This window comes from Caballeronia sp. LZ029 (genome assembly GCF_031451275.1).
Classification (GTDB): domain Bacteria; phylum Pseudomonadota; class Gammaproteobacteria; order Burkholderiales; family Burkholderiaceae; genus Caballeronia; species Caballeronia jiangsuensis.
This window is the reverse complement of sequence record NZ_JARUXO010000004.1, coordinates 126633-184303: the sequence shown is the minus strand read 5'-3', so window position 1 is coordinate 184303 and position 57671 is coordinate 126633. Positions and strand designations below refer to the sequence as shown.

46 protein-coding genes and 6 pseudogenes are annotated in these 57671 nt (G+C 58.1%); 13 read left to right on the top strand and 39 right to left on the bottom strand.

Annotated features, from left to right (window positions below):
• Positions 1 to 191: 191 nt before the first annotated feature.
• From QCE73_RS26815 to QCE73_RS26805, 3 genes and pseudogenes are all read left to right on the top strand, one after another.
• Complete coding sequence (locus QCE73_RS26815) at positions 192 to 932, top strand: DUF3223 domain-containing protein (RefSeq protein ID WP_309884332.1); 741 nt, start codon at positions 192 to 194, stop codon at positions 930 to 932.
• Between the two features lie 206 nt (positions 933 to 1138).
• Positions 1139 to 2131 carry a GGDEF domain-containing protein gene (locus tag QCE73_RS26810; protein ID WP_309884331.1) on the top strand — a complete coding sequence of 331 codons (993 nt, stop codon included), beginning with the start codon at positions 1139 to 1141 and terminating at the stop codon, positions 2129 to 2131.
• Positions 2132 to 2209: 78 nt separating this feature from the next.
• Positions 2210 to 2448, top strand: a pseudogene (locus tag QCE73_RS26805) (MFS transporter); the annotation flags it as partial.
• A gap of 819 nt (positions 2449 to 3267) precedes the next feature.
• Here QCE73_RS26805 and dmeF read toward each other — a convergent pair.
• From dmeF to QCE73_RS26780, 5 genes and pseudogenes are all read right to left on the bottom strand, one after another.
• Positions 3268 to 4545 carry a CDF family Co(II)/Ni(II) efflux transporter DmeF gene (dmeF, locus tag QCE73_RS26800; RefSeq protein WP_309884330.1) on the bottom strand — a complete coding sequence of 426 codons (1278 nt, stop codon included), beginning with the start codon at positions 4543 to 4545 and terminating at the stop codon, positions 3268 to 3270.
• 8 nt (positions 4546 to 4553) lie between these two features.
• Positions 4554 to 4829 carry a metal/formaldehyde-sensitive transcriptional repressor gene (locus QCE73_RS26795; protein WP_162067963.1) on the bottom strand — a complete coding sequence of 92 codons (276 nt, stop codon included), beginning with the start codon at positions 4827 to 4829 and terminating at the stop codon, positions 4554 to 4556.
• A gap of 393 nt (positions 4830 to 5222) precedes the next feature.
• Positions 5223 to 5366 (bottom strand): annotated as a pseudogene (locus tag QCE73_RS26790) (TolC family protein); the annotation flags it as partial.
• 100 nt (positions 5367 to 5466) lie between these two features.
• Entirely contained in the window at positions 5467 to 5805 is a 339-nt protein-coding gene (locus QCE73_RS26785; protein WP_309884329.1) for a sensor histidine kinase, read from the bottom strand.
• Positions 5806 to 5921: 116 nt separating this feature from the next.
• Positions 5922 to 7343 carry a hypothetical protein gene (locus QCE73_RS26780; RefSeq protein ID WP_309884328.1) on the bottom strand — a complete coding sequence of 474 codons (1422 nt, stop codon included), beginning with the start codon at positions 7341 to 7343 and terminating at the stop codon, positions 5922 to 5924.
• 562 nt (positions 7344 to 7905) lie between these two features.
• Here QCE73_RS26780 and QCE73_RS26775 point away from each other — a divergent pair.
• Positions 7906 to 8925, top strand: coding sequence for a hypothetical protein (locus QCE73_RS26775; RefSeq protein WP_309884327.1), 1020 nt, complete (start codon positions 7906 to 7908; stop codon positions 8923 to 8925).
• 444 nt (positions 8926 to 9369) lie between these two features.
• Here the strand turns inward: QCE73_RS26775 and QCE73_RS26770 are convergent, their stop codons facing one another.
• The 4 genes from QCE73_RS26770 to QCE73_RS26755 all read right to left on the bottom strand — a co-directional run bounded on the left by QCE73_RS26770 (position 9370) and on the right by QCE73_RS26755 (position 14933).
• Positions 9370 to 10104 (bottom strand): CHAP domain-containing protein, encoded by a 735-nt coding sequence (locus QCE73_RS26770; protein ID WP_309884326.1) that lies wholly within the window; start codon positions 10102 to 10104, stop codon positions 9370 to 9372.
• A gap of 3 nt (positions 10105 to 10107) precedes the next feature.
• Positions 10108 to 11229: a serine protease gene (locus tag QCE73_RS26765; RefSeq protein ID WP_309884324.1), complete on the bottom strand. Its 1122-nt coding sequence runs from the start codon at positions 11227 to 11229 to the stop codon at positions 10108 to 10110.
• A gap of 327 nt (positions 11230 to 11556) precedes the next feature.
• A complete protein-coding gene (locus tag QCE73_RS26760; RefSeq protein ID WP_309884323.1) occupies positions 11557 to 13956 on the bottom strand; it encodes a hypothetical protein in 2400 nt (799 codons plus the stop codon).
• Positions 13957 to 14174: 218 nt separating this feature from the next.
• Positions 14175 to 14933 carry a hypothetical protein gene (locus tag QCE73_RS26755; RefSeq protein WP_309884322.1) on the bottom strand — a complete coding sequence of 253 codons (759 nt, stop codon included), beginning with the start codon at positions 14931 to 14933 and terminating at the stop codon, positions 14175 to 14177.
• Between the two features lie 464 nt (positions 14934 to 15397).
• Here QCE73_RS26755 and QCE73_RS26750 point away from each other — a divergent pair.
• From QCE73_RS26750 to QCE73_RS26740, 3 genes and pseudogenes are all read left to right on the top strand, one after another.
• Positions 15398 to 15529, top strand: a pseudogene (locus QCE73_RS26750) (DNA-binding protein); the annotation flags it as partial.
• 730 nt (positions 15530 to 16259) lie between these two features.
• On the top strand, positions 16260 to 17225 hold the full coding sequence (locus QCE73_RS26745; RefSeq protein WP_309884321.1) for a HipA domain-containing protein: 966 nt from the start codon (positions 16260 to 16262) through the stop codon (positions 17223 to 17225).
• Between the two features lie 94 nt (positions 17226 to 17319).
• Positions 17320 to 17565 carry a hypothetical protein gene (locus tag QCE73_RS26740; RefSeq protein ID WP_309884320.1) on the top strand — a complete coding sequence of 82 codons (246 nt, stop codon included), beginning with the start codon at positions 17320 to 17322 and terminating at the stop codon, positions 17563 to 17565.
• Positions 17566 to 17700: 135 nt separating this feature from the next.
• On the opposite strand, the gene QCE73_RS26735 is transcribed toward QCE73_RS26740, so the two are convergent.
• The 5 genes from QCE73_RS26735 to QCE73_RS26715 all read right to left on the bottom strand — a co-directional run bounded on the left by QCE73_RS26735 (position 17701) and on the right by QCE73_RS26715 (position 24142).
• Positions 17701 to 18663, bottom strand: coding sequence for a BON domain-containing protein (locus QCE73_RS26735; RefSeq protein WP_309884319.1), 963 nt, complete (start codon positions 18661 to 18663; stop codon positions 17701 to 17703).
• The gene (locus tag QCE73_RS26730) at positions 18660 to 20018 is read right to left on the bottom strand and encodes a CHASE2 domain-containing protein (RefSeq protein ID WP_309884318.1); all 1359 of its coding nucleotides are present in this window, start codon (positions 20016 to 20018) and stop codon (positions 18660 to 18662) included. Before QCE73_RS26730 ends, QCE73_RS26735 begins: the two co-directional genes overlap by 4 nt.
• Before the next feature lie 871 nt (positions 20019 to 20889).
• The gene (locus tag QCE73_RS26725) at positions 20890 to 21741 is read right to left on the bottom strand and encodes an HNH endonuclease (RefSeq protein WP_309884317.1); all 852 of its coding nucleotides are present in this window, start codon (positions 21739 to 21741) and stop codon (positions 20890 to 20892) included.
• Positions 21738 to 22430, bottom strand: coding sequence for an OmpA family protein (locus tag QCE73_RS26720; RefSeq protein WP_309884316.1), 693 nt, complete (start codon positions 22428 to 22430; stop codon positions 21738 to 21740). The genes QCE73_RS26725 and QCE73_RS26720 overlap by 4 nt, the downstream gene beginning before the upstream one ends.
• A gap of 8 nt (positions 22431 to 22438) precedes the next feature.
• Positions 22439 to 24142, bottom strand: a complete 1704-nt coding sequence (locus QCE73_RS26715; RefSeq protein WP_309884315.1) for a hypothetical protein — start codon at positions 24140 to 24142, stop codon at positions 22439 to 22441.
• An 873-nt stretch (positions 24143 to 25015) separates the two neighbouring features.
• Here QCE73_RS26715 and QCE73_RS26710 point away from each other — a divergent pair.
• Positions 25016 to 25827 (top strand): IS5 family transposase gene (locus tag QCE73_RS26710; protein WP_309884314.1). Its coding sequence is split into 2 segments (ribosomal slippage): positions 25016 to 25364 and positions 25364 to 25827, totalling 813 coding nucleotides; the frame shifts between segments, so codons are not numbered across the junction.
• Between the two features lie 248 nt (positions 25828 to 26075).
• Here QCE73_RS26710 and QCE73_RS26705 read toward each other — a convergent pair.
• The 3 genes from QCE73_RS26705 to QCE73_RS26695 all read right to left on the bottom strand — a co-directional run bounded on the left by QCE73_RS26705 (position 26076) and on the right by QCE73_RS26695 (position 29917).
• Complete coding sequence (locus tag QCE73_RS26705) at positions 26076 to 27890, bottom strand: hypothetical protein (protein ID WP_309884313.1); 1815 nt, start codon at positions 27888 to 27890, stop codon at positions 26076 to 26078.
• A gap of 320 nt (positions 27891 to 28210) precedes the next feature.
• Positions 28211 to 28741: a hypothetical protein gene (locus QCE73_RS26700; RefSeq protein ID WP_309884312.1), complete on the bottom strand. Its 531-nt coding sequence runs from the start codon at positions 28739 to 28741 to the stop codon at positions 28211 to 28213.
• A 90-nt stretch (positions 28742 to 28831) separates the two neighbouring features.
• The gene (locus QCE73_RS26695) at positions 28832 to 29917 is read right to left on the bottom strand and encodes a hypothetical protein (RefSeq protein WP_309884310.1); all 1086 of its coding nucleotides are present in this window, start codon (positions 29915 to 29917) and stop codon (positions 28832 to 28834) included.
• Positions 29918 to 30485: 568 nt separating this feature from the next.
• On the opposite strand from QCE73_RS26695, the pseudogene QCE73_RS39440 reads away from it, so the two are divergent.
• Positions 30486 to 30857: pseudogene (locus tag QCE73_RS39440) on the top strand (3-hydroxyacyl-CoA dehydrogenase family protein); the annotation flags it as partial.
• Between the two features lie 380 nt (positions 30858 to 31237).
• Here QCE73_RS39440 and QCE73_RS26685 read toward each other — a convergent pair.
• The 14 genes and pseudogenes from QCE73_RS26685 to QCE73_RS26620 form a co-directional block, all read right to left on the bottom strand.
• The gene (locus QCE73_RS26685) at positions 31238 to 31840 is read right to left on the bottom strand and encodes a hypothetical protein (protein WP_309884308.1); all 603 of its coding nucleotides are present in this window, start codon (positions 31838 to 31840) and stop codon (positions 31238 to 31240) included.
• A 334-nt stretch (positions 31841 to 32174) separates the two neighbouring features.
• Complete coding sequence (locus QCE73_RS26680; RefSeq protein WP_309884307.1) at positions 32175 to 34094, bottom strand: AAA family ATPase; 1920 nt, start codon at positions 34092 to 34094, stop codon at positions 32175 to 32177.
• Positions 34095 to 35274: 1180 nt separating this feature from the next.
• Positions 35275 to 35736 carry a DUF6088 family protein gene (locus tag QCE73_RS26675; RefSeq protein ID WP_309884306.1) on the bottom strand — a complete coding sequence of 154 codons (462 nt, stop codon included), beginning with the start codon at positions 35734 to 35736 and terminating at the stop codon, positions 35275 to 35277.
• Positions 35733 to 36629 carry a HipA domain-containing protein gene (locus QCE73_RS26670; protein ID WP_309884305.1) on the bottom strand — a complete coding sequence of 299 codons (897 nt, stop codon included), beginning with the start codon at positions 36627 to 36629 and terminating at the stop codon, positions 35733 to 35735. Before QCE73_RS26670 ends, QCE73_RS26675 begins: the two co-directional genes overlap by 4 nt.
• A gap of 22 nt (positions 36630 to 36651) precedes the next feature.
• Positions 36652 to 36975 carry a HipA N-terminal domain-containing protein gene (locus QCE73_RS26665; RefSeq protein WP_238294125.1) on the bottom strand — a complete coding sequence of 108 codons (324 nt, stop codon included), beginning with the start codon at positions 36973 to 36975 and terminating at the stop codon, positions 36652 to 36654.
• 110 nt (positions 36976 to 37085) lie between these two features.
• Complete coding sequence (locus tag QCE73_RS26660; RefSeq protein WP_238294124.1) at positions 37086 to 37568, bottom strand: HAD domain-containing protein; 483 nt, start codon at positions 37566 to 37568, stop codon at positions 37086 to 37088.
• 88 nt (positions 37569 to 37656) lie between these two features.
• Entirely contained in the window at positions 37657 to 38175 is a 519-nt protein-coding gene (locus QCE73_RS26655) for a hypothetical protein (protein WP_238294122.1), read from the bottom strand.
• A gap of 25 nt (positions 38176 to 38200) precedes the next feature.
• Positions 38201 to 39310 carry a hypothetical protein gene (locus tag QCE73_RS26650; RefSeq protein WP_238294120.1) on the bottom strand — a complete coding sequence of 370 codons (1110 nt, stop codon included), beginning with the start codon at positions 39308 to 39310 and terminating at the stop codon, positions 38201 to 38203.
• A 22-nt stretch (positions 39311 to 39332) separates the two neighbouring features.
• On the bottom strand, positions 39333 to 40178 hold the full coding sequence (locus QCE73_RS26645) for a metallophosphoesterase (protein WP_309884304.1): 846 nt from the start codon (positions 40176 to 40178) through the stop codon (positions 39333 to 39335).
• A 578-nt stretch (positions 40179 to 40756) separates the two neighbouring features.
• Positions 40757 to 40987: a DUF6471 domain-containing protein gene (locus QCE73_RS26640; protein ID WP_238294117.1), complete on the bottom strand. Its 231-nt coding sequence runs from the start codon at positions 40985 to 40987 to the stop codon at positions 40757 to 40759.
• A gap of 371 nt (positions 40988 to 41358) precedes the next feature.
• Positions 41359 to 41766: pseudogene (locus QCE73_RS26635) on the bottom strand (ABC transporter substrate-binding protein); the annotation flags it as partial.
• Between the two features lie 31 nt (positions 41767 to 41797).
• Entirely contained in the window at positions 41798 to 42697 is a 900-nt protein-coding gene (locus tag QCE73_RS26630; protein ID WP_404989837.1) for a TauD/TfdA dioxygenase family protein, read from the bottom strand.
• A 138-nt stretch (positions 42698 to 42835) separates the two neighbouring features.
• Positions 42836 to 44020 carry a DNA polymerase IV gene (gene dinB, locus QCE73_RS26625; protein WP_309884302.1) on the bottom strand — a complete coding sequence of 395 codons (1185 nt, stop codon included), beginning with the start codon at positions 44018 to 44020 and terminating at the stop codon, positions 42836 to 42838.
• Between the two features lie 166 nt (positions 44021 to 44186).
• Entirely contained in the window at positions 44187 to 44552 is a 366-nt protein-coding gene (locus tag QCE73_RS26620; RefSeq protein ID WP_035510125.1) for a hypothetical protein, read from the bottom strand.
• Positions 44553 to 44846: 294 nt separating this feature from the next.
• Between QCE73_RS26620 and QCE73_RS26615 the strand changes: the two genes are divergently transcribed.
• A complete protein-coding gene (locus QCE73_RS26615; protein WP_035510123.1) occupies positions 44847 to 45041 on the top strand; it encodes a DUF3563 family protein in 195 nt (64 codons plus the stop codon).
• Positions 45042 to 45065: 24 nt separating this feature from the next.
• Here the strand turns inward: QCE73_RS26615 and QCE73_RS26610 are convergent, their stop codons facing one another.
• Together QCE73_RS26610 and QCE73_RS26605 are read right to left on the bottom strand one after the other, a co-directional pair.
• Positions 45066 to 45749: a response regulator transcription factor gene (locus QCE73_RS26610; protein WP_035510151.1), complete on the bottom strand. Its 684-nt coding sequence runs from the start codon at positions 45747 to 45749 to the stop codon at positions 45066 to 45068.
• Between the two features lie 165 nt (positions 45750 to 45914).
• On the bottom strand, positions 45915 to 47264 hold the full coding sequence (locus QCE73_RS26605; protein WP_309884301.1) for an ATP-binding protein: 1350 nt from the start codon (positions 47262 to 47264) through the stop codon (positions 45915 to 45917).
• Between the two features lie 468 nt (positions 47265 to 47732).
• Between QCE73_RS26605 and QCE73_RS26600 the strand changes: the two genes are divergently transcribed.
• The gene (locus tag QCE73_RS26600) at positions 47733 to 49262 is read left to right on the top strand and encodes an MDR family MFS transporter (RefSeq protein WP_309884300.1); all 1530 of its coding nucleotides are present in this window, start codon (positions 47733 to 47735) and stop codon (positions 49260 to 49262) included.
• Between the two features lie 10 nt (positions 49263 to 49272).
• Positions 49273 to 50025, top strand: coding sequence for an AAA family ATPase (locus QCE73_RS26595; protein ID WP_035510115.1), 753 nt, complete (start codon positions 49273 to 49275; stop codon positions 50023 to 50025).
• A 6-nt stretch (positions 50026 to 50031) separates the two neighbouring features.
• Here QCE73_RS26595 and QCE73_RS26590 read toward each other — a convergent pair whose 3' ends face one another.
• The 3 genes from QCE73_RS26590 to QCE73_RS26580 form a co-directional block, all read right to left on the bottom strand.
• Positions 50032 to 50253, bottom strand: a complete 222-nt coding sequence (locus QCE73_RS26590) for a hypothetical protein (RefSeq protein WP_309884299.1) — start codon at positions 50251 to 50253, stop codon at positions 50032 to 50034.
• Positions 50254 to 50377: 124 nt separating this feature from the next.
• Complete coding sequence (locus QCE73_RS26585) at positions 50378 to 50605, bottom strand: hypothetical protein (protein ID WP_035510109.1); 228 nt, start codon at positions 50603 to 50605, stop codon at positions 50378 to 50380.
• 178 nt (positions 50606 to 50783) lie between these two features.
• Positions 50784 to 52592 (bottom strand): alkaline phosphatase D family protein, encoded by a 1809-nt coding sequence (locus tag QCE73_RS26580; RefSeq protein ID WP_309884298.1) that lies wholly within the window; start codon positions 52590 to 52592, stop codon positions 50784 to 50786.
• A 319-nt stretch (positions 52593 to 52911) separates the two neighbouring features.
• On the opposite strand from QCE73_RS26580, the gene QCE73_RS26575 reads away from it, so the two are divergent.
• Positions 52912 to 54861: a PAS domain S-box protein gene (locus tag QCE73_RS26575; RefSeq protein ID WP_309884297.1), complete on the top strand. Its 1950-nt coding sequence runs from the start codon at positions 52912 to 52914 to the stop codon at positions 54859 to 54861.
• Between the two features lie 50 nt (positions 54862 to 54911).
• Here the strand turns inward: QCE73_RS26575 and QCE73_RS26570 are convergent.
• The 3 genes and pseudogenes from QCE73_RS26570 to QCE73_RS26560 all read right to left on the bottom strand — a co-directional run.
• Positions 54912 to 55433, bottom strand: a pseudogene (locus tag QCE73_RS26570) (transposase); the annotation flags it as partial.
• Between the two features lie 627 nt (positions 55434 to 56060).
• Positions 56061 to 57482, bottom strand: a complete 1422-nt coding sequence (locus QCE73_RS26565) for a glycohydrolase toxin TNT-related protein (RefSeq protein ID WP_309884296.1) — start codon at positions 57480 to 57482, stop codon at positions 56061 to 56063.
• Positions 57482 to 57671 (bottom strand): hypothetical protein (locus QCE73_RS26560; protein WP_309885312.1); only part of this gene is annotated, 190 nt, incomplete at its 5' end. The genes QCE73_RS26560 and QCE73_RS26565, both read right to left, overlap by 1 nt.

The window sequence follows — 57671 nt, the reverse complement described above, 5'->3', positions numbered from 1 at the left end:
TTTCCTCTCCTGGAGGCCAAGGTTCTGAGGGTTCCACGCTGATTCTTCCAAAAATTACTTTCGAGGGACTGTCTATTTAATACCGGCGCGACGACGCATACTAGGCGGATGGAGTCCGAGGCTTCGAACGGCATATTCGAAGTCTTCGTCCGAAATAGGAATCGGTACTCGTCAAGCAAAAGGAGTTCAACATGGCGACAGCAGTGACATTATCGAACGGAAAGAGTTGGCCTTCGCATAGAGCGGCGCTTGTCCACTTTCAGCAGATGCTCGCGCGATACTCGGACGACCAGGTTGTCGAGGACGCGCACGACCACGACGACCTCGCGGCATTGATTGAGCGCTACGACCTCTCCATCAACGCCGGCTCGGCGAAAGCAGGGTCGGGCATCGACCACTTCGAACGCCGGCGCTACGGAGGCAAAGGTTTCTTAACCGCCGGTTTCTGGGTCGTTCACACCCGAGGTGACGCGACTGATTTCAGTTACGTTGTAGCGGTGAGGGCACATCCTAAAAGCGATGCTCAGCAGTTCACAAGCGCCTGTAGAGCCGCCGTAGAACCGTCTATGTTGACTGCGAAGAAAAGGGCCTTCGAACGGTACGGAGATAATTTGCGGCGCGTCCCTTGCGAATTAACCGGCGAGCCGTTGGCCTTCGAAGAAGCGCGTCTGGAGTACATTGGTATGTCATTCGTCCAGATTGTCGTCAGTTTTCGAGCGGTGCGCGGCTGGTCACACGGAGTTCCAGACGGAGCCATCACGGGGCCGAATGACACTCAAGCTGTGACGGCCTTCAGGGACCCCGCGATGGCGGAGGCTTTTTCCAAGTACCACAACGTTGTCGCGAAGTTGAGGATTGTCGCCAAAAGTGCGAATCTGGCGATGGCAACAGGACGACGCCAGCCGGAAATTCAACGACCGGTTCAACCCTAGTCGAGCGCCAGTGGCCCGAAGTCCTTTGGAAGACATCTCTCCAGCGCGGCGCACCGGCGATTTTCCTCCTCCTAAACAACGTGGTCCGTGCGCTTAAGTCTGTTGAGAAAAGGATAAGGCTCGGCGCCATCATTGCTCAGATAGTTTCAGCGCGGTAATCTTCTGCTCATCCCCACCGCCATAGACGTCGCGATAATCATTCGGGAATGGAACCGACTAGGAAAATCGTCCGCATCGACGCTCACATCGAAGCTCCCGGCTTTCCCTCGGCGCTCGTACGGGCGTTTTTGCTAGGTAGCTCGTTCGTCGGTGTCTACGATGAAAAGGACTACCTACGATATGCGAATGACAGTTTCTTGCGCATGTTCGCATTGGAAGCGGGTCAGGTCGCTACGTTCGCGGACATCGTCTTGGACGCCGCTCGCAATGGTAAGACCGTGAGAATCGAAGCTGAGGACCCGATTGCATTTATCGCGGACGCGCAGACGCGTCGACGGGGCTGCTTCGGCGAATCGAGGCAACGCTCGTTTCCTGTGGACTTCGTCGATGACCACTGGTTTTGGTGTACCGAGACCTTCCTGCCAGACGGTTGGATAGTTTTGACAGGTGCTGACATCACCTCGCTGAAGCAAACGGAGAGAATTCTCTCGGCACAACGAGATGAAGCGGTCTTGCTCAGCGGCATAGATGAACTCACCGGCGTGCCAAACCGACGATTAACCCTCGCGCGATTGGACGCGTTGCTTCACACACCAGATGAAGGTCACTCGCCAGTGACCGTGGCCCTTCTTGACCTTGACCACTTCAAATCCATCAACGATACCTTCGGACACGAGACCGGCGACGAAGCACTACGCCATTTCTCGCAGCATTGCACCGGTCTTAGCGCCGGGCGAAGCGTGCTTGGCCGTCTCGGTGGCGAGGAATTTCTCATCATCCTGCCACTCCTGACAGTCGAACAGGCAAAGCAGGAACTCGAAGCTATGATGCGCTCGATTCCGCCCGTCTGCTCTCGACTACCAGCGCACGTAACCATCACTCTTTCGTTTCCCGCTGGCGTAGCACAGTCTCAGCCTGGAGAGTCCCGCTCGGAACTGCTGCGTCGAGCGGACGCCGCTCTTTACCTCGCTAAACAGCGAGGTAGACGTAGAGTAGAAATTCATCGGCCTGATGTTCAATCGATGGAAGGCAAAGCGTAGCCACGCCGCTATCGTTCAGTCTGACTGTTCAATGTTGACGCGGGAATAGCGCCGATTGTGACGTCCCACGAACGGTAACACTGGCCGGTCGTACTGCTGGGCGTCGCATTGTGGGGCCTCCATATGGGGCTCACGCAGGGCCCGCTTGCATCCATGGTGCGCATACAGCACCGCCGAACCTGAGAGGTAGGGCGTTCGGTTTTTTCAATTTGATGAGCGGTCTGGCGATGCTTGTGGCGAGCGTCGTCGCAGGCGAGTTGTGGGACCGCTTGGGGGCGGGCGCGACATTCTACGCCGGTGCGGGTTCAGTTTGCTGACCCTGTGCGCCCTAGCTACCCGCAGTGGATTACGCCGAAAGAGCCCCCTCTGGTTGGATACAAAGGGGAACGGAGCGGTGAAGCGGACACGCTCAACTTCGTTCCGAGCCTGCGCGACAAGCGAAAACGATTACGCAACGATTCATTGTTCGTCATCGTCTCCATGATGTTTGTACCAGCCCTTATGTTTGCCGTTGTCATGCCGACGATGTTCATCGCGGTATTCGCGCTGATATCCGTAGCCATAAGCGGGCGCAGGTGCATAGACCACTGGTGCCGGCTGATAGACCACGGGAGGCGGCGCTACATATACCGGACCGGGAACTCCGAGAAAAACGTTTACGTCTGAATACGCTGACGCTAGTCCTGAAACGCAGGCGCAGCAAATTCCCAAAGCGGATAAAACCATCGTTCGTTTCATAGTGCTCTTATTTTCAAGTTATGCAGTCCGCCTGAGCGGTCCGATACATCCCCAAAGTTGATGGTAGACGAGGCACCAACCAGCCGGTGATACGAGAACGCGTCTCCTGTAACCTTTTGTAAGCCGAACGGAGAGTTGCCTGATAATCCCAAGCGCACGCTTTTTTTGAAGGCGGTTCTGTCGGGCCGAGCGCCGTACCTTCAATCTGCCGGCAACTCAGGGACTCGCGTTGCAGCGTGGCCTGCCGTCGCGCTCTGTCGTTAATGGCTTATTGGCGCCGATGGTCCGACATCTTCTTTCACGCTCAAATTTCGCGGAAAGTGCGAAAAGACTCGACGCTCAATTTGGTCTTGCCATCGAAAGCACACGCATCAATCGACGGCGCCTTGACTGTCTGGTCAGGCCGCCGATTGTAAAGGTTGCACTTCAACGGTGACGTGCGACAGCCCGTTGAAACGCTCGAGCGCTGCATGATAGAAGCGCGAGTCTCGCTGGGACTCACCGGTCGCTACCGACACTACAGCACTCATGTGACCAGGACCCACCCGCCATACATGCAGGTCGACGACCTTGTCGCCACGGTCCTCAATGGCGTGTCGCACATTCTCTGCCATGCGCCGGTCAGGATTCATGTCGAGCAGGATTCCACCGGTGTCTCGCATCAAACCGTACGACCAGTTGGCAATCACGAGTGCACCAATGACGCCCGCCAGGGGGTCCATCCACAGCCAACCGAACGCGCGGGCCAGCACTAGCCCGAAGATAGCCAGCACGGAAACCGCCGCGTCGGCCATGACGTGGATGTAGGCCGACCTGATATTGTGGTCTCGGGTTGTTGCCTCATGTGCGTCGTGGCCGTGCTCATGTTCCTCGAACTCAACTCCGTACTCCCCATCGGGCGTCCGCACAATTGCCTTGAAAGCGTGTGGCTCCGGAATGTCTTCCTTTGATTCCAGATATCCGCCGCGGTCCGCCAGCGCGAAAACCTGTTGCGTCCCGTCCGGTCGCACGGTCGTGACGGATACCGCTGAGGCATCCAGTTGCGAACCCTTCGTCGAAGGCGTAATCCTGAAAACAGGCGGCACGCCATCTTCGAAGATGGAAACAGCAACGACACCGGACGACGAATAAATTTTCTGTACCGCGGCTTCATGAGCACGGTCGTCGTGAGCGTGGTCATGTCCGTGGCTATGACTATGGCTATGGTCGTGGTCACCGCCGCTCAGCAGCCACACGCTCGCAAGGTTAACAAGCAGGCCGACCACCGCGATAGGAATGGCTTCGCCGAAGTGAATCGGCACCGGCGACAGGAAACGCGACACCGCCTCGTAACCAATCAGCAGCGCAATCATCGCGAGCACGATGGCACTTGTGAAGCCCGCGAGGTCGCCAAGCTTGCCCGTGCCGAACACGAAGCGAGGGTCGGTGGCATGTTTCCGTGCATAGGTGTACGCGAGCGCTGCAATCAGCATCGCGCCAGCATGCGTCGACATGTGCAGGCCGTCTGCAACTAGCGCCAGCGAGCCGTACATACCGCCGCCGACGATTTCAATCAGCATCATCGCGCTGCAAAGCGCAATCACAGCCCACGTCTTTCGCTCGTTCTTTTCATGACTGGCACCCAAAAAGATGTGGTCATGTCCTGCGCCGAATGCGGCGTCTTTGAAATCGCTCATTTTTGACTCTACTTGAAATAGCTATGAACAACCTCGATGAGTTGTTCAGTCGCACTGTCGCCATGCTCTTCACCGTTGTTCGCATCGACGAGGTGGTTCCTAATGTGGTCTTCCAGCACAACTGCCAAAAGGCCGTTCATCGCTCCACGACAACTTGTAATTCGTTGCAGAACGTCCGAACAGCCGTGCTCTTCTTCAAGCGACCGCTCAATGGCTTCAACCTGCCCCTTGATACGGCGAACCCTGTTGAGAAGCTTCTGCTTCTCCTGAACCGTATGACTCATTGCATGCTCTCCCCATACCCCCACCGGGTATATTACGACTCGCAGTGTACCATAGGGGGTGGGGGTATTCTAGAGTAATGGTTGCGAAGACAGCTCACGAACGCTACGCGAGGTGATGCGGGGAATCATGAGAGGCTAGCAACACCCGGACTCCGCCTTCGTTCAGAAAAAAGGGCGGTCCTGCGCGCAAAATGGACATGCCTCGGCTTGCTGCCGTCTAGCGACGGTTCAACAAGTCGACCGAAATCCTTGCGATGTCGACGAGAAAGAGCCCCTCGCGAAAACGCGGCCGGGGTGCGTTGAGCCTGGAACGCTCAACATCGTTCCAAGCCCTGCGCGATATCCGAGAACGATTGCCGACGATGCTTCGCTTGTCGGCGTGCCCTGTCGCTACGCAACGCCCCACGTCCAGTTCGGGCTTCGGTTACTGTTCGCGACGGCCGTATCGGCATCGGCGAGCGCGATGTCGCGCGACGCGGCGACAAGCGCCGGCTTTACCTCACGCAGTTCCTCCGAATGTAGTGTCGATATGTAGGATATCGAAAGAACCTGAACTTGCGCAACTACTCACTAAGCCTGCGAGGAGCGAGGGCCGCAGCAATGAAATTGCCGTCCAAGGGGTGTGATTCGGACGCTCTTACTGCCGCGTTAGTGGTTGAAAATATCGCGCCCGAAATCCTCTGTCGACATTCTCGAGGACCAGTCGTCCTCCTGTCCACTTTGAGACTTCGGAGACGATGGATAAGCCCAGCCCACTTCCAATCGAGGATGAATAGTCCAGACGGTAGAACGGTTCCAGTACCCGTTGCAGCTCTTCTGGTGGAATGCCGTGCCCTGAGTCGACGACTTCGAACATCACTTCCTTATCGGAGAGGACGACGGAGATGTCGACCTTGCCTCCGGACGGCACGTATCTAACTGCGTTGTCGACGAGATTTCTTACCACGACTGCAACAGCAGCTTCATCGAGCTGCACGAAGCCCTCGTCGAATCGCTCGAAACCAAGGTATCTCGGCGCCAGGTACTCTGTACGGCCTATTGCTGTTGCAGACGCGGTGCCGCAACGTGAAAATGCGCACGCAAACCAGCGCTTCAGGCGCTCTCAGCGCCGTCCGAATCGGGAGATTGCAGCCCTTCGGGTCTGTTTTCGACTGGACGGTCCGGATGCGGGGGCACGCGTTGTGCATCAGAGGCGTCCCAGTCCACTTGTCTAGTCTTCTTGGCCGATTTCGACACCTTTTCTTCGAACGGGTCAGGTATCCGCTCGCAGGCTTGCCATAGCGTCTCAAAAAGGTCGGCATACTTAGCTTCTACTTCTTTGCTTTCGTCACCGAAGGCCGCCGACAAAGTTAGATGACGGCTTTGGCGCAACTGAGTCCGATAAAGCAATATGGTCTCGTCTTGATGATAGAAGAGTCCGTAGAACACCTTGTCCAGGTCCTGAACATTCGAGAAGTTCGCCTCTCGTACAGCGCGAGAAAGGTCCTCATCTGCATCGTTGAGAACCTCGCGCGTTAGGAAACGACATCTGAAGTCGAAGCCCGATTTCTTAAAAAGCGATAGCTGCCTTCGAACAGCTCGGCGCGCATCATTGTGCTTTCCTTGCGGTACATCTGCAACGTTGAAAATCCGACGGATTACTACGCCGCGGCGCAGTGCAAGCAGCGTTGCTTGCTCGTATGCCTCCCTTCCCGCTGCTGTCCACAACCGGAAGTTTGCGAGCGAGTCGTATCTATCACCCTGTAAGAGGCTCCGCATCTGCGCTGAAAGCAATTGCTGATTAAGCTCATATCGGCCTGGCGCGTCATAGTCGCAGGTTGCCCGGCTTCGTCGATACTTAACTACGCTGGCGATATCCTTTAGTTCAGAAGCCATGCCGATGACGTGCCGTCCTAGCGTCCAAGCAAGAAAGTCCACAAAGGGACGAAGATTGATATCCTTATTATCATTGGGCGTAATCTCAAGCTCGTGAAGTTGCATAACTTTGTCCAGCAGCAACTCAACTGAGATGCGGAACCTCCGATACGTTCGGTCCGGAAACGCCTCCGCGAGGAAATACGAAATTGCTTGGAGAGGCTCTTCGTGTTCCCGCACGTATTGAATTGCTGCCGATACATCATCCATATGCTGGTCGAATAGAGGCTGGCGTCGCTCAGTCCACTCCACAAGCGCGTCCATCTGTCGTTGCAACGTCATTTCGCGTTGTGCACGGTCCGTTCCAAAGGCGATAACGTCGACAGCGATGCCAACGATGCCTGCGACCAACGCTGCAATACCTAGGTCCCGGACCAGCCCCTCGACTATCCATTCGAATGGCTTTGAGTGGGCCGTGGAGGGAACGACTAGAAAAACGCCCGCCGCACATAGCAACAGAGCGACCACCCAAGACCACCACCTCTCTTTCGCGAGGGTCCTGAAGACGTCTGCCTTGGAAAGCTTTTGAGGAGCCACCCACGGCTCACGTTCCACCGCCGCCTTTTTGTTCTTGCCTCGGACAGCGAAAGAGGTTGCCATCTTGTACTCCCGATGTCCGCTCAGCCAAAAATTCGAGAATAGTTCGTATATTCTCAGAGCCGCATAGCGTAAACCCCCAAAGGTTGCCGAGCCAAGGGCCCCTGTTGAGGGCGTTCTCTCGAGGACATTTCTATCTACCGGGTATGCTGCCTTTCCAAACGACGATTTACGCCGTCGTCAACTTGGCACCATCGTCATTTTTTGGCGCGCGAGTGAGCGCCGGCTCCTGGCCCTCCTAGTCCATCAGAATCACTCGTGACTTGGCAGGCGATTCCGCCCTCACCCGTCCCGCAACTGTCAATTGCGCGCTGTACATCAATGCGGTCGAAGTTTGTCGGGGGCGCTACGCCAATGGACCGTTATGGTTCATACATTGGTTCTCTTGTAGCAGTGCCCGGCTTGACACGAATCTTTGCGATGTCTTTCAGCGTCGATGGCGGCCTCGATGGGTCTGCGCCGTCGGAAAAATCCCTGTTCACAATAAGTCCAACAAATCTTACAGAATACTCCTATAACTATAAGCCAAACCTTGCACTCGCCTTTTGAATCGTCTGGAGGAACAATGTCCTCTTTCATTCGCGTAGCGCTGAATCATGCTCTCCTCGCAGTTGTCATCGGCTCGTGCTCACTGAGTTTCGCGCAACAAAAGTGTCCAACATTCAAGGAAATCAGCCTCAATGGAAAACAGTCGCCGGGCAGCCGGTTCGCAACGTTTCCGGGCGGATTCGTGATGCTTGCGAAGGAGTTGGCGACTGACACAGACGGCGCGTCGACTGCCTATCACCCTGACAACATCGGAAGCACACATCTGTGCAACGGTTTCGACCTTTATCGCAATCGCCAATGTGTTACCGACTATCCCGCATGCTATGAAGCGGTAAGACAGGCCCAAGCGGTCCACTGGAATCCGGCAACTTCGCCCGCCTTTTGCGTGTTTGCCTTTGAAGCTATCGGACCGAAAGCGTCAGCCGAGAGCAGCAAAGTTCTATGGGGTGCAGGGCTGAGTAATCACGCAATTCCAGTTCAAGGGGCGAGCGACGCGGCGCCCGGCTTTTTCATATCAATGACCGCCTCGCCGGTGCCTGCAAGAAACGGGCATGGGCTGGAATATGCGGATGCCGACCGTCTGCCTTACCTGGTAATGCCAGGTCACCTCACCGGGAAATCCGGACCGACTGGCTACCGCAATGCCGGTGCTATCGTGCGCCTGAAAGACAGTCATAAAGTTTACGCTCTAGTTGCCGACGAAAACGACAATCCCGCGGAAGTCTCGGTAGCGGCTTCACAGCTCCTACACGACCCGGCGCTCAAGAAGCCCAAACCCATATCCGAGGCAGAACTACGAGGTCGGGACCAGCCGCCCCCCTACCCATATAAGTGGTACGACGACCTGAAGCGAGCGAAGGTCGGCTCAAGTGAAGACGGTCCATATCTCGTCTTCGCACTTGGTGCAAAATACGGCCGCGCACCCAACTATGACCCCGACCTCAAAAGGCTCGAGAAGCTTGGAGACGATGCCTTTTCACAACTCGGAGGCCTCGACCATCTCACTACTTGCGCCCGCCAGTTCTTTCGCCTATGACATCGCTCTACGACGTCGCTAACATGTAGACGGCGGACCCGACTGTCGCAACGTGGGGGGCCGCTGATAACCTAAACATCAACGGAGCAACGTTCGCCCACCTAGCATTGCAGCGGATTTAAGACACTGCGTCTGACATCTTATGACAAATAGCTAACGGAAGTCAGATTTGATGGCGGACAAGTCAATTTTCCTAGGTCTTTCACGCGCGCATTTCTCGAATTTTGCGAACTCAATGCCGGCTCCGAGGCCACTCAGTACGACATCAGTCAGGGCAGTTCGAATGTGCTTCCCGATGCGCCGTACGATTGGAATCATCCTTTATCCCTTTTTCTGTTCGCTCGAGCGTTCAGGATAATTTCCCTAATCAGATTAAGACGTCAGGATTGCGCAACGCAGCCATAAATGGAGCGTGTCTCTCTCTGAGTCTCAGCACATACGTTCTCAGGTTCGTGACAAGCTAGACAAAGCACGAATCGAATGAAATTGCAGCTGTTTGCTTGGCGCGATGATGGTCGTCTCGTTTACCGAAGAGTAGCTTTTCCCGGCCTTTTGGTTCCCACCAAGAACGCGGAAGCCACCAGACACCTGCTCCAGAAAGATTGCGACATGCCCATGGCCCACGTCACCGTCCCGCCCGGGTTTGCGGAAGACTATTATGTCGCCAGGCTTCGCATCATTCACTGGAACGGGCTTACCAAGTGACCGGAACGAACCAGACATTGCGTCGTTGGTGTGTTGATAGCCACCGCGAATAAGGCAATAATTCATGAAAGCAGCGCACCAATCAATCGTATCCCCGTATTTGTAAACGTAGGGCTTTGGAAGCGATGTAGCTTGATAGAAGCCGACGAGTACTGGATTCCAATGCCCACCCGGGACGTTTGGCCACTGCGCGTTGTAGAGGTATCCCTTATCGTTCTTGTCAGTGATATTCGCGAAATACCTCGCAGTTTCCAAGAGGTCTTTCTTCAAAGGAGCCGAATCGAGAATCTGCCTCGCCTTCTCATTCTCTGGGCCCGACGCCGGGTTCGTCCCGAACAGACGAAACGACGCGGGAAACGGTCCTTGGATATCTTTATAATCGTCGGCATCGTCTGCGTTCTGCGCCCAAATATTTTTGAATGGATGAACAGCTGTCAGCGCCAGTCCACTTTTTATCACCGTCCGTCGCTTCATTTTTCATTTCCTCGTTTGTATCGTCGTCAGGGTCGCCGTTAGCCATCCGCGCTCGCGGTTCCAACCCGGTCCACTGGTAAGCGTGTACGTCATCTCTATCCATTCGCCCCCTTGGGGAATTGTCACTCGCCTGTTCGATACTTTTGTTGCACTTATAATTGACAGCGAGTAGCTCGAGATTTGATAGCCGGCTTGAGCATATATTTTGCCCGTGGAGTAATCTTTTGAGCTCGCAGGCCGTGTGAGGTCCGCGGGACCGTTGAACGGCGTTTCCTTTGTCTCATCTATCGGATAAGAGAGTCGAATCTCCTTTCTTTTTGCCGCGGTAACATCGACGGTCGAAGCCGAGGCACACTGAATATCTGCACGCAAGTCTGGATTCATGCCTTCGCTCAACAGAGAGAAGGGCACGAAGAACCCGCGCCCCATGATGGTCGGGTCGGTTGAGTCGACGACCGGTGTGCCACCCCTCGTCATCCCCACTACCACGCCATCAGCGTCATATACTGGTGCTCCACTGTAGCCTGCTTGGAGCAATGTGGTGGTTGAAACCGTATCCGAGAGAGTGGAGGTCGTTACCGTTCCGCCGTATCCCTCAAGCGCTCCTCCCAAGGGAAAACCGCGTATATGGATTTCGTTGCCCTCGCCGGGCTTCCACTTCATATCGACAGGTATCGAATCGAGAAAGGAGATGTCGCTGTCGCTCGCAATGAGAATTGCATAGTCGGCGTTGCGATTTATCGACTTGAGCGTAAGATTCATCGAGTGCTTTCCTGCTTCAGGGTCCTTATCGGCGACCTCACCGACGACCACGACCTTGACATCCTCGTTCGGGAAAAGGTGGGAAACGGTCAGGATACTTTTACTTTTTCCGATGACAAATCCAGTCCCGGTAGAGTCCAAATATTGACCGTCTTTTGCCCATGCCGTTCTAACGAGCACGGTAGCATTCGAGTCTCGCGCGGCGATTTTGGTCCAGTCAGTTTCTTCGGAAAATGTCAATCTCGAGAAAGTACCGCATAAGACTATTGATAGCAGTATCGTGCATCGGGTCCGAAAGCCGCCCTCGCCTCCCCGTGTTTGCGGCATGAATGCAGTACGCAAACCACGCTCACGGTCGTTCATTTTCTGCTCCAAGCAAACGGAGAGGAAGCACCCAAGTTCAACAGCGGACGGGGTGTCTGCTCGTTATAGACCATTAAGACCCTAAGTCCAAGGCCTGCAGTTGCTTCGGTTCCTCAAGTGTTAGGGGTGTGAAACTGACACACCAAACTACAGACTGTCAGACACAATGATGCTTGACCCATTCGCGGTACACTGAACCCGGCCGTGTCAGGTTGACCTCGCCGAACCATCGAATGTGGGTCGGATTTCAGTCGAAGTTGACAGGCATTAACGGCATATCGGTCCAATCTTCATTCACTACAGTGGCCGACGGCGCCCCCCGTTTTATTAGGGCGCGACACGAATGGGCTCGGCAACTTGGACCGGGCGCCCGCCGTTCCACCCACGACAGGCATAAGCGTCCTTTCGGTATCGCGGCTTCTGCTCGTTGTACAGCTGGCTTAAGCCGGCCGGTTGCGGATTCTTCGCATCGCCTAGCAGAACTTTCCGCAACTCGTCGGAAGCGTTAGGCAGATATCCGGCGTAAAGCCAGCCAAGGTCTCGGTAGGCTCTAAATAGATTCACGCTGTTCGAGTATGTGGTGAAAGCCGTGCTCGTTTGCGGAAACACCCATTTGTGGGCGCCGTCCTCTGTCGCCGTGCGCATGTCGTGGAAGTACTCAATGAGTGGGCAGCTGTACTGTACCAGCGCATTCTTGTCGGGATACACGCCCTTGCAGACCCTCGGTGAGCCAAGCTGCCCCACCGCCCGATACTTCACGGGCCCATCGGAACCGCCCGATTCGACCGGATACCACTCGTCGACCACCTGTTGCCATTCTTCCTGGTCCATGGCCGCGTTGATGTAGTAGACCTTGATGTCTTTAAGATGCTCCGGCACCGTTGACGGGTCCGCCATTTGTTCTTTCGGAAGTAGCGGGGGTTGCCCACCGACTCCCGGCGTGTACGGAACCACGTGCCCCACCCAAACACGTCGTTTCCAAGCGAAAGGCGTTAGCTTCTTGAAGCTCCCCGGGTTATCGGGGTGTACGTATATCGACCGGTTCTTGTCCCACGTGCACCGTTCAGCGAGGTGGTAATTTTGATTGGCACCGCTGTCTGGTTCCATTGGGTCTCCGTCAAAATCCATGGTGTACCCGCGCACGTTCAAGTAATAATTCGCCGAACAAAGTGACGCCAAAACCAGCGCCCCGCTCTTGGTGTCATAGTCGTTCTCGCCCGCGACGGCAACAATGTTTCTCACCCCTCGACGCATGAGCGAAACGAGCCCGAGATTGTCCCCGGTCTGTCCTCCATCGGAGAGGTGAATTGTCGGGCCCTTCTCAGTTGTTACCGGCGAATCAAGGTAGTAGAACGGCCAGATTAGAATCGAATGGAGCCTGCGGCTGCTGTCGGGCTCGCGGTAGTTGGGGATGTCAAAGCCCCACCGAAGATTGATTGTTTGAAGCCCGAAATTGACCGCGCCGCGTGGTACGTGAATGCTCCTTTGCGCCGTGTCGGCAAAAGCCGCAGACGACAACACGGCCATAGGCACGGTCAAACCCACAAGAAAGGGCGACCCCTGTACGTAACCAAAGCGACCAGAACCGAAGAAGTCGAACGAAATTTCGAAGACATCCGTGCCCAGGTCATAGTGACGCGGGGAAAGGTCCAAGCCGACATTCCCGGTATTCGCCGTTGCCTGGAGTATCCATTTCGGCATGTAGCCGCCAAGTTTCTCTTCGGTGCTCACAGGGTCGCGAGTGTAAATGATGGAAAGGTCACTAAAGTCCAGACACTTCGTCATCTGATAAAAGTAGTCGTCGTAGGGCGAGACGGGCAACACATCCCCCTCTTCTGGCATGTACGCGTACGTCCGCAGGATGCCGTATAGATAGTCGTACTGCGTCGGAGAAACGCGCCACTTCCAATCGAACGCGACGTTTGCGAACCAATTGACAGGCGCAGTAATCATGGATTCTGCGAACATCACAGAAAATGTATTCCCCAGTTGGTGCGCGTATGCCAAGCGGTTCCCAGTGCCGTCCACGAATTTCGACATGTGTGCGTGCCCCGTGCGCAGCAAATCCTGATAGCACTCTACCCAGCCTTGGTAAGAGGCCTGCTGGACGTACTTCCATACCGGAGCGGACAGGTCCGCCTGGTTCGGGTCATTGACCGGGTACGGCGGGAGTTCGTAGCAGGCGGTCCGGTTATTGGGCGTCAAGTGGTCTGGCAGCTCTGCGAGGCTGTACCAACCGTGCCTTACCTCGTCAGGCGACAGGAACTCCACGAAGGGCTCTGTCTTCGTCGAGTCGTTTTCTCTTCTTGTGTCGAGGAAGTACCGCGTGAGCCCGGGGTAGGCTTTGATTGGCGGTTTGTCGTCGAGAATGGTTCTGTACGCCTTGTAGTACAGATAGAAGGCCGTGTACGAACCGCCTGAAACCGACGACAGGTAGTCGGTCTTAAAAAGCCAGCCTTCGTCGACAAACCGCTTAACCACACCCATCGCGAAAGGCGCCGCTTTCGAGCCTCCCCCCGAGAGAGCCAGCCCCAATGTGGGAATGTCGTCTTCTGTCGGCTTGAGCTCCTTCACCACGCCAGAGTTGGTGTTTAAGACGCAGTCGAGATGGTCCGGGGTGTCCTCGCAGAAAGGGAGCGCGTCGGAGATGTCCGAGCGAACGCCGCCGACAACACATCCGAACAGCAACGGAGCGGCAACAAGCAGCACTGGAATTGCCTTTTTCACGGCCTGCTCATATTTTTGATTGCTATTAGCCGAAACAGTTAGACCATTTGATAGTGCCTTTCGGCGCCGCGGGCTCGCATGACAAATGGTAGGAAGCCGACCATGCAAGCCGTATGAGGGTTTTCCCGCTGCTGTTCAGGGCCTCGTGCTTACAGAGAGGCGCCGCCGCCCTCCGAGCAGCGCGCCAGGCGACCTTGTTCTCCGAGCCCGATTTATTGCTAGAGCCCCATCCCCTTGCACAGCATCTCTTCGAACTGACCGGCGACGCGTGCATTCAAGGTCGCCGCGTCGATTCGCTCGACCGGTGGAATGTAGCCCTTACCCTGGTACATGACGTCAGTGCAGGACTGACCTTTGGGCTTCGAGCAATTGGCGTTGATGACCGCCCGGGCGCGGCCATAGTCGGCCTTGGTCGAGTTCACGAAGTCGCCAAGCTTGATGGGCGGATAGCATCGTTTATTCGCATCACATCCTCCACCGGGCGTGCGCCGATAGTTTTCCAGCGCCCCATTCATCACTGCCCAGACAAGGATGCGGTATGAGTTGTCCGGTTCGAGGGCCAAATTCGGGTGTCCGACCAGGTCGAGGTTCAACGCCTGTCCGACGAGCGCATACTTGTCCTTGTAGGTGAGTTGTACCCATCCACGCCCAAGCCAGTCAGGCGCATAGTTAGGAGGCGGACTCTTGAGAATCTCGACAGTCCCTGGGTCGAAATCCTTGATTCCTGTTTCGACAAACGTCGTCGCGAGCATGAACGCAGCAGTGCCGACGGTCGGCACCTTTGGGTCCGTCGACAGCTTGGTCATCAGTGGGTTGATGTTTGACCATCGACGCTCACATCGAGCGTCAGCCATCCCAACGCAGAAATGCTGGCGGAAGAGCGGCTTGACGACGTCCAGATTCAACGGATTCGGCGCCTGCAGCGCACACCCTGGCGCCTGGGCTCCCGCAAGGGTCGGCGTGGTGAGGGCGGACAAGGCGAGGAGTATCGGAAGGAACCTTCCTACCGTAGAGGGGGAATGCTGCCGGCAATGGGTCATCGACGTCTCCTCAAAGAACCGATTCTGATTAGTTGGCGGACCTCCGGAAACCTCTTAGTAATAGAAGGTTTTCCTCCCCGAAACAAGCCCGTCCGGGAAAAACCTCACCGCAATGTCGAGGTCTAAAAATCAAGCAGTCTCGTTGAATTCTTTATGCATATCAAAGCCGAAACGGCCTCCCCCATGCGCGCTATGAAAATCTCCGCGCTGCGGCGCTGCCGACACGCGACTATGAAGACAGGACCTCTGCGCTAAGCGCCGTCGGGGGTGGGTGTGCTACACATGAATGGATAACTCTGGGAGCAACGCATGACCGGCTTCATCGTACCAACACAGCGCCAGATTGCGCAGGCTCTCCGCAATAGCCTGGGTGGGTTCGCATGCGCATCGAGTTTTCGTAGCAGTCGCCGGCCGTCAAGCGCCGCTTCGGCAAGGACCCGTTCACAGGACAGGAGCGCTGCTTTGATGCCAAGCCGGCGACGGTCAAGCTGAAGGTACGTGCTCTCAAGAAGCTGAAGGACGCGGCTGCCTAACGCCCATTCTTCGTGTTGACCCAGGAGCCCGCTTCGTGCGGGCATCTTCGCATCTGCTTCATGAGCCGACGTATGAAAAAATCGACGTGTGGGCCGTATCCGGGGTGTTGAACTGCCGATTGTTCACAAGCTCAAACTCGCGACAAAACGTCCGAGCGTGACCGACCTATGCGATGCGGTCTTCAGCATGCTAAAGAAGCTGGCGCGGGTGCAAACAACATGAGAAGCGCTCGCATACACGGCGACCTATCGAACACCGATGAGCGAGAAGCGGTGCGCGAAGTGCGGCGAGCGCGGCGCCGGCTAATTCAGGAGAGGTACCTGCTGACCGCGGCGGAGTTTTGCCGTCGCTCCGGCATCTCCCGCGCTCAGCTCGCGAGGCGGCTGAAGCAGAGAACCATCTTTGCAACCAAAATCGGCCGCGACTACTTCTACCCCGCGCTCTTCGCCCGACGAGACCGGCTTGGGTCGAGATTAGCTCGGGTGACGCGCGCGATGAGCGCTATGAGTGATGCATGGGCCATGTTTTTCGAACTCGCCTACACGTTTGAAAGCCTAGGAACCCGAACTCTGCCGCAGGCAATGCGGCGCGCAGTAGGTTTTCGCGCGGCGATGCGGTACGCCCGGCAACTGGCACCAAAATAACGGGGAGACTCCCATTAAAGCCGAGAAAGTCTCTCATCTGTGCGTGTTTGCAAACATGGATGGGTCGTGGGTCCCATGCGGGCAATTGTCGCTCACCGAGGACGGTGCCGATTTGGTGGCATCGACCTTTGCATACGACCGAGCGTATCCGCGAAGAGCCAAGGCTTTTGAAATAGACCCCGTCAGCCTGAGCCTTGCCGGCAAACGTCGCGCTGCTGAACTCGAGGAGTCTCCCGCCAATTCCCTTGCGTACTTCGGCGCGATTCGCGATGCTACGCCAGATGCATGGGGCCGACGCGTTATTGAAGCGAAGCTGGGCGCCTCCCTCAACGGCCTGCCCGAATCTCAGTATCTCCTCCAAGCCGGAAGCGACCGCGTCGGTGCGCTCGACGTTCGCTGCGATACGTCCGCACCGTCGCTCGAAGGCGATGATTCGTGGGACGCTTTGCCGAGACTCGCGGAGGGAGCCAGTCTCATTGAGCGCGGGCTTCCCGTTCCACCGGAGCTTGCGGACATATCCGTGCAAGGCGCGGCACTGGGCGGAGCTCGTCCCAAAGCCTCCGTTCGCGATGAGCAGGGAACACTGCACCTCGCTAAGTTCGCGAGCGAGGGAGACCGCGTCGATGTGCCCGCCATTGAATACGCGACGCTATGCTTGGCAGAAAGAGCGGGGCTTCGAGTGCCATCAGCGCGATTGACTCGAGTCAATGACCGCAATGTTCTGCTCGTTCGCAGATTCGACCGCTATTGGGCGAATCCGGGAGGCGCAACGACGAAGGGTGATGCCCGGTTCGTGCGCGGGGACGCTGGAGTCGGTGAGACTGAACACCGCGTGCCGTTTGTCAGCGGACTAACGCGCGCAGGCTGTGATGAGATGGACGCGCGGAGCATGTCGTACGCAGCGTTGGGCGCTTGCATGCAGAAGCATTGCCGAACGCTGCTCGCGTACGACGGGCTGGCTGAGCTTTACAAAAGGATGGTCTTCAATATTTTTGTGAGCAACAACGACGACCAACTTCGAAATTTCGCTTTTTGTGGGACACAGAGCTGAAGAGTTGTGCCTGAGCCCAGTGTACGACGTGTTACCTCAGCCCAGTATTGCGAGCGAGCGCTTCCATCATCTCGGTGTTGGCAAAGGCGGCCGATTGGCGACGCTCGACAATGTGTTGAGCGGCCACGACGCATTTCAAATATCCGAGGCGTTTGCCTGCGAGCTTATCGCCGATGTCTGGGAGGTCGTCAGTCAGTGGCGCGACGCCTTCGACGGTTTCGGCATCGACCCTGAGGAGACTCAGAAAGTGGCCAGTGCCTTCCGGCTTATCAACGACATTGCTAGTCAAGAACTTCGACGGCGACTGCCCTTCGAACCGAAAAATAGCTTGCCCAACTGATGCTTCGCCAACTTCGAGCCTCCATGTTACCGTTCGCAGCTGTCTTTTTTTCGCAAATGAGTCACATATAATCACAAAGTGGCTATCGATACAAACTTTGGAGAATGCTCACCTGCCGGTTGATTGCGGACTCAGTCATCGCCATTCAAGTTGATTCCAGTCTACGACTCCATTATCACCCGCTGGAAACTGGATTATCTGCTGATTCACCGATTTTACGCCCGGAATTCCCTTGACGACTCCGGCTGCTTGCGAAAGCGCCCAATAGTCTGACGCAACGCTTCCGAGACTTACGTTGCCGCCCTTCGCGTTCCAATAAAGCCCGTCAAATTGCACGCCCTTCTTTGCGAGAGCAGCCTGAATTCGCTCAGCTATTTTTTCATCACGTGCGATGGGCGGGCCGAATTCGTCGGTAACAATAAAAAATCTAGAACCAATGCCCTCGATGACGGCTTTTCCGGATTTACCAGTGATGTCTGTTGGTGTCCAAAGCGCGACGAGACGCGGCACTGAGCCGTAGAGTTTCTTTGCTTTCTCTCCGTCCAGTGTGAACAGGTGCATTGTTTCCGCGCTTCCCGCAACGGAAAAGCGATGGCTGCCCGATGGCAAACTTATACCGCTGTCCGGATAGTTTGAAAGGGCGTCGGATGTTCCGTCCCGGTCGAGCGCTAGATAATAGAAGTTCGTCAAGCCCGCGTTTTCTGAACGCTTCAGAGGAATTATCTCCGCCGGGCGGTACAGAGGTCGCTCCTCGTTCGGATGGGGAACTTCGAGGCTGGGCCATTCCTTGCCTAAGGGCACGGGGTTCCCAATACCAGCCCACTTCGCGCCACAGTTAACGTTACGCTGGACATCGGTTTCATAGAAGTGGATAAGCGCCCGCGCCGAATGACAATGACATCGCATCATGTCCTCAGCTAGCAGCGTGTCCTTCTCTTGGAGGCGCGCGGGGGCCGTCGAGGGCCCAGTGTAACGCTCACATGAAGCATTTTTTTCCCGCGGCGCCTTTTCCAAATAGGCGACCGGTTCCGCGGCGGCGGCATGCGCGGCCAGCGAAAGAAAAAACGCGGTTAAGGTTACCTTTGGAAGTGAGTTCACAATTTCGCTCCGGCGTTGCGCTTTTCTCGCCACGCGTGAAACCTCTTCAAGTGGTTATCAATTCTTCGCCCGAATATTGCATGCAAAATCAACGCAAGCCCGGCAATCAGCGCTTCGAGCCACATAATTCCGAAACCCACCATGCATATTGCGCCGAAAATTAACAAGACCAGCAGGGCGCCGGCCAACGCCCACCCATCAATCCGCTCGCGTCGTCCAGCGTGCTCCTTTTCATCGGGCGCCCACTTGTGCTTAACATATATGGCAATTAGAAAAGGGAATGCTCCTGAAACGTCCAGAAAAAACCGAACCCAAGGGTTAAATTCGTACAAGGGTTCTTTAATGAAAGTATAGGCGGCGCTTGCGTGGTACAGCACTCCAGCGCGGCGCGGACCGATTGGCGGCTGGAAAGAATCTGTTTGCACTCGATTCATGTCCTCCACGTCGCCAATGAGAACGATTTTTCCCTGGAAGTCCTCCGATGTTGCAGCGATAGCAGCCGTGGTCCACGCTAGACTTCGTTCCCGGCGCAGTTGTCCGATTTTGCTGAAGTTGCCAATCGGGTTGCTTTCTTTGGAAAGGAGAAACGAGTACACCGGAACCTCTGGCCTCGGATGTCCTTTTTTGAAGTATGCCTCAGCAAGGGCATATCCCATCGACGGCATCGACGCCCCATTTCCGGGGAAGTCCTTAGCTATACGAGCGAGGGTGTGAGTGACCTGCGAGCCAATCTCCGGAGCGCCATCAGAGGCAGACTCATTGTTCTTCGAGTGAGTTACATTGCTTGGTGCCTCGACGCGAGCAGCCATTCCTTTATTGATTTCCAAAGCCAACCACGCTTTCGGCTCGGCCTCTCTCCCCCGCCAAACGCCGAGAAAGACGGGCGTACCGTTACTTGTGACATCTCTACAGATTCGAAAGAATTCGGGGTCGTCCTCTGGGTCGTAGTATCCCCCGTTGTTGCCGGAAAAGTCGATATCAACGCCGATTGCCGCGGCTTTTGCTGCACCAAGCGCCACGATGATGTCTTCAAGAGGCTTGCGGTCTGTCTCCAAGCGGTCTGAACCCTTCTTGTTTTCGACGTGGCGAATGTCGAGCACCACGACCGGCAGCCGGCCCTCTTCCGTGACAGGTAAGAGGCGTTCGAGATAGTCAAAGGTGAGAAGCTCAGCCCACTGGGCGGCGTCCTTATGCTCGAACAGCTTTTGCAGGACAAACAGCCCGAGGGTCAAAGTTAGGACGAGTAATACCTCCCTGCTAAACCAGCGACGAAGGCGTACGCTAAGAACCGACTCGCGTGCGGCCGTCGCTCCGACATTACCGTCTTTCGACTTGTTGTTTTCGTCGTTCGCCACGACTTGTCTCCTCGAAAAGAGTTTGCGAGGGTCGTTGCTGCTGGCTTCCAGTTTGCCGATGATTCATTCTATGAGAAGACTGGTCACGAACGATAAAAATAGTTGTTTTTTTAAGGCGCTTACGGTTGTCGTTCGAGGCGCAGGGGCAAATCGCTGTTTTTTTGCCGACATTGTGTCCTGCGACGGGGTTTTCGAGGAAAGTTGCATCAGCGCCTCCCAAGTTGCTACCGCGCGCATCTGACACCGGTCGGCCATGAACCTCGACCACCCAGCGACCTATCTCGCATCGCGCGGTGTTGCACGTCAGCCCAAATCACCCTTGAGCCGGGAAAGCATCCTCTAGCCGCTCTGTGCATAGCTAGCACGTCTTCTTTCGCATGGGCCTCCGGCGACAGAATGACCACGCAATTCGGGATGCCCCGCCAGATGCGGCTTTCTCTCGCAGGCTTCGAAGTCTCGTGTGGCGCCAGAGGCTGCCCGCCGTTGCCTGCCCGCATGCCCTCCGAGAATGGACGAGCTCCGAGAGATTGCAGGATGGTCGCATCCGGTTCAGGATTCGACTGAGCGCTCATCAACTGCAGCGCCGCGTTCGACGTCGCCCCTGCAAGCCTGTGCCTCGATAGAAGAAGGGATTTACCGACAAAGTTCTGCGGCCCGCGAACGTGACTCCCGGGGACGACGTTCCATCGAGGGAAAGCTCGGCGCGTCTCTTGAGGCCTAGCGGGTCACGGCACAATCTGCATGCCGGAGACGACGGTATGGGGGCCGTTCACCCGACAAAGAAAACATGGTCCGAGGCCGGGAACGACAAGCTGCCAGACGCAGCGGGCAGCGGGCAGCGGGCAGCGGGCGGCTCTACCGTCGGTCGAACTTATTCGCGCGTCCCGTACAATCGCCGGAACTCGAGTGCATCTGGCAAGTGACGGATATGTGCATGCAGTGGCTCTTGTGCATGGCATCCGATACAGAGTGCAACAAGATTGTTGTCGCGATTATCGTTCTTCTGCCCATTGCGGTGGTGTACATGCAGATAACGCGGATGCGCACTGAGGTCCAGCGAGCAACTCTCGCATCGATACCCACGTAGACGTCTGACTGTGCTCGATATGTTTTCCCAGCCCTGTGGATAGGTATTTATCGGCGCATCATCGGACGTGTACTTCGGCTTCATAGATAGCAGGTCACGAGGGTACTTCTCGAAAAAGTCCACAAGCGTGAACCCCTTAACCTGCTCCACACGAGTCTCTTTTGCCTGGTGGTAGCCGAATCCGTTCCAAGTTATATGCACGAGGCAGTTTTGGCATACGTTTAGGCGCACGTCCTTCGGCTGAACTGTCGAGCCGATGACGTTGACCTCAAACAGTCCCGTGTCCCTGGTCGCCACTACATACCGCTCACCTCGCTCGTTCTGATGCATTTTGCTCAGCGTTGCACAAAATGCAAAGTGATACCTCGGCATGTGTTCTCGGTTTCCCATCACGTTCACATCCCGAATGTAGACGAGAACACGTCGCCCCTTGTAGCCAAGAGTTCCATCCTGCAGCACCTCAATATCGTCTGCATCGACGTCGATTCCACGGGTCTGTAGGAGTTCCTCCGTGGACAGCTCTATTTCCCGGTATTCGACTCTCTTAGCAAACGGCGCCGCGAGGGGGGCGCGCACCCGAGTTCGGAGACCATTGAAGGAGGTCCAGCGCAAGAAATCGGGGAGTTCAATACTCATTTGCTCTGCAATTTCTCAGCGATGAGGTCCATCTTCTCGCTCGCATTGGTAACAATGCGGAATTCGACCCGCCGGTTGGCGTGCTGAGCGGCTGCGGAATTGTCGCCGGACGTAAGTGGGTGTGATGAAGATAGGCCGTTAGCGGTCACGTGTTGAACCAGCCACTTGTCGTGCGGCTTTACATCGGACAGCGATAGTAGATACTCCAGCGTGCTACGCGTCCGTGCCTGCGACAGTTCCATATTTCGGAAGTACGCCGTTCTTTCGTCTGTCGTGCCAGTCCAAGCAGTGCTCGTATGGCCTTCGATACGAATCTCCTTAACCGCGCCCTCGTATTGACTCGAAGTCAGCAGGGCAACGTAACGCGGAAAGAATTGACGCAGAACCTCTTTGAATCTTGGACGCAGCTCCGACGAGCCAGTGGCGAACAATACTGTTGGGTCGTTAAACCGAATCGTCATATCACCCAACATCTCCGCATTCCATTGCTTCAGGTCCTTCGCGAACTCCTTCTGAAGCGCCAATTGCATATCCTGTTTCGTCGACTCGTACTCCTTGACCACGAGTGTCGTTGTCTTCTCGACGCGGAGCATGAAGGCAGCAGTCAAGAGCATGAACACCATCATCAAGCCGGTCATCAGGTCGGCCATCGGAATCCAGTACGACTGGTTGCTGTTTTCCCCATCCATTTCGCACCTCAAGCTGTTCCGGCCATGCGGACGACATCCCGCAGTCTGTCTGTCAACGGGCCATAGTCCGACACGAACTTCTCTGACAACGACGCCAACTGCCGCCCGAGCGACTCGAGGCTCTTCGTGAGCTCTTCTTGTAGGCCCTTGTCGAGCGTCACCACGCCTTGGCGGATGTGCTCCATCGACTTGCCGAGACTTTCGTTGACTTCACTCTGCGACTTTTTAAGCGTGCTATCAAGGAGGTCTTTTAATTCTGCCGACGAGGCCTGCATCTGGGTGCCACACGCCTTCACGACCTCGATGGCATCCGCTTGGGATTTCTTCACAGTCTCGGCGAGAATATTCTTGACGTCGCCGACAGACGCCTGCATCTGAGTACCAGACACCCTAACGATTTCCGCGATATCCGCCTGAGATTTCTGCAGCGTCGCACTCAGAAGGTCCTTCACCTCTCCGACGGAGGCTTGCATCTGAACGCCGGATGCCCTGACGATTTCAGCGATATGCACCTGGGAACCGTGCAAAGCCTCACTGAGAACATTCTTCACATCGCCGACAGTGGCTTGCATGTGATTACCTGACGCCTCGATGGCGCCTGCAACGGCGACCTGCGACTGCTTGAGCGTGGCCACCATATCGTCTTTCATCTGAGCGGCAGCTAGCTGTAGCTGAGTGCCGCTTAGCTTGACTGATTCCGAGATGTCGGATTGCAATCTTGCGACGCTCTGCTTCATCGAGTCCGTCATCTCATCGATTTTTCGAGCGAACTCCGGCGTGACATCCTTCATCTCCGTGAGAACGGCCGCCATCGAACGCTGAGACGCGTCGATTTCCTGGTGCTGGCGAACGAGACCCTGCAACGTCGTGTCCAACGCGCTGGCTACATCGCTGAACCGCGACGCGCGGTCGATGAAGGAAGCCAACGCGCCCGCCGACTGGCGCAGGTCGTCGGCCGAAGACTTTTGGAGTGCCTGTAGCTTATCGAGCTCTTCCTTATATTGCTGCTGCCAAACGACCAGATTCCCGACGGCCGCATTGAGATGCTTGAAGTTCTCACCGAACTGCTCGTTAATTTGGGCATTGAAGTCACGAATAACTTCCTTCAACGCCTCGATGAGAGCTTTGGAGCCATCTTCTGACATTCTCTTTGCGAAGGTATCAAATGAGGACCGCAACTGCTTGGATTCGTCGCCTTGTTCTTGGCGCATCAGCTTCAGCTGGGAGAGCAGGCTTCCTTCCTCTGTCCCCGATAGGCTGCGCTGGAGGGCTTGAGTCGCGGCGACAACGTCGTCCAGCGTCGCAGACTTCGGCGCACCGTCGGGCTGCGGAATAGGCTTAGTCTGGATGCCGTGTCTCGCCCGGATGAAGAGAGACCCTAAGACTCCGCTGACTGAAGCCCAGAACGCGGTTTTGACTCCTTCAAGAAGGTGGGGAACGCTTTCAGCAACATTCGACGCGTCAAAATGCAAAAGTGCAAGTGCGATGCCCAAGAAGCAGCCAAGGATGCCGACGGTCGTCAATATCTCCGGACCGTGCACCACCGCGAAGCGATTGAACCGGTAGAAGAGGAAATAGCAGGTAAGAGCAGCGTTCAGCAAAATGAAGAATGTGGTTGTCGTATCGGCAAACACTGCTGCGAACGGACTGCCCGCAACCGCGTATGGTGACAGCGCGGTGCAGACAAATGCGAGGAGGATTCGGGCTTTCATGATTACTTGGTCCCAGGTTCAGACTGATGACATGTCGAATGTGCGATTTTCGTTGGGCTGCTTGTGCGCTGGCGCTTCATTGATACTGCTCTAGCTCCTGTCTGGTTACGTCCGGAGCAAACAAAACTTGAGCACGCCGCCCTAAAGTTCGCGAGTTGCTAGCCGTAATCTGCTGGGAGGTGGTCCGAGTGCAGGGAAACTATGCCTCCAATGATGGCTCGGAGGCGCTGAGAAATCGTCGCCGCGGCACGCAATGTTCAGGTGCCGGGCCGCGAGTTATGCCGCGTTGATGCGATTCACCCGGTAATAGACTACTGAAGCGTCTCGACGTTGAGGATGTACGTGGTCCCGCGAGTTTCCGTATTGGCTGGACGACCGCTTCGTCGCAGAACGGCTTACCGTTAGTTGTCCCGCGGAGGGTGATGGTCATGCGCGGACTCGGCTGGTTATCCAAGAGTTGAGAGCGCGTCTTGACAACCCCTATTCGGGTAGTCGCCGCGCGGTGTGGGAAATGAACATCTCAACCGCGAACGTCTAGGGCAGAGGTTCATCGCACGACAGTGTTCGATGAACCGACAGGAAAACGTTGCGGCGTTCTGGCCGTGGCGGGCTGAAAGGCTGGGCAGGACTCGCATATCCCACTGACTGGCGGGATGGGTGCCCGAGCGAGGACCAGGCTGCCGCTCTGATGGCCTTTGGTTTCGCTTGACGAAAGCGAACCATTACGCGTGACGTTCGCCGTGGAGTGCCGCGAATGTCGGAGGGGTCGACAAAAACGGCGCTGGCTAAGAGGCGTTAACAAAATGAAGAAGGGGGCTGTTAACCCTCGATGAATGCTGTTAACCTGCTCATTGTTTCGACGACGAAAGGGAAATGGCTAAACCTATACTCGACGACGAACTTTGGGCACTCGTCGAACCGTTGCTGCCCCCTCCAAAACTGCGGCGCCACCGTTACCCAGGGCGCAAGCCGCTCGACAATCGTGCGGTGCTCACAGGCATCCTCTTTATCTTGCAGACCGGCCTGCGGTGGGACCTGCTACCTCGTGAGATGGGCTGCGGCAGCGGTATGAGTTGCTGGCGCCGCCTGCGTGACTGGCAGGAGGCAGGCGTCTGGGACCAGTTGCACGAGTTGCTGCTTGCGCGGCTTCGCGCCGCCGACCAAATCGACTGGTCTCGCGTCATCGTCGATTCCTCCTCAATCCGCGCTGTGGGCTCAGGTCAAAAACAGGACCGAATCCCACAGACCGCGCGCGACCCGGTTCAAAGCACCACCTCATCACCGAAGCGCAGGGCATCCCGCTCGCGGTGATACTGACCGGCGCCAACCGCAACGACGTCACTCAACTTCCAGCGCTAGTCGAGGCTATCCCGCCTATCAGCGGCAAGCGTGGCAGACCACTATCGAAGCCTCGGGTCGTTCAAGGCGACAGAGGCTACGACCACGACAAATATCGACGTCCACTACATGCCGCCGGCATTGCAACCGAAATCGCTCGGCGCGGTCAGCCTCACGGCAGCGGACTAGGCGAAACACGCTGGGTCGTGGAGCGAACCATTTCGTGGCTTCACAACTTTCGCCGGCTACGCATCCGCTTCGAACGGCTCGCGTTCATCCACGAAGCCTTCATGAAAATCGCCTGCTGCATCAGCTGTTGGCGAAGATTGAAGAACTCATTTTGTTAAGGCCTATTAAAGCGAGTGCGAGCTCAATGTCCAAAGAGCTCAAGCGCTACGTGGGCTGCTATCTGCTTGGATGGGCTGTCAATAACGGCGTTTTCGCAGTGACGGTGCTCCACGCCTCCCTTGCCAGAGACCATCCGATGCTGGCTGTAGTCGCCGGGTCAATCGCCGGAATGTTTCTAAATTTTGCGACATCACGAATTTTCGTCTTTGCGGCCCGGTAGCTGTGCTGGCCAGCGATGGCGTTCCGATTAGCCGGTATTCTGCGCCCTTGCGCAGAGCGCCCGTAGACCCCGGTTCAAAGGCTCATGTTCATAGGCGCTACCCTGTATGGCGCAGTAGCACACTTCTTCCCACGCGGTAACTTTCACACAAACAGGCCTGTTGTGCGCTTCGAACGTGAGGGTGCGTTGCGCTTGGTCGTATTCGGCCCCTTGAGGGAAAAAACAAAGCGCTCTTTTGGAATCAACTTGAAACAGCAACGCCGTGTAGCTTCTCACGAAAAATTGGAGGTCGTCCGTGAGGATGGAGTGCGTAGCCGGCCGGCCACCTGCGCCGACGTCCCATACTCGTTCAATTTTCAAAAGTGCACTGGTCACTGTTCCAGTAGCCTCCGGCGATTGGGGGTCTTTAAGGAAACTTGCGACATCGGAAATAATGGTTTCGACCACCAAATGGCGCATCCGTCTATTCATCAATCTGAGGAAGCGCGGCGAGGTCCATCCGTCTCCTGGTTGCTCGACATCGTAAGTAAGCAGGTGCCAGGTGTTCGGGGGAATGACAAACGTCACGAGCGCGTCGTCGCCGTGAGTAAGAGCCGCCGCAGTTAGTATTTCCTGAGCGAGTCTTGAGATAGCTCCGAAAATTGTGTTATCAAACACAGAGTTGTAGGAGTCCTTTGGGTCGATATCTACTTTAGCAGTGACCGCATTGCCTTCTCGGAATATAAGGACCAGACAGTCATCGCAGGTCTTCGCTGTAAATTCCATCCTTTCTAGGTAAGCGCCGACGGGGTCCGCCTCTTTCAAGCCTTTCATCCGGACGGCAGCCGTGGCGAAAGCGCGCAAGGTCCGTCCGATATTCTCTAACCCGGTGTAAAACGGCGTCCATTCGTAGTGGTTTGAGGGGTCGGCATGCCATGCGGATAAAGCGACCCACATCGCTCCCCGATAACGTCCGAGCGCACCGAGTGTCTGGCATTCCGGCGCGAACGAATTCCAAGCCGCAAACGGGTCGTATTGTATTAAGCTATCTTGACTGCTGAACAAAGACCTCATAACAGTGGCTTTTGAGTAACCCGCAATTCCGTCTGGTGACGGCGCCGCTTTTTCCGCGTGCGAGACTTCTCTCTGTAGAACGGACTCGTCACTTGCAAAAGCCAATTTTGCTATCTGCTGCCCAAAATGTCTTACCGTCAGGTTGAACACGCTGCGCCGCTCGAACGCGGCCATGAATTTCAAAATGGTTTCAGGGTGCTGCTCAACAAGAAGTTTACAAAATGGCTCATCTGCCGTTAAAAGTCGGAGAATATTATCGGCGGCATCTAGGGTGTCATTGTCCGCCTTGCTTGCTATCGCGTCTGCACTGCGCGCAAGCTCTATCGCTAGCTGTTCACGAGCCTCTGCGTTTCCTGATGAGAGGACCGCGCGACAGGCGCGCTCGTAGGCACGTCGATTGAAGCTACGGAACACAACCGGGACCAGGTGAGAATGCGCTAATATTGCAATCCCGGCTGCGGCTAACGCGACGCCCAACCACTCCCAAAAGACAGAGTAGCCCACCAGGGGAACCAGGCGGCCCTTCTGGCCAAAAATCTGCAGAACGGCCGAGGCCACGGCACAAAAGAATGCCCCGACCAAGGCGCACAGGCCTATTCGACGAGCAACCTGACGGACCGCTACCCGGAAACGGTGTTCGGCCTTGGTGAGCTGAAGGAATGTGAGGACAAGTGTTAGAACCGAGAGCGCGCTACCGAGCGATAGGAAGCTCGGAGGATGGAGGGGGTCGTACTGCGGACACTGGCCGAGCCACTGGATTCCGAAGCAATAGTCGAGGACTTGCGTCATTAGCCGCCTCCCAAAGCCGGTTCGCTTCCCGGCTAGCAGGCCAAGGTGGTGCCCGGCGGCGGGCTCTTAGCGTGACGCCGCGCCCTGTTTGTTAAGTAGCATCCTAGTCCATCAAACCAGCGCTGTCACGGTTGACCAGCAGTTCGTGGCTCACCGTCCACTCGGGCAGTGTCGAAGCCGCACTAGAGGTCTTCCGCTGTGCAGCTCGGCGATAACGGGAACACCCGTGGCATGCTGACCGTTGCGACGACGGGAATGGAGTTGTCTGTACACCGGTGGCGCCGGACGACACTGATGAGCCCCCGTAGTCGACTATGGGCCTATACCCAATGAACCTTGAGCCAGCCGGCAAGTGACGGCGCACCCATTGATTCCGCTTCGGCCAGACTCAACGGCGCGACACTCTCCGGGAAGCTAATTGAGCCCATCAAGATGTCTCGAATATCGTTCAAGCTGCGCGCATACATATCGAAAAAGATGGTTGGCCAATCGCTCTCCTGATGGAGATTCATGCGCACATGGTCGGGAGCGTAAGCAAGGGCAAGATAAAGTGGAGGCCCCTCTTCGCAGACGATATCGTTGCCCCGACAAGCCCGGTCCTTCAGCATGGAGCGCAACGCTACTATTGACGGGTAGCCGTCGTGGGCGCGAAGCACCATTTGCAACGCCTCGGGCACGGTGTCCTTGAAGCAGGCGCTGTCTTCACTTGACCAAGCGAGCCCATGTCCCCCTTCGATATCCCCGAGTTTCACATCGGAAATTTGGTTTCCGAAGCGCTGCCTGCGTATCAATTCCCAAGCGCGTTCATCTGAAAATTGATTTTGACCTGTCGCGCCGAGTCCGTCGCTCAAAGCACGAACGAGGTCCCGTGCGTGTAAAACGGCTAATGCGCTAAAATGGCAGAGAAGAGGCGAACCTTCGCGTCTTCCATCGGCACCGAGCTATTGACCATTCCGGTCTGTCGCCGCAGTAGCGTCCGGCTCACTCTTTTCCACCAGCGCGCACAGGGGCAAGTGCGCCCCGTTTTCGGAGGCCTTTACAATCAGTCTGCCAATGACACTGGCGCCGTCCGGCCGGCGGAACGCAGCGACCATAGCCTTGTAATCTAGCGCCTCGTACACTTCCATCGACAAAGGCTCCAGTGCCAAGGCTTGCATAGTCTCACTGACGAGAGCCATCACGCGGGCTCTTTCCGGTGTCCGGTTCAATCGCTCGAAAATCGAATCGAGCCAACTATCAGAGCAGTCCGATAACCGCCTTATCACCGCGCGGCAGACGTAATCGGAACCTGGCGCGTGCAGGTCTTCTGATATCAACGATATCAGTTCCTGTTCGTGCTCCTTCATCGACCCAAGAAGCTTCTGTTTCAACTCAACTTGCCGGCTGGACAGTTGTCTGTCGTGAACATACGTTCGGACGTTCAGAATCGGCTTCAGGACGTTGATTGTGCAAAAGAACATGCCGTTCGGCGCCGGAATAGGAAACGCGAGCAGTTCCCTGGGTGCTTTGGGCAGCTCAACCAGGTCCTTCATACATGTCATCCAAACGATAGACCACGCCGTAAGTGGAACCAATTCGCTGTTCAGTCTGTGGAAGTCGTATTTCCCCCTCGCTGCGTCATCTCCAAGCCCGAGGCGCTGAATCACTCGAGCGATTGTATGCTCACCCACAAAGCACCGGTACGGAAACTTCACGAGCGCAATCGCTGGTGGAAAGGTGTAAGCGATGAATTGAATTGGCACGACGGATTCCTCCCAGTCAGTAAGCGGGCTCTTGTCCGGTGCGCCAATGTAATGAAAGACGGTCAGCGACCTACGCTTCGTTCCGTACTCGGTCTTCGTTAGCACCGTCTTTCCAAGAATCTTTTCAGTTTCAGCGAGCCATCGCTTCCATCTTTCGTTGGTATGGCTGAACGCACCAGCCCGCTCCGCCCAACTTGCTAGCGCGCGGTCAACGTCTCGACAGTAGCTACTGTGTTCGTCAAAAAAACGGCCCGCAAGACCTCGCGAAAGACGTTCGTCTAACATCTTTGACTTTCCTTTTTGTTATCTAGCTGACGACGATTTGCGACGCTCATATTGACGATTCTCCCGCCCAGCGTTCGAAGGCGTCTTTCTGGCCACGTTTTTCCGTGTTCTTTCAATGACCGGCCGGTGCTTGTTTGCATATCATCGTAATCGCGCTGCGCCGCTTATTGCAACGCAAGCTGGCAGCTTTTGCCCCATTGTGTGAGAGAACGCGCACATCCAAGAAGTCGTCGCTGGCAGACGCCTCCGTCATGACACGCTGGCGACCGATGTACGCCCGGCACTGGCGCCTAGAAATGCTCTGCGACGCAGCGGGACAGCCCAAGCGAATGCGCAACACCGTTCCCGCTAATCAGGGTGACTTTCCCTTCCAATTCCGTTCGCGTGCTTCGCCCAAGCTTGTAGAATCACGACCTCCAGCATATGCGTCGCCGGGCAATCAAAACTTAAGGCGTCGCTGCAGCTTGATGGTTTGTTATTCCAACCTGCCTTGCCGACCCAATTAGACCAGCGTGTCGACAACATGACGTACCTTTGGCCGCGAATGCGCCACTTTCGGCCATACCGCGCCACATCAAAAGTGAGCCGCGATGCTGCTCCTGCGGCTTTCTCGGCAGAAGGGACGCCGGTGATGGTCATCAGTGAGTCAGATGGATTGGTAGCCCAGCGCGTTGTGGCGACGATTGTGAACACGGCGTGCGACATTGCTCAGCGCCAGATTGCTTCGCCCTAAGACATCGACTTGGCGGTGCACTTAGGTCTGGGCTACGCTAAAAGGCCACTCGAGCTCGGCGATTCCGTCTGCGCGAAGGGGATTCAGCTTGTGATTCGGAAGGTGATGACAACGCTGAGCGACCCTCGATATCGGCCATCGCCGCGGCTCGCGCGGCGCGCTCAGTTCGGAATGAGCCTGCGAGAGCTGGATACTTGTGCGTCGTGAGCCACCGCTTGTCGCAATGGACCTTCGCAGAGTCACCTTAGCCAACAGGGCGGCAGCGAGCAGAAGTCGATGAGTGCTCGGGCTAGCCAGGTTGAAGCGCGCCAACAATTCACTCCAAGAAGGGATTTCCTGACGGGCGCGGAGCGGCGGGGCATCCCTTCGAGACCCAGGCAATGACCCACTTGTCGAGAAGTGTCAGGCCTGAATTTTTCGAGAGTGGACCCAGAAACTTGTCTCGTTCATCCTTGGCTAGTACAGAGAGCGCGTAAATATAGGCGCGTCTGTCCCAAGAGCCGCTCGACATAATTTTCGTTTTCGCGAACTTCGCCCACGCCACATTTCCCGCGGTCACCGCAGCCGCAGTCGTAGAAGGCACGGAGTCACCAGTCCGGACATACTGCGCAAGCGACCTGTCCGCCATGAACACTTTGCTCTGACTGACGAGCCATTGCATCCAAAGTCGAGTAGCCTGGGCGCTGCGCGCTCAACCAGAGTGCAAGGCCAAACTTGCGCCCCTCTTTGGCGAGACGTTCGTAGGCGAGCGCGTTCTCGCTGGCCTCCTCACCCGAGCCAATCGAGCGCATGTAATGGTGAGCTTCTTCCAATACGAGAAGGGTCGGCACTGCGGCGTGTTGACCACGCCGGAACAGCTCATGTGCAAATAGCTCGAGCAGTGACCGGAGTATGAACGGAGTCAGGTCATGCGAGACACGGCGCATCTTGACGATATGGACGCGCCAGTCCGACTCCGCGTTGCAGAAAATGCGGTCGACGAGCCGAGTTGACGCGCCGACCCGTGAGCCAGGGTCTGGACCACCTGCGACATCGACAACATCGGTGAACATCGGGTCGTCGATAAAGCGATGAGTGCGTGTAATGAGCGGAGACACGTTGGAATAGTGAAACGCAGACCTTTCCACACCAGCCCGGGCGTTCGGCTGGAGGGAATGGCTTTCAGCGACGAGCGCTCCCAGCGCGGCCATATGTGGCCAGGCGCATTGCTCGCAATTGCTAGTTGACGAGATGGAAATTGCGGAGGGCAAATATTTGGAAGTCGATGAATCTTGACGGAGCTCGAGCAAGAGGATACTGATAGCGCCCGTGACGGCGGCGCACCTGCTCCTGACCTCGACCGACAAGGCGATTATGGTCTCATCGTTGCTGTTTCATTTGGGATGAGTTGTAGGTTGGACAGGTGCCGACGGGTCTACCGTACACAACGGGCGCGCGCTAGTCGACGAGCCTAATTCATTGGCAGAAATCGCTGCGAATAATCCGCCGCCGACCTGGTTCGACTAATTTTCGTAGATACCCGACTCAGGGAATTTGCGGCACCTCTTCGGCGACCTCCGCTTGGGCCTCGGCATGCGGCTCGACACCAAGTGCCTCTTGCCAATTGGAGTCGACCAAGTGGTGCGACTCTCTCACCACGAGTCCCTTGATTCTCTTGCTGTCGCCTTTGAGAAAGCGGTGAATCACCGGCAGAAGCGATTGATAGGCTGTCTTCCCATGACACTGCGCTAGCGTCAAAGGGGTCTTCCCGTCCTCCGGGAGAAAGCATTTTACATTTGGTGCCTTCTGAGGGAGTGCTGAAGCCTGCCTCAACGCGACCTTCTTCTTCATTCGTTCCGCGTCATAGATATCCCTTTCAATCACCTCGCGAGCTTTTCGAACGCTGTGAATGATATCGTCACGCTTGAGAGCTATCGCTTCGGCTAACATCAGCTCGACCATCGGGGGCGATACTGCACCCGCTAGCGCTTCGAGCAAATGTCCTGGCTGGATAAAGGAGTGTTCGATATCGTTTTCAGGTGTAAAGACCTCTTCAATACGCGGGTCGCCTTCGCTCTTGCGCCAGTTTTCGAAAAGGCCCGCTTCAAACGCCATCTCCTCGACAGTCCGAAAGTCCCGGTCTCGATGGATGATAATCTTTACATCCGGACGCAACTCGCAGAGCAATAGTGCTAGTTGGCGCGCACTAGGGAGATTGGCACATCCGTTATATGAAAAACAGGCGAAATCCTCAGCGCCGTTGGCTTTTGCAAAGACCTTAACGCACTCCGTATCGTTGTCTTCCGTGAGTAGGATAATCTTGTTTGCTGCCTTGAACGCCTCGGCGCCTACAGTGAGGGCCCCCAACTCCATGAGCAGAGGAATGGCAGGACGCCCGCCAGGGTCTACCTGGACGATGCTGCCCTTGTCCAACCAGAGCACAGACGCCTCGGAATCGTCAAGCAGCAGTTGGATGAGCTGCGGTGAGTGAGTTGCCAGAACAATCCTAGTGTTGGTCTCTCGCGTCAAATTCCGCAGCGCCTGATGCAAACGGACTTGGCTATCCGCGTGCAGGTGAGCGTCCGGCTCATCCAACAATAGCAACGGCGGGCTGTAAAAGCATGCATAGGCAAGAATCTGTATGACCTGCAACATGCCCGTTGATGCCATGTCTATTGGACAGCGCTGGTCTAGGTACTCAAGGAAAACATTCACGTACCGGTCGCGATTGCTATCGTGGGAGATATAAATCCTCGCGCCTGGATAGCACTCATCCAGCAAGCTGGAGAAGACGCGCCAAGGTGCGTCCTGCGGCAACTGGTCAATCTCTTTCATACCGTGACACCAGGCGACCACTGTCGCCTCGTCCATGCCCTTCCGAAGCAAATGGTCCAGTAGGGAACGCAAATATAGATTCGCATCGCCATGCATCGCGGATGCATCTAAGGCTCCGCGTGTCCTCCATTCTTCCCGCAAGGGAATACCAGAAAGTCCGGGAGCGAAAATGCAGAAGGGACGGTCTCTGTCGCCAAGTGGTGCAATCAGCTGCTTGTCTCCATCAAATGTCAAAGCGAGGTTTGCGTTCTTCCCTCGCGTGACTTGCACCGACAACTTTGAAGTTGACGACGTACCATCGTCTTCAATCCGTGTACATGTGTAGCCCATTCCGAACGATTTCGTTTGGTTTGCAGGTCCACCGTGCCTGAGTGAGAGCAGCATTTCCGTCGGTCGATAGGACACAGCTTCGTTCGACAAGGTGCCGAGGTGCTCAATCCTGCCGCCCCGCTTCTCTCCTTTAAAACAAGCCTGCATCATCGAAACGCAAAGTTGCGCTCCCTGAAGAATGCTGCTTTTTCCGCTTGTGTTGCCGCCGACAAGGGCGGTCAAAGGCTTAAGTTCAATCTCTTGACTTTTGATTCTTTTGAAGTTCTCGATGTGAATCTTGTCGACGCGGATATGAGACACGAGGGCCCCCTCAGTGACGGAGTTCGTATAATATCCACCGGGGTTGACGGACACAATAAGACGGCGCGGGTCTCACGGCAACACTCCATGTTGCTTTCCTCTCGACTGCCCCGACTTAGTGTTGCAAGTTTTAGGCGACTGCGGGCGCAGCGGGTCGGCGCGCTTCGCCGCTGAAGCGGGCGAGCGGGAGGCCCTTGAGGCGATGGAAGCGCATGATTGATGTTGCCCGCAAGACGCGGCAAACTGGCCCCTACTCGCGCCACCCGATGCCCCGAAGGGTTGAAGTCAGGAAATCCATACCCATCCGCGCGGACTCTGGGCAACATTACGAGACGTGCGATTACGCCCCGCGCGCTCAACACGCGCGGGGCTTTCAAAGCAGAAACGCCCAGCAAAACGCCATGTCATTCTGCACAGACGCGCGGAGCTTAATCAAACGCCGCATCGCGAAGCGCATTATCGCGACCGCATCGCCACCGTCACCGACTTCGCCAGATTCCGCGCCTTATCGACCTCAAAGAATTGCACGGCGCTAATCTCGGGCAGCGCGTCTGCGCAGAAGCAAGCGGCGTTGAACGTTTCGCGCGTTGCCAAGACCTAGGCGGGCGAAGAGCGTCACGACCACGTCAAGGCGTCGTCGTAACTCGGAGGAATGCTTGGCTCGACTGGAAGACACCGCGTATATGTGCCGGTCCAGCGCCGGACATGTAAGTCCGAATCTTTATCGGTTCAATGAACATGGAAACGAGTTACAGCACTCTGGCGACTTGCGGTCGCCCATGGCTGCACTTACGGTGCTCGCCAGAGTCGGGACAATGCTTTTCATTGCGGCAATCCGGCTGCGAACAACTTGCGTGCGATAGCGACGACGTCGTCGTCCGCATCGATGGGAATCGGCGAGTGCGTTGCAAAGGCCACCCCCTCGCGAACGAATGTCGCTCTCGCGGCTCCGTCTTTGATTTCGATATCGAACCGCATCGTGAGTCTGCCGTCGTCGCGCACAAAGATTGTTAGCGCGTCTGCATGAGGGTACGGACCCGGCGGCTCGACTTTGAGCAATGCCCGAGCCGCGCGCTCCCAGAGGTCTTCTCCTGGGATAGGCGTATACCGTCCTGTGGCGACAAGGGGCATCGCTGCAGCGAGGTCGTGCGCAAGATATGCTCCGCCGTGTACGCGGACTTCAGTCATCGGAGAACCCTCGCTCGTAAATAACGGCGCGAGAGCCGACTGCTATTCGACGAGTTATGCGGCGCCGGCCTGTGTTCACAACGGGCTGCACTGGGACTTGCGTTGTCTTACCGCTGTTGTATTCACGCGCTGCACGCCCAACCGAGACGTCGACACCTAGCTTTCTGAAGGTGTCTGCCGCTATCTCTTCGAACGTCGCGGCTGGTGTCAGCGCTCCGGTGAAACTGTTGACACGGGTCTTCGCGTACACGCCCATACTCACGCGGATGAGTTTCTTTTCACGAACAAGCCTTGCGAGCACCCGCCCGACCTGCGCGCCACTTCCCAAATGCGCAACTTCAGCGCGCAGAATCACAACGTCACTGTGAGCGAGGAACCGGGCGACTCGGTCGAGGGTTGTCATTTGTTGCCTTCGTCGCTCTCGAGATTTTCCGCCGAGCGATGCGACAGTCATGGAAGTTTTCGGCGAAGTTCGGGACTCGCTATGTCATCAATGTCTCGAAACGCTGACGCGACTTTCTCGATGTCGCTGGCACTTACGCCGCATTCCTCGAAGTGCTGTCGCCAGTCGCGAACCACGTTCCACGCCTCAGCGATGTACTCGCATGCGAGTTCTTCAGAGAGCCAAAACTTTTCGTGCCACGAAATAGCGTTGTCAAGCGTTGCCGCTCTCCCGTGTTCGCCAACTTGAAGGTGGAGAAATCGCTCGAACGCAAAACTTGGCCGCGGTACGACGTCGAAGCAAGGACTCAACTGCCAAGTTTGAAACGCGTTGTTGTACACGTAGCCGGTGTTTCGAAGATGGCTGTCGTCGTTGGTAACGAAAATGTCGACGAGCATCCTCTTGTAGAGTTGCGCTGCATCATCCGTTCCGACAACCGTGCGACTTTGCTCAAGTCCAGCGGTCGCGATGTCAGCATACGAAGCGTGACGCGCCTCGAACTCCGAGAATGCCGCCATGCTCAGGGCGCTGATGTAGAACGCCCGTTGTTCAACCCGTCCGTCACCCGGTCCGCCTGAATATTGCTCTGGACCCGAGGTATGCGATTTCCGATGACCCGGAGGCGACCAGAAGCGGTCAAATCGCCGCGACAAAAAGACCCGGCGGTTACCTGTCGAGACTGTTTTCAGTTCGGGCACGCGAACACCGGTCCTTGCGGCAAGCGTTAGCGTCGCTAGCTCAACGCTCGGGACATCGAACGAGTCACTCTTCGTCGGAAACTTCGACACCCACAGCACGCCGTGCTCGTCGCGAAACGAGGCTTTCGGCCGAGCTCCGCCGAGCCCGGCGCCTTGTGTAAAGACTACCTCTAACGCAGCAGGCAGCGGACGTTCATCGTCAATCAAGGACGCTGCGTCTGCGAGTTGTTCAAGGTCGGACGGACTCGTCGACTTCGTACGGTTCCGTAGTTGCCTCGAATCGGAAGTCGAGCGCTCCCGCTCGGTGCGGTCCTGCGTTCAGCAGGTACTGCGCTTCCGCGAGGCCATTTAATGGTGCACCAAGCTTGCGCTCAATCACGCGGCGGCCGAAAGCATCGGGCGTTGAGTCGCGAAATGCACCGAAGAGCGGCAGCTGGTTCGCGGGCGCTCTTGGCTTGCTCGGCTTGAGCGACTTCCCGGAGAACGACAAGCTCACTGGGTCCAGTTCAACTCGATTCGTGAGGGCGAGATATTCCTCGTCGTAGTCGAACATCGACGGCATCTGTCCGGTTGCCTGCGCAGTCATAATAAGCATACCGCACCGAGTCCAACGGCCATCAAGATGGGCCAGAAACGATATGTTGCTGGTAACAGACATACGTTTCAACCGAAAGTCGATTTGAGCTTGTCCGCAAGCTTGATACGTACCGCGGGTTCGCTAATACCGAGCATCTCATCTGTTGCAACCAGACGGTCAATGCACCACGTGGGCCAGCCTTCTATCTCGTCATCAATCGCCAGCCACCGTTCTGGCTTTCGGCGAAGTACGTCGGACCAGATTTGGATACCTCGAGACTCCGCTGTGAATGCTTCACGGTCCATACGACTATGAAACGTAGCACCGACGACTCGCCTACGAAGGCCCGGCGGCAGATGACCTGAGACACGGGCGATGCTTCCTCGATACGTGGTAACCCAGGACGTACTAAGTACGATTCTGACCATGGGGTATTCGGACAGCATCTTGTCGAGCAGCGGAGCATGTTCAAATAAATGATGTCCCGGGCAGTTGAATAGGTACGGACCAATGCCGCGCTTGGTGTAGACCGCACCAGGATGTAACGTCGAATCGAAATCGACGTACAAGACATTTCCTCCGCGATGTCTTGGCGGAGGAACTTCGAACGTGGGCCCGGGAAGTCCTGTCAGCATGTCGCCATCCACAGCAGCGTCTTCATTGCGCGGCCGCCCAAGGATTCGTTGACTCGCTTCGCGCACGGAGCAGAATGCGATGAATCAACATCATCACATCGTCGGAAGCCTCCAAGGGTATGCGCCGGACGCTTTGTTGAGAGCCGTCCTCGAAGTGCAACGTCGCATACGCGTGACTGTTATCGACCCGTGCGTCAACTCGAGCGAATGGAACGACTCTGCCAATCGAGCGAAGTGAGACGAACATGGTTACAGAGTCATGCGGGAACTCCGGCGCAGCGTATTTCTCGACGCAGATTTCAAGGAGCTTTACGACTTCGTCAAGTGTTTCGAACTGGGGCGCACCAAACGCATAGACTCGACCTTCCACCATGCAAAGGCATTCCGATGTATCAGTAACTGCAGGGACATTGCCGTCGAAGATTTCGAGCGTGATAGACGGCAAGGCTTCAGTGTCCGCATCGAGGTCTCTATGCACCTCGTCGTCTGCGACGAAAGTTCGTTCGGTTGCGACGGGCTCACTTGTAACACTCGTGACCACGATGTCCTCCTTGCTGCGCTAGCTATCAAGCTTTCTTTGCAGCCAAGCGTTTCAGATATTCGAAGGCGACCTTCGCGACAGATACAATGTCCTCCGCTCCGCAACGCAACGTCTCATTCACGTCTGTCGTATCGCCAAGAGGCCAAGCAGCGAATATTCTCCATCCGCCGTCTACACGATGGACGCAAACCCTTCCCTCGAAGACGGTGCCCGATTCACCCTCAAACGACTTCTCGATGAAAGCGGTAAAAACATTGACTTGTGGATACGGCGCAAAAGGATATTCGAAGCCGAATTCGGTCAGCGTCGCTCCTGCACGACGCCAGAGTGGCATGCGTGGGTCCAGCTCTGCGGCTACGCGGTAGAGCGGCTCTGCCTCAAGGAGTGCCTCTTCGTGCTGTCCCTCGAAAAATTTGACCACAGTTCTCATGGACTCTTGGGCCCGCACCATCGCGGAATTACGAACTCGTCTGTAGTCTTTAATATAATCGAGCATTTCTATTGGACGGCGGCCACCTAAGTGGCCCCATTCTGTAAGCAAGAAGTCCAGCCTAGAAGACGCGTCTACAGGCTGAACCAATCGGGAGACGGACTGAAGGCGTTCAGCGTTGATTCGCGGATTTGCGAAAATGCTCGGATAGTACGAGACTCCATCAACGCAGATGTCAAAAATGCTGCCTTGCGCTACTAGGCCGTCGAGCTGCTCGGCTGTGATGGACAGCAGGCGAAGAAGCAACTCGCGCGAAATGAGCGTGCCGTCTTCGAGCATGCCTCGCCGACTGCGCAGCACTTCATCCTCAATGCACTCTTCGTTCAGCTCGCGAACGTCAGGCGCGAAATCGCCCTCGAACATATAGTCCAAATTCGCGTCGCGCCCGGCAAGAAGTACAACCGTCTCCGCAACCGACCTGTCGTATTGCTCATCGTAATTGGAAGTGACGCCAAAGTGGGACGGAGCATGAAGCGATTGGGAAAGACCGTCGTCACGAAAACGAACCTCGCAGCGCCAATCGACCTGCGGCTCAACACGTCGCAGTTCTTCCGCTTCAGATATGTCGGCGCATCCCGATATCAGTAGCACCTCAGCGTCAGGGTCAAGCGTGCTGAGCTTTGCAATCAAACTGGAGACCTTCACGGACCCGCTCCCCTATGGTCATCTACCTAGCCGTTTCTGATTCGGACGTGTCTATCAGGCACGCGAACTGGAAGTTCTCGTTCTCAAGTCTCAGTTTCGTGATGTCCGCAAGCATGAAGCGATTGCTCGCATAGCCGGCAGGATTGGTCACAACTCGGCACTTGCCGATTCTGTAATCAAAGCTGTCGTGCACGTGCCCGTGGAACCAAAAATTCGCTTGTGCAACGAGCTCGGATAGGTCGTTGACGAACGCTGCGTTTAAAAGGTCAGCCTCCGGACCAAGAAACCCTCTGCTTGGGCCTTTGTATCTTGGATGCGCTGACAGCGGGTGCACACCGTGGTGCGTCACAACGACAGTGAGTCCGTCGTAGAATGTGGCGAGTTGGTCCGAGAGCCACGCATACGACTCGCGATGTTCGTACAATGCATCCGCTGGGAGAAATCGCTCGCCAGCCCCATATCGAATCTTCCGGTGGTCATTCAAGAATCGCTGCGCCTGCTGCATGGCGCTCGCCCGGAGGTCCACGCCGTACAGCCGATAATCGGTCCACAGCGTGCAGCCGAGAAATCGCACACCGCCGAAATCAGCTACGTCCCGTTCCAAGAAGCGTACAGATGTACCGTCGGCCCGCTCACGCAACTGAGCAAGCGTGGTCGCAAAGTCGCGGCTGTAGAACTCGTGATTTCCGGCGATGAGTATCACCGGCACGGGCCAGTCTGCGAACAGCTCGATGGCGTCGGCTCCCGACGCTATGTCTCCTGCGAGCACGAGCACGTCCGCTCCGTGAGCCGGCCTGATAAGCGTCTCCCCAGGAAATGGCGACGCGAGAAACTCAAGATGTAGGTCGGAGGCAAGTTGAATCTGCATCGTCCAGTTGCCGCAATCGTCTACCGGAGGAGACTGTTGTCTTTCGTGCTAAGAGCAACGCGACATCTCGCCATCCGGGTAAATCGCGAGAAGTGCCACTTCCCGTCTGCCGGCCCGCTTTGCGCCACAAAACGCGTAAGCGCATCGCCTAGCGATACGTCAACTCGACGCGCCAGAACTCAGACAATTACCTGCGCTGGGGTCCGAATTGCGTCGCATAATCGCTGCGTCGAGAGGGCCAGCATCGTTACCAGAGCGCAAAGCACTAATCGAACCTTAGGTATGAGGACAAATCGACGTTCCTGTTTTATTCCGGCCGAAATCTCTATATACGCCATCTTAGTCGCATATATGACACTATGCAAATGCTTAACAGAATGGGGTACTTGGGCCAGTTCGAGGACCAGGCACGAAGCCACCAGGTCATTTCTTTTTCGCGGTGGGCCGCGTTGCTGTCTTAGACGCTGCGCTCGAATCAATGTCTCGAACGCATTCCAAAAGACTGTGGTGACAAGAATGCGGAGGAGAATTGAGGTCGGCTGGTGCCGATGCAGTCGAGACGATTTGGTCGGCTCGGGTTATTTCACTACGGTCATGTCGATGCGGGCTTCAGCCCGACCTAAAGCTTTCATGCACTGTAGATAGAACGCAAAACTAAAGCTTCCGCGGGAAAGCTTGCTTGCGATGGACCTCTCGGTTTCTGCCACACCGATTTGCGCTAACAAACCTGCCAGATGACGGTAGCTAATGTCTTGCCGAACAAGTTCGGCGCGGAGCACGGCTCTAGCCGTTTGGTACCAGTCAGTCATGCGCCAAGTTTGTAAGTATAAAGCTGGATTATTCCGCGCCGCAGACAGGTCGCGTTTTAAATCGCACATTCGCGATTTTTTAGTTATAAATGCGCGCAGCCACTGTTACCGTGTCATCCACCCATCCCGGCTCCCCGAGGCTAACCGCCCCGTCATGCTAACGCGGTGAGCCCGGGCGAATTAACGAACATTTCACAATGTGGAAAAAAAGGTTGCTCTCTATTTCGTTACAATAGCCGGCCTCCGGGCAATAATGTGAGTCATTCTCACATTTATGCTCCACGCGGACCCCGCTGGTCGGTCGGTTTCGAGGGCTCTTCAAAATTATGGGATGCGGATTACAGAATTATGGGGAAGAGTTGCAGACTGCGGGCGATGGTCTTCACGCGCGGATCGTTCGATACGAGGTAATACGGAAAATTGCCGAGCGACGCGACGCCCTTCACGTTCTGCCGTCCGTGCGTGCGATCCCAGATCGTCAGCAAGGGACCGACGCCCGCCGCCGCGATATCGACCGAGCCGGACAGGAGCGCGTCGTTCACGCTCGATCCGCCCGACAGCTTCGCCCAGTCGACCTTGATATCGAGACCTTCCTTCTTGCCTTCCTGCTCGATAAACTTCTGATCGCGCGCGACATTGAGCAGCAGATACACGACGCCGAATTGCTCGGCGATGCGCAACGTACCTTCGGCATGAACGCTCGCCGACGTGATGCCGAGCGACACCGCGAGCGCGGCAACGAAGGCGCGCAGCGCGCCCTTCCCTGATCGAGAATGCATCGAAAACCCCGTAAATCAAGCGATATTGTGTTTAGAAAGGCGCGTCGCCTTCGATGGTCGTGCGATACAGCTTGCGGCGCTGATCGTCCGGCGTGCCTGCCGCGAGATGCATGACCGAGCGGTTATCCCAGAACACCATGTCGCGCTCGCGCCATTGATGGCGGTAGATGAACTCGGGCTGCGTGCTGTGCGCGAAGAGTTCCGCGAGCAGGGCGCGGCTTTCGTCTTCGGGCAAGCCGATCACGCGCGTGGTGAAATGCTCGCTGACGAAGAGCGCGCGGCGTCCGGTTTCCGGATGCGTGCGCACGATCGGATGCGTGACCGGCTTGACGTGCGCGATCTGCTCCGCCGAAAGATTGGGCCGCCACGGGCTGCGTTGTTGCAGCTCGGCGTATTTGGCGAGATACGTGTGCTCGGCCGCGCGGCCCTCGATCGCATCGCGCAGATGCGCGGGCAGCGCATCCCACGCGAGATGCTGATTCGCGAAGAGCGTGTCGCCGCCGAGCGCGGGCAATTCCTGCGCGTGGAGGAGCGACCCGAGACTGGGCTTCTCTTTGTACGAGAGATCCGAATGCCAGAAATGGCCTGCATCGCCGAGGCCGATCGGCTTGCCGTTCTCGACGATGTTCGACACGATCAGCACTTCCGGATGCCCCGCGAGCCCGAACTGATGCAACACGTGGATCTGCAACGGGCCGAAGCGCTTGCTGAACGCGACCTGCTCGTCGGGCGTGATGCGCTGATCGCGAAACACGAGCACGTGATGATCCAGATGCGCACGGTGGATGCGCGCGAAATCGGCATTCGAGAGTGGCTTCGACAGATCGAGTCCGATCACTTCGGCGCCGAGCGGCGCGTCGAATTGGCGAATCTCGATGGATTGATCGGCGGCTTCGCCGGATGCGGCAAGTGAAGCGGGAGCAGTCTGAATCGTCACGGTCGAATCGATAACCTCGGGGAAGCTATCAATCTAACGCGCGGCGATTCAGCCGGCAACGAAGGATGCGAGCTTTCGTTATGCGCCGGTGCGATAAGGGTTTGTCAGAATCGATACGACACGCCGATCTGCTCAGTCGCCGCCCGCGTCGAACGGCAATTCGACCTGCACCGGCTCGACAAACCCGCTTTCATCGCGCCCGGCGAGCGCACTGACGCGCACGCCAAGCAGCCTGATCCGGCGATCGAGCACGATGCGCTTCAAGCATTCGGTCGCGGCCCGGCGAATCTCGACGGGATCGGCGATTGCGACAGGCACGGTCAGATCGCGCGTCACGGTGCGGAAATCGTCGAAGCGCAGCTTGATGCCCACCGTGCGCCCGACATAGCCCTTGCGCAGCAAATCTTCGGCGACACGCGTGCACAGACCCGTGAACTCCGCCGAGAGCGTCGCGCGATCCTGCTTCGGATGAAAGTCGCGCTCGAAGGTGGTTTCGCGGCTCATCGACTTGGGCGTCGAACTCACGACGACGGGCCGCTCGTCCTGGCCTTGCGCGATGCGCGCGAGCCACGCGGCATACGTGCCGCCGAAGTGCGTTTGCAGGAATCCGGGATCGGCGGCGGCGATATCGCCCACGGTCACGATGCCGAGCGCCGCGAGCTTTTCGCTCGCCTTCGGGCCGATGCCGTTCACCTTGCGCGCGGCGAGCGGCCAGATGCGCGTCGGCAGGTCGTCCATCGTGAGGATGGTGAGGCCGTCCGGCTTGTCGAGCTCGGAGCCGATCTTCGCGAGCAGCTTGTTCGGCGCGATGCAGATCGAGCACGTAAGTCCGGTCGCGTCGTGCACGGCGTCCTTCATCCGCTGGCCGATATCGGCCGGCTCACCGGGGAGATCGCTGACGTCGATATAAATCTCGTCGATGCCGCGATTCTCGATCTGCGTCGTGAATGTCGCGACGGCCGCCTTGAACAGCCGCGAGTAATGGCGATAGGACTCGAAATCGGTCGGCAGGAGGATCGCGTCGGGCGCGAGTTGCGCGGCCTTCATCATGCCCATCGCGGAAAAGACGCCGAACTTGCGCGCCTCGTAAGTGGACGTGGTCACGACGCCGCGCCCCGCGTAGTCGCGCAGACGCCTGAAGCGGCGCGAGCCGTCGGCCAGCGTTTCGGGCGTGGCGCTGCGGCCGCCGCCGACCACGACCGGCATGCCGCGCAGTTCCGGATAGCGCAGGAGTTCGACCGATGCGAAGAACGCATCCATGTCGAGATGCGCGATGCGGCGCGGTGCGGGTGCGTTTGCGGGAGACGGCGTGTCCATCGCGGCGATCAGAGTGTCGCCGCGCGACGAGACGCGCTCAAAGCGAAATCGACAGGAACGAACGCACCGAACATGCTGAGGCAGTGCCGCCAGGCAATAAAAATGGCTTACTGTACATCCATACAGTAATTCGCGCTAGAGCCTGCCGGTGCGTGCGATTGCCGGCTCATTCCGGCGTGCGCTTTTCCGCCAGTGCGCGGCGGCAATCGTCGAACACCTGTCGCACGACATCCGATTGATAGTTGAGGTCTTCACTGTCGAGGATTTCCTCGACGGCTTCGCGCGCCCAGTCCGCTTCGAGCATCGCGCAATGCTGCGTGGCGATTTCGCGTGCGATGGCGGCGAGCTTCGCGACCGTGAGCCAGTCGGCGAGCCGCTGATGCCGGTCGAGCCATTTGTGCGCGGCCTGCACGTGAAACGAGGCCGCCGGCCAGTCGCCGTTCAGGTAATACGCGCCGAGACTGCCGCACGTGAGCCAGCAGAGCAACTCGACGCGGTCGCGGGCACTGAGGATACGAGACACATCGTTCATGGCGGCCTTCACGAGAGACGATCGACGAACGCGAATCACGCACGGCGTCTCGCATGGAAACCCGCACGTCACCCCTATAAAAGCACGATAGCACGGGATGGTGCGGCGCGGCAGTGCCTGCCCGCAGTGCGATCCGATGCACGGTGCGTTGGCGAACGCTTCGTCATGCGAAGAGCGGATTCGCGCATGAGAAGGCGCTCGGCTGCGCTCTCATTCTTCTCTAATTCGCCGGGCATAACCTGCTTTGCGTCGGCCCCACTCTTACCGGCCTTCTCTCAACGACGGGAGCACATCATGTTTGAACGTCTTTCGCAGTCCATCGACAATCTCTTCTCCCTGCGCACGACGGACGATCTCCGCGACGCCTATCTCGCGTCGTCGAACGATCTCGCCGATCTCGAACGCCGCATGCGCCAGGTCGAAACGCAGGATCACGACTACAGCATGTACTTCTGCGGCGCGCTCGGGCGGCATCACGATCAGCCATGAGCCGCGCCGCCCATGCAATGTGCGCTACTTGGCTTCCTCACGGCCCGCCTGCCCGAGCATCACGGTCCAGCCGAGGCCCCGCACGTTGCGGATCACGCCCGCGCCGAATTTCTTGCGCACCGAATGGATCAGCACGTCGACCGCGTTGCTCTCCACTTCCTTGCCCCAGCCGTAGAGGCGGTCTTCCAGTTGATCGCGCGAGAAGATCGTGCCCGGGCGTTCGAGCAACGCGTGCATCAGCGCGAATTCACGTGCGGAGAGCACGCCCGAAGTCTCGCCGCAGGTGAGCGTGCGTTGATCGAGATTGAGGCAGATGGAATCGTCGCCGAGGCGCGAAACCGCGTAGCCCGCCTTGCGCCGCAGCACCGCGCGGATGCGCGCGAGCAGTTCGGGCATGTTGAACGGCTTGAGCAGATAGTCGTCGGCGCCGAGATCGAGGCCCTGAACGCGGGTATCGACATCGTCGCGCGCGGTGAGGATCAGCACCGGCGTCGCATTGCCGGCCGTGCGCGCCTGCCGCAGCAACTCGATGCCCGTCATGCCCGGCAGGCCGAGATCGAGCAGCACCACGGTGTATTCGGCGGCGTCGAGCGCCTCGCGGCCCGCGTTGCCGTCGCGGACCCAGTCGACGGCGTAGTCCGCGTCCTTGAGCGCACGCATGAGGCTCGTGCCGATCTGCACGTCGTCTTCGATCAGGAGAATTCGCATGTTCCACCTCGCGGGTCGCGAGAATGGCGCGCGCCAGGCGCCCGGAATGCGGCCGAAGGAGATGAAACGCACGACCGGTCTTTTCGACTCTTTTCCGATCGACGAGGATCGCTTCGCGCCACGCAGCGAATGCATTGTAATCGGCGCAAATGCGCGCGCAAATCCTTATGTGTGCAATGCCGGCACGGCGGCGTTTTCGCTGACTTCCTCAACTGGAAAGCCGATCGAAGCGACGATGCCCGAGTGCCCGTCGCCGCGGTTTCTGAGCGTGACGTCGCCGCCGTAGCGCGCGGCGATCGCCTTCACGATGGACAGGCCGAGCCCGCTGCCCTCCACGTCCGGGTTCGCACGGAAGAAGCGGTCGAACACGCGCGGCAGCAGTGCTTCGTCGATGCCCGGGCCGTCATCGACCACATCGATCCAGACCATGTCGCCGTCGCGCCGCATGCGCAGGTCGATCGTGCCGCCATCCGGCGTATAGCGCACCGCGTTCGACACGAGATTCTTCACCGCCATGCCGATGTCCGTCTCCACCGCGCGCACGTGCGCATTCACCATTTCCTCCGCGCCGATGTCCATGCCGCGCGCGATGGCAATGGGCAGCACGTCGGCGACGGCGTCGGTCACCACTTCCGCGAGATCCACGCGTGCAAGCGGCGCGCCGTTCACGGGCGCATCGGCGCGCGCGAGCCGCAACAGTTGCGCGATGAGCTTGCCGCTGCGCGCGATGCCCTTGCGCAGTTCCTGAAAGCGCTCCTGATTGCCGGCGACGATATGCGGCGCGAGATTGTCGGCCTGAAGCTGCAGCGCGGTGAGCGGCGTGCGCAGCTCGTGCGCCGCGTCGGCGATGAACTTGCGCTCCTTTTCGATCGATGTCGCGAGGCGCTCGATCATCGTATTGATCGAATGGATGAAAGGCTCGATCTCAGTTGGCACGCCGACCGTCGGCAGCGGTTGCAGATGACCCATGTCGATGGCCTGCACCTCCGCGCCGAGTTCGTTCAACTGCCGCAGCGAGCGCCGCACGACGAGCGCGACCGCGATCCACACGAGCGGCAAAAGGACGGCGATCGGCCAGAGCGTTTGCGTCGCGGCTTCCTGCGTGATCTCGCGGCGCACGGACGAACGTTGCGCGACCTGAATCGTCATGGTCGGTTCCTGGCGCGTGAAGATGCGCCAGTGCTCGTCGTTGACGTCGACGCCGGAAAAGCCCGGCTGCGCGTCGCGCGGAAAATGCAGCGACGGGTCGGTGGTGCGAAACGGCACATCCTCGCCGGGCTTCCAGACGACGGCGACCACGTCGCGCTCGTCCTGCGTGCCGCGTGCGGGATTTTTCGGCAGGCTGTCGGCGAGTCCCTCGCGCAGACGGGCCGCCACCTGTTCGAGCCGCATGTCGAGCAGCGCGCTCATGCCGGTCTGGCTCAACTGATACGAACTCACGCCCTGCACGACGCCGATCACGCTCACGAGCAGCCCGAGCGCGACGACGAGTTGATTCTTCAATGATTTGATCATTCGGGTCCGCCGCTTCGGAAAGGAACGGGGCGATTCAACAGTCCGTTCGATTTTAGGCGACATTCCCGGAGATTTCGGTCTGAAAGACGACATGTGCATGACCGTTGCGCCTTGAGCGCGTGGAAGAAAAAAGGCGTCGGTCCGATGACGGCCGACGCCAGGGGCTGAGGAGAGTCGAGAAACGTGGAGCGGGCCGCTAAGTGCCGGGGAAGCGCGCCGCCCGTCCACGTAAAGAAGCGTAAGCGCGAAGAATTAGCGTTGAATGAGCGCGCCGCGCGCTTCGTCGAGCAGCGATTCCCGTAGCGGGATAACATTGCATCCGGCGCTTATTCATCGGCGACATTGCTTCGGCTGCAAGGTTTCCGCAAGCCTGAGCGTCGCTGCCGCATCTCCATCTTTCGAGCATGGCCCGCTTGCGCGCATCGTTTGTCGATTCGCGCGGCGCGCGATATGCCATTCCATCACCGCATGTCACAGACCAGAAAAACCGTTCGTCCCCTCGTCATTGCAGCGGTCATGGCCTCGATGGCCATGGTCGCGATCGAAGCCACCATCGTCTCGACCGCGATGCCGCAGATCGCGACGCAGCTCGGCGGCCTCAATCTCTATAGCTGGGTGTTCTCGTCGTTCCTGCTCACGCAGACGGCGCTCACGGTGGTGTTCGGCAAGCTCGCGGACCTGTACGGCCGCAAGCCGGCGATCCTCGCGGGCATCGCGATCTTTCTGATCGGCTCGGTGCTCGCGGGCTTCGCCTGGTCGATGCCCGCGATGATCGTGTTCCGGCTGATCCAGGGCGTCGGCGCGGGGGCGATCCTGCCGGTCGCGCTGACGGTGGTCGGCGATCTCTATCCGGCGCGCGAGCGCGGCAAGGTGCAGGGTTATCTCGCGAGCGTCTGGGCCGTGTCCGCCGTGCTCGGCCCGATGGTCGGCGGCCTTCTGATCCGCCAGTTCTCGTGGGCGTGGATTTTCTGGATCAACGTGCCGATCGGCATTCTGGCCGCCCTGCTCTTCATCCTGTTTCTTCACGAAGAAAAGCGTCACGGCCGCCCGGCAATCGACTTCGCGGGCGCGTTCTTCTTCACGACGGCCGTCGCCGCGCTGATGATGACGCTCACCGATGCCGGCCACGCGAGCAATGCACGCGTGGGCACCGAGATCGCCGTGCTGGTGCTCGCCAGCGTGTGCTTCGTGGTTCAGGAGCGCCGCGCCGCCGATCCGATGATCTCGTTCGGCCTGTGGTCGCACCGGCCGATCGCGGCGAGCAACGTCGCGACCCTGCTCGCCGGCATGGCGATGATGGGCCTCACCACGTTCCTGCCGATGTACGTGCAGGGCGTGATGCATCGCACGCCGGTGGAAGCGGGCCTCGCGCTCACGATGATGATGATCGGCTGGCCGAGCGGCGCGACCTTCACGTCGCGCTCGTTCAGCCGCATCGGGTTGCGGCGTCTCCTGATGATCGGCCCGGTGTTCATTCCGCTCGGCGCGTTGCCGTTCGTGCTGCTCGGACCGCAATCGAGCCCGGTCTGGGCGGGCGTCGGCTCGGCGGTGCTGGGCTTCGGCATGGGCATCACGAGCGTGTCGTGTCTCATCCTGATTCAGGAAATCGTGCAGCCGCACGAACGCGGCAGCGCGACCGCATCGAACCTGTTCTCGCGCAATCTCGGCAACACGCTCGGCGCGGCCGTGTTCGGCGCGGTGCAGAACTATGGCCTCATCCATACGGACGGGCTGCCGGCCGTGCACGCGGATCAGTTGAAGCAACTGCTTTCGTCGGTGCCCGGCGACTTTACGGCCAACAATGAGATCCGTCTCGTGCTGCATCACTCGCTGCATCTGACCTTCACGGCGATGTTCGTGATCGCGCTCGGCACCGTCATCGCGATGCTGTTCATGCCGAAGATCGAGATCGGACGCGCGAAGGAAACCGTCGAGAAAGTCGGCGCGGACGGCGCATCCAATGCCGCGAAAAACGCCGCGAATCAGGCCTTCCACTAGACGCGCGGCGATGCTCTCGACCCAGTTCATCAGCCGCATCACGCTGCTGCGCGACAAGGCGCCTTCGTTCGACGCCTATCCGTTTTCGCTGCCCGCGGTGCGCGCGCTCGATACGCTGGAGCCGCATCGGAAGGTCACGTTTCTCGTCGGCGAAAACGGCTCGGGCAAATCGACGCTGCTGGAGGCGATCGCCGTTTCGATGGGCTTCAATCCCGAGGGCGGCACGAAGAACTTTCGCTTCGGCACGCGCGCGTCGCATTCGCCGCTGCATGAATATCTGCGCATCGCGAAGGGATTCAAACGGCCGCGCGACGGCTTCTTTCTGCGCGCGGAAAGCTTCTTCAACGTGGCGACGGAAATCGAACAGCTCGACGACGAACCCGGCTTCGGCCCGCCGATCATTTCGTCATACGGCGGCAAGTCGCTGCACGAGCAGTCGCACGGCGAGTCGTTTCTCACGCTGTTGATGGAGCGCTTCGGCGGACAAGGGCTTTATCTGCTCGACGAACCCGAGGCCGCGCTGTCGCCGCAGCGCCAGCTTGCCGCGCTCGCGCGCATCCACGATCTCGTCAACGACGATTCGCAGTTCATCATCGCCACGCATTCGCCGATCCTCATGGCCTACCCCGACGCGTGGATCTATCAGTTCACCGCGAACGGCATCGAGCGCGTCGCCTATGAAGACACCGAACACTTCAAGGTGACGCGCGCGTTTCTCGCGAATCCCGAACGCATGTTGCGCACGCTGCTCGGCGAGCGCTGAGCGTCTTCAATCCTGCGACTGAAGCAGCGGGCTTTCGTGCTTCACGGTTGCGACGCTCGCGCTGGCGGGCTGGCTGTCGCTTGCCAGCGTTTCCGCATCGGCGAGATAGCGCGACAACAGCGCGTTGTCGTCCATGTAGTACGTCATGGGGCCGTGGCCGCGCGCGAGCGCATAGCATCCGGCGATCAGCGCCGCAACGAGGACGATGCCGATGAGTCTTCCTGTCATGGTAGTGCTCCTGAGGGTTTCCAAGATTCACTTCATGGGCCCATTCGCACTGCCTGCCACAGGCTCGACCCACGAGCGCGTCCCGCCGGCGTGACCGGCAGGACGCGAAGTCATGCAACCGCATTCAGTCCTGCGCTTGCATGAGCGGGGTGTCCTGCTTCGATTTATCGACGCTCGCATCGTTGCTCTGCTGCGCGTCCTGCGCGATGGTCTGCATGTTCATGCCTTGTTGCGACATGGGCGCGCCGTCCATCGGCGAGTAGTACGGCGCGGGGCCATAGCCGCTCGCCATGGCATAGGAAGCGCCCGCGAGCGCCGCGACGAAGATGATGCCTTTGAGATTGCCGGTCATGATAGTGCTCCTGAGGGTTTCACATGGTCACTTCAATCGGCCTCATTGCACTGCCTGCCAGCAAACGACCTCTGAAATGTCCACGCAGTCTACGTGCGCGGACTGGCGTTGAAATCCCCTCAAAAGCAAGGATAGGAATGGATGGATCGATGCCTTATGTATGGAGCGCGTTGCGTATTCAGATGTTGTCCTCGACGGCGACGGATACCGCACCCGCATTGATCGTCAGTCGCGTGCGCTTTTGCAGCGGACTTTGCGGCGCGGTGCCGTCGGCGTTGAGGAACTTCATCTTGTTGAAGATCGCGATGAACTGCGTGGGCGTGACCGTCGCGGATGCATAGCCGATGCCATCGTGATCCGCGTACAGCATGTCCGGATTGTTCTGGCGGATGAAGCTGTCGAACAGCGCGGAAGAACTGATCAGCGAAGCGAGCGGCATGCCCGCCGAATACGTCTTCACGTCTTCGAAGAAGGGCTGGCTGCTGATGCCCGCCGACATCAGATCGATCATCACCGGCGTGCCTTTCGCGGGATCGGGTACGTCGCGCACGATGCCCGCCTGGAACGCGTGCAGATCGCCCGTGATCGCGACGAGGTTCGTGATGTTCTGCGTCTTCACGAACGACATCAGATCCGCCTTGTGCGACGGATAGCCGTCCCACGCATCGCAGTCGAGCACGAACACGACGTTGTCGGGCACCGGCGCGATCGACGTGAGATCGAGCCACAGGCGGTTCATCATCACTTCGTTGCCCCACACTTTCCATATCGACGTGGAAGCCTTCAGCGTGTCCTTCCACCATTGCGTCTGAGTGGGACCGAAGATCGACGGCACGCGTCCGAGCCGCTGCGTATCGGCTGCCTCGAACTGCGCGAGCACGGGCTGCGGCACGAAATAGCGCGAGCCGACGAGATCGTTGCCATTGACCGGATCGTGCCCGAGCGCCTGCGCGATGACCGCTTCGCTGACGACGTGATCGTCGCGATAGAGCCGCTCGTCGGTCATCACGAGATGCATCAGCGAGCCGAAGTGGAAGTCGCGATAGATGCGGATATTGTCGTAGGCCGCGTTGTTGAGATCGAACGACACGTCGCCCCAGTCGACCGGCAGATACTCCGCCCACGCCTGATTCGCATTGCGGCGGCGCGCGGTCTGCTGGAGGTTTGCGTTCGTGTAGGTCTGGTGATCCTGCCAGCAGTCGTCGGAGAACTCGTGATCGTCCCAGATCGCGATCACCGGAAAACGCGCGTGGACGTTCTGCAGGCGCGCGTCGCCCCGATAGGTGCGATACAGCGTGCGATAGTCGTCGAGCGTATTCGCGTAGGTGCCGCCGCTCGGCAGCGTAATCGTCGGATGCGCGGGCTCCACGGTGCCGGGTTGCGCGGCAAAGCCCGCCTCGTAGATGTAATCGCCGAGATGCACGACGAAGTCGAGATCGGTTTCCGCGGCGAGGAGCGACATCGCCTGCCAGTGATTCGCGCTCCAGTTCTGGCACACGAACCATGCGAAGCGCAGTTGCGGGATCGCTTCGTTCGCGGCGGGCGCGGTGCGCGTCGTGCCGGTCACGCTGACGTCGCTGCCCGCGACGAAACGGTAGTAGTACGTCGTCTTCTCGGCGAGGCCCGTGACCTTGGTTCGCACCGTGAAGTCGTAATCCGCCACGGCGCTCAAGGGCACGCTGGCGATGAGCTGCGCGAAGTCCTGCTGCGCGGACACTTGCAGCGTCAGCGCGACCGGCGACGGCGACGCCGCCGCATTGCCCCCGTTCGCGACGCAACGGGTCCAGAATACCGCCGAGACGTCGCGCGGATCGCCGCTCGCGACGCCTTGCGGGAACGCGAATGCGCCCGCCGGCGACGGCGTGGAACCGCCGCTTCCGGGATTGCCGCCGTCGTCGTGATCGCCCGAATGGCAGGCCGCGAGCGTGCCGGTGGCGGCCGCTACGGTATAAAACGTGGAGAGCGAGAGGAAGCGGCGACGGTCCATGAGAGCCTCCGTTTGCAGACGTCGATGCGGTGCACGACAGACGGGAGTTCGCTGGATGCGTCGAGCGGACAATCCGACGGATGAGCGAGGCTCTCTTTCGGATATGAAATGATTAAAGCTATAAACCACGCCGCGCACTGTCAAGGGACGTTTCCGTGACGGCGCCGCTTGGCTACCGCTTGTTACAAAGGTATCGGTGCACGACGCCATCAGCGGGTAGACTGTCGTGGGCGGCTTTGTCCAGCTGACGTCCACCCGTATGCGCCAGCTACGCCGAAACGCAATACCTCACTTCACTGCTGCGCCGACGACCCTAACCATGACCAGATCGAGATCAGCCGTCCCCCAGGTCGGCGTCGCAGGCCCGGCTTCGATCGAGCACGCGCTGAACGACGCGCAGTATCACGCGCTCGTCGATGCGATCGAAGACTGCGCGATTTTCATGCTCGACCTGAGCGGCCGCATCACGAGCTGGAACAAGGGCGCGCGCAAGATCAAGGGTTATGAGGCGCACGAGATCATCGGCCAGCATCTGTCGCGCTTCTATCCGGCGGAAGCGGTGGCGCGCGGCTGGCCCGAATACGAGCTGAAGCAGGCGTACGCGACCGGCCGCTTCGAAGACGAAGGCTGGCGCGTGCGCAAGGATGGCACGCTGTTCTGGGCGAATGTCGTCATTACCGCGGCGCGCAATACGAGGGGCGAGATCATCGGCTACGCGAAATGCACGCGCGATCTCACCACGAAGCGCGCCGAGGAGGAGAAGCTGCGTCTGTCGGAAGAGCGCTTCCGGCTGCTCGTGGAAAACGTGAGCGACTACGCGATCTTCATGCTCGATCCGGGCGGCCATATCGCGAGCTGGAACACGGGCGCGATGCGCATCAAGGGCTATCAGCCGTCGGAGATTCTCGGCAAGCATTTCTCGACGTTCTATTGTCCCGAGGATCTCGCCGCCAACGTCCCCGAGATCGAACTGCAGACCGCGATTCGCGCGGGCCGCGTGGAAAACGAAGGCTGGCGCGTGCGCAAGGACGGCTCGCTCTTCTGGGCGAACGTGATCATCACGGCGGTGTACGACGAGCATCGCGTGCTGCGCGGCTTCGCGAAGGTGACGCGCGACATGAGCGAGCGCAAGCGCCTCGAACAACTCGAAGTGTCGTCGCGGCGCATCAGCGAGTTTCTCGCGACGCTCGCGCACGAGTTGCGCAATCCGCTCGCGCCGGTGCGCAATGCCATCGGCGTGATGCAGATGGAAGCGGAGATGCCGCAGCGCGTCGCCGCGTGCCGCGACATCATCGACAGGCAGACATCGCATCTCGGCCGGCTCGTCGACGATCTGCTCGACATGGGCCGCATCACCACGGGCAAGATCGATCTGCGCATGGCGCGCGTGGATGTGAGCGATATCGTCGCGCGCAGCATCGAGCTCGTGCATCCTTTCATCGACGAGCGCGCACAACGCGTCGTCACGAAGCTGCCGCAGACGCCGCTCCAGGTCGTGGGCGACAGCACGCGGCTCGTGCAGGTGGTGCAGAACCTGTTGAACAACGCGTCGAAATTCTCGCCGCGGGCGAGCACGATCATCGTTGAAATCGAGTGCGAGACGAGCGCGCTGCTGCTGAAGGTGATCGACGCGGGGCGCGGCATTTCGCAGAAGGGCCTCACGACCATCTTCGATCTCTTCGTGCAGGAAGATCACTATCTAAATCCCGGCGAGGCGGGGCTCGGTATCGGGCTTACGCTGTGCCGGTCGATCGTCGAGATGCATGGCGGATCGATCAGCGCGTCGAGCGGCGGGCCGAATCAGGGCAGCACGTTCACGGTGCGCCTGCCCTACGCTTCCGACGACAATACGCCGCGGCCGCATCGCGTGCTCGCGCAGAGTGCGACGCAGGCCGCGGGCGATGGTCTGCGCATCGTGGTCATCGACGACAACCGCGATTCAGCCGACAGCCTCGCGATGCTGCTGCAGATGAAAGGGCATGACGTGCGCATCGCGTATCACGGCAAGGAAGGAGTCGATGTCATCCGGCATTTTCCGCCGGAGCTGGTTTTGCTCGATCTGGCGTTGCCGGATATGGATGGGTATGCGGTGCTGAGGACGCTGCGCTCGCAACGGCTCATCGGGCGCGCGACGGTGGTCGCGATGACGGGGTTCGGGCAAGAGGGCGACAAGGAGCGCTCGGCGCAGGCGGGGTTCGATGCGCATCTGGTGAAGCCGGTGGATTTCGAGGTGCTGGATCGGTTGTTGGGGAAGGTGGCGGGGGGTTGAGGGTGGGTGGGGTTTGCTCGCGCGATAACGCGTGAAGCCGATACGTCGCTGAGCGGGCGTTGCTGCCATTGCTCGACATCGGCCAGCACCTCGTCGGTGACCGTCGAAATCAAATCGGGCGAGACCTGCAGACCATACAGCGCCAGCAGATGGCCCTGAATCTCGCGCACGCTCATGTCGCGTGCATACATGCTGATGACGTAATCGTCGAAGCCGGGTAGCCGGCGTTGATACTTGCCGACCAATTGCGGCTCAAACGTCGCCTGCCGATCGCGTGGAATATCCAGCTTCAGTTCGCCATTGGGCGTCAGGACCGACTTGGGGTTGGTGCCTTTGCGGTGATTGCCGGGTTGGCCTTGCTCTGCCTCGGTTGCCAGATGGTGGCTCAACTCGGCTGCGAGCATACGCTCGGCCAGTTGTTTCTTGAGTTGGCCTGCCAAACCCGATTCGCCCAGAACCGACTCGGCATCCTTGTTCTGGACTTGCGCAAGCAATTGGTCGATCAGCTCGTCGGAAAACAGCTTTGGTGCCTTCGGGTTCTGGCTCTTTTTCATCACGGTTGCTTCGGTCATAGGACGTTATTCCCGTTATCGTCTCATGACCTCGGCACACTAAAATTCTGACAGGCTCCGCGCGCTGTCCGTTTCGCTGGAAGATCTGTTTACGGCCCGCTGACCACCAACCAACTCGACCAGGAGTTGATATGGCAGCTAACGCCAATCTTATAGCACGCCCACCCGTCACGGAACGATTCGTGACCATTCAGCAGACCCAGCGCTTCCAGAAGAACTGGACCACGCCCTCAAATCTGCGCACCGAGCCGCCCCTTTATCCGTGGCTCAAACTCGCCGGACGATGGATTCGAGCACGCCGGGTTCACAGCAGGCCAGCGCGTCAGAATCAACGTTGAACATGGGCGGCTCACCATTACCGCTGAGTAGACGAACACCGGGCCGCAGAAGCGGCCCTGTGTTCAAGACTAAATTCGAAGCATCTCTCGGATTCGGTCTAGAAATGCTTTGCAAGCAAGTTCTTCAGTATCGAACAATTGCTCATTTGTTCGTTTCCCTCGTTCACTGTAATACACGCTCCAGCGCCGATAACCTCCCACTAGGCACAGTGCCTCATCTTGGTCACGATCAAGGCAATAGCTATCTCGCGGAGCGTTGAGAGCAATAAGCCTGTTTTGCAGATCCTGTTTATTCACCGCATCCTCGCTTCAAATGACCGGACTCCACCAAATCGCCAACAGACTTAGGAAGCTTGAACTGCGTGCCTAGGCCCAACTCACCAAACCACGGTGCAATTCTTCCTTTCGCAACGTTCTCGATGGGCTTCGCCACCTCGTACACGTTATATGGTTTTTCATTGGATCCCGGAGGAAGCGCTCTTGCTCCATCCGGTGTACCGGCCGGTGATACATATGAACCGCCTTCGTAACCGTAGCGATCAACCTTCGCTCCAGGCTGAAGAGTAACGATCTCTTCCTTACCTAAAGATCCTTTGTTCGGTGGCCAATACGGTGCGATATCCGTACACGGCTTCTTTGTAGGGCATATCGGGCAAACACCGCCGGTTGTTTTTTGCAATCCAAGCGGATCAATCCACTGCACCAGGTTAGGGGCATATGCATACAGGTTGATCCCACCCGCCAGCCCAATCGGATCCTTACTAATAAACCGCCCGCTCTGCGGATCATAATACCGATGCCGGTTGTAATGCAGCCCCGTCTCGTCATCGAAGTACTGCCCCTGGAAACGCAACGGATTGCTGATCCCCGCCTTTCTCGCCGCCTGGCTGATGACCTCCTTCGCCTCGCCCCACGCCCGATACTGCGCACTCCACACAATCTCGCCGCGGCTATCCGTCAATTCCTGCGGCGTACCCAGATGATCGCATTGATAATAGTCGATCTGCGCGAACGCCACCGGCTCGGGCACCGTCACCCACAGCGCGTCCCGGTCGATATCGTAGCGCCCCTCATACACCGGCTGCGCATGCAGGTTGATGGCACCCTCGCGGCTCGCCAGCGCCAGCGGCGTGAAGCCGCCCGGCTCATACACATAGTGTTTCGTGCGCATCCGCCCGCTGGCCTGCGCATGGCCGCTCTCCCACGCCAGCGTATCGCCATCCCAGCCATATAGCACCGCGCGCGAGCCGCTCAAGCCTGTCGCTTGCTTCAGGATGCGTCGGCCCAGCGCGTCATAGTGATAGTCCACGCTCAATGCCGGACCGCTCGACTGCACCATCCGCCCAAACAGATCCCACCGATACTCGGTCTTCTCGCCATGTCGCACCCGGCGCGTCAGGTTGCCGTACTCGTCGTAGCTGTAGTGGGTGCCCGCATAACTCTTGAGCAGATTGTCCAGCAGGGTCGGCCGACCCATGATCCGGCTCACGTGCTCCGGCTGGCCGCGGGTTTCATTGACCCCAAAGTGGCGTGTATGCGCATCGTCGAGCAGGTTACCTGCCGGATCGAACGCGAAGCTTTCCTCGCCCAGCGCGCTCACCGCCGACAGCAACCGCCCCACCGGGTCGTAGCGGTAACTCAGGCTGCCGCGACGCATGTCGCGAATCGCCTCCAGCTGTCCCGCGCCGTCGTAGCGATACTCGCGCTTCATCAGCCATCCCGCACCTCCTGCCCCTCCGGCTCCCGCCATCCCGAGCGTGCCCGACGACCCATCGCGGCTCGCGGCGAGTTGCTGCAACTTGACAGTTCACTCGTGGCGCGGTCCAGCAGCACGATGATCTCGGCCTCGTCCCCGTCAATGCGCGCGAGTCCGGCTTCGAGCCCCGTCAGGGTGAAAAAA

Coding starts and splice junctions, on each gene's coding strand:
- QCE73_RS26815 (WP_309884332.1), top strand. CDS start 192: ATGGCGACAGCAGTGACATTATCGAACGGAAAGAGTTGGCCTTCGCAT.
- QCE73_RS26810 (WP_309884331.1), top strand. CDS start 1,139: ATGGAACCGACTAGGAAAATCGTCCGCATCGACGCTCACATCGAAGCT.
- dmeF (WP_309884330.1), bottom strand. CDS start 4,545: ATGAGCGATTTCAAAGACGCCGCATTCGGCGCAGGACATGACCACATC.
- QCE73_RS26795 (WP_162067963.1), bottom strand. CDS start 4,829: ATGAGTCATACGGTTCAGGAGAAGCAGAAGCTTCTCAACAGGGTTCGC.
- QCE73_RS26780 (WP_309884328.1), bottom strand. CDS start 7,343: ATGGCAACCTCTTTCGCTGTCCGAGGCAAGAACAAAAAGGCGGCGGTG.
- QCE73_RS26775 (WP_309884327.1), top strand. CDS start 7,906: ATGTCCTCTTTCATTCGCGTAGCGCTGAATCATGCTCTCCTCGCAGTT.
- QCE73_RS26770 (WP_309884326.1), bottom strand. CDS start 10,104: ATGAAGCGACGGACGGTGATAAAAAGTGGACTGGCGCTGACAGCTGTT.
- QCE73_RS26765 (WP_309884324.1), bottom strand. CDS start 11,229: ATGAACGACCGTGAGCGTGGTTTGCGTACTGCATTCATGCCGCAAACA.
- QCE73_RS26725 (WP_309884317.1), bottom strand. CDS start 21,741: ATGAGTATTGAACTCCCCGATTTCTTGCGCTGGACCTCCTTCAATGGT.
- QCE73_RS26720 (WP_309884316.1), bottom strand. CDS start 22,430: ATGGATGGGGAAAACAGCAACCAGTCGTACTGGATTCCGATGGCCGAC.
- QCE73_RS26715 (WP_309884315.1), bottom strand. CDS start 24,142: ATGAAAGCCCGAATCCTCCTCGCATTTGTCTGCACCGCGCTGTCACCA.
- QCE73_RS26705 (WP_309884313.1), bottom strand. CDS start 27,890: ATGACGCAAGTCCTCGACTATTGCTTCGGAATCCAGTGGCTCGGCCAG.
- QCE73_RS26695 (WP_309884310.1), bottom strand. CDS start 29,917: ATGTTAGACGAACGTCTTTCGCGAGGTCTTGCGGGCCGTTTTTTTGAC.
- QCE73_RS26685 (WP_309884308.1), bottom strand. CDS start 31,840: ATGGCCGCGCTGGGAGCGCTCGTCGCTGAAAGCCATTCCCTCCAGCCG.
- QCE73_RS26675 (WP_309884306.1), bottom strand. CDS start 35,736: ATGACTGTCGCATCGCTCGGCGGAAAATCTCGAGAGCGACGAAGGCAA.
- QCE73_RS26665 (WP_238294125.1), bottom strand. CDS start 36,975: ATGTTCGACTACGACGAGGAATATCTCGCCCTCACGAATCGAGTTGAA.
- QCE73_RS26645 (WP_309884304.1), bottom strand. CDS start 40,178: ATGCAGATTCAACTTGCCTCCGACCTACATCTTGAGTTTCTCGCGTCG.
- QCE73_RS26640 (WP_238294117.1), bottom strand. CDS start 40,987: ATGACTGACTGGTACCAAACGGCTAGAGCCGTGCTCCGCGCCGAACTT.
- dinB (WP_309884302.1), bottom strand. CDS start 44,020: ATGGACACGCCGTCTCCCGCAAACGCACCCGCACCGCGCCGCATCGCG.
- QCE73_RS26620 (WP_035510125.1), bottom strand. CDS start 44,552: ATGAACGATGTGTCTCGTATCCTCAGTGCCCGCGACCGCGTCGAGTTG.
- QCE73_RS26615 (WP_035510123.1), top strand. CDS start 44,847: ATGTTTGAACGTCTTTCGCAGTCCATCGACAATCTCTTCTCCCTGCGC.
- QCE73_RS26610 (WP_035510151.1), bottom strand. CDS start 45,749: ATGCGAATTCTCCTGATCGAAGACGACGTGCAGATCGGCACGAGCCTC.
- QCE73_RS26605 (WP_309884301.1), bottom strand. CDS start 47,264: ATGATCAAATCATTGAAGAATCAACTCGTCGTCGCGCTCGGGCTGCTC.
- QCE73_RS26600 (WP_309884300.1), top strand. CDS start 47,733: ATGTCACAGACCAGAAAAACCGTTCGTCCCCTCGTCATTGCAGCGGTC.
- QCE73_RS26595 (WP_035510115.1), top strand. CDS start 49,273: ATGCTCTCGACCCAGTTCATCAGCCGCATCACGCTGCTGCGCGACAAG.
- QCE73_RS26590 (WP_309884299.1), bottom strand. CDS start 50,253: ATGACAGGAAGACTCATCGGCATCGTCCTCGTTGCGGCGCTGATCGCC.
- QCE73_RS26585 (WP_035510109.1), bottom strand. CDS start 50,605: ATGACCGGCAATCTCAAAGGCATCATCTTCGTCGCGGCGCTCGCGGGC.
- QCE73_RS26580 (WP_309884298.1), bottom strand. CDS start 52,592: ATGGACCGTCGCCGCTTCCTCTCGCTCTCCACGTTTTATACCGTAGCG.
- QCE73_RS26575 (WP_309884297.1), top strand. CDS start 52,912: ATGACCAGATCGAGATCAGCCGTCCCCCAGGTCGGCGTCGCAGGCCCG.
- QCE73_RS26565 (WP_309884296.1), bottom strand. CDS start 57,482: ATGAAGCGCGAGTATCGCTACGACGGCGCGGGACAGCTGGAGGCGATT.